Raw genomic sequence first — 46,605 nt, 5'->3', positions numbered from 1 at the left:
TACTGCTGCTTCTACCGCGTTCACACCACCTGTAAACTCTGGTTTCTCAACTATCGGTGCTGGCTGATCTCCTACTGTACTAAGTGAACCTGTGTACTCTGGTACTTCATCTACTGCTGCTTCTACCGCGTTCACACCACCTGTAAACTCTGGTTTCTCAACTATCGGTGCTGGCTGATCTCCTACTGTACTAAGTGAACCTGTGTACTCTGGTACTTCATGTACTGCTGCTTCTACCGCGTTCACACCACCTGTAAACTCTGGTTTCTCAACTGTCGGTGCTGGCTGATCTCCTACTGTTCCAAGCGGACCTGTGTACTCTGGTACTTCATCTACTGCTGCTTCTACCGCGTTCACACCACCTGTAAACTCTGGTTTCTCAACTGTCGGTGCCGCTTGGTCTCCGGCTGTTCCAAGTGGGCCTGTGTATTCTGGTACCTCATGCACTGCCGCTTCAACCGCATTGACACCACCTGTGAATTCAGGAACCTCCAGAACTGGTGGTTGTTCTTCACCCTTACTTGATTGAACCGATTCTTCTGTTAATTCTTGATGGAAGCTTGCCAATTCATAAAACTCAGCCTTGCCACCTTCCCAGACTAATTTGACGTCTAGAAGAGAGCCACCATTTCGGATAGCGAAGGTTTGGAGACTAGATGTAATGGCACCGAGGTCTGCCCAGCTGTCTTGACCATCCTTGAGTGTTCTAGCAAGAATGCGTGCTTTCGCTCCTTCAGGAAGACTAGAGACAAGACGAAGATGGTTGGCATTAGTTGGCTCAGACAAGTGATACACCAATTCTCCCTTGTCTTTTTCAGACTTATAGCTGGTCAAGACTTTGCCGTCTACAAGATTGTTGTAGAGGTTGCCTTGGCTTTCTCCACCGTTTCCTTCTACTGTTGGATCATTGATTGGTTTGACAAATTCACCATCGTTGATAACCAATTCTGTAAAGCCTACAAAACGAGCATCATAGTCTGCAGTATAGAGAACACGGAGATAGTTAGCTTTGACTGGTGTCGTCAATTCACCTTCGATGTAACGATTTCCTGGCATCTTAGAATCATGTGTCCAACCATCTGTCAATGAATCATCGTGTTGGCTATTGGCCACACCATCTCCTACTGTCACAACATCTGTCCAAGTTTTACCGTCTTGGCTGACTTGGATCTTACCATCACGAAGGTAGTTTTGAGTTCCGTCTTGGATGTAGGCTCTAATCTTCTTGATAGTGCGTTCGCTACCAAGTTTCAAGGTCACGTGGCCATCTTTATGGGCATAGTCTGAAAACTCAACGAAGTTGTTGTAAACACCGTCAAACAATTGATCTAGGTTGTTCAGTTTACGAACATCATTGCTGCCGTATGCTGGGTGAATTCCCATTGAAGTTGATTCCAATTTTGTTGGTTGCACTTCTTTGGTCGTCACAAGAAGAGAAGTGGCTGTCACAGCTTGTTCCTGATCTGTTTTGTTGACCAGACGCACATAACGTACTAAGTGGGTTGCCACAGATCTGTCTTTCAACTGGCTAGCTGGCGTCCATTCTTGCGCATTTGCAGAATACTCTAGGCTAAGAGCAGGGTTGGCCTGACCTTGGAACTGGATGCTCTTGACCTGATGGATACGGTCAAGCTTCATACCTAGATAGCTATTTGCAGGAAGTTTGGTTCCAGCTGGAATTTGAAGTTCATAACGTCCCAAGCTATCCACTACTGGCGTTTCCTTCAAGGCATCGACGTTGGTGTCCGTTAACTCACTGCTTCCAGAGCGTGTCTCAACAGAGAAGTCTTGGATACGCCACCAGAGGTCGAGGGCCTTGGTATTGCGTACTCGGATGTAACGAGCATTGATAGCTCTGGTCACTTCCTTGGTTTGTTCTCCTGATAGGCGATCCAACTCTTGCCATGCAATTCCATCTGTAGAGTACTCAAGTACACCTGCTGCAAGTTTATCACCCGTTCCTTGGCGAAGACGAACTTTAGTGACTGACTTGACTTCACCGAGGTCAAGCTGTGCCCAGGCATCTACTGGAGTTGTATTGCTACCGTCAGCATTTGCCATCATGACTTCTGTATTGTCCTTGCCATCAGTGATTTGACGAGCTGAGGTATTTAGTTTGTAAACTAAGTTTGGGCTAAGACTAACTGTCGTTGCTTGTTGGCTACGAGCTTTTTCAACTGGCCGGTTGACTGCAATTTCCTGAACTGCAAACCAAGTATTTTCACGGTCTGCTGTCGCAATCATGCGAACTGCCTTGGCCTTGATATTGAGATTTTCAAACTTAAGAAGGGATTCATTTCCGACATAGCTTGGCTCTTTCAAGGTTACCCAGTTGTCATTTTCATCTTGATACTGTACTTCTGCCTTACTAAAGGTATCACGTGGATTTGCCTGCGTTCCCATAGCAAAAGTCAAAGTTTGAATCGCTACCGGCTTGTTGAACTTCATACCAATATAATCACCTGTCTTGATGCTATTTGGTGATTTAATAATCGCATGAGTTGCCAAATCGCCGTCCGTTACTTCTGCCAAGCCACCCTCTACATCTGTTCGATTGGTGATAAAGGTACTGATGATTTGATCTGGATGCAAGACTTTTTGAACTTCAGACGCTAGAACTTCCTTCAAGGATAGGATAAATGGACGAATATGTTGAACACCCAATTCAGCCTTTTCCATATGGTCTACATAATGGAAGGTGTGAGTTTGAGACTGTTCGTAGAACTTCAAACCTTTATAGTAGCTATCCCAAAGTTTGGCTGCATCGTTTGTAGCCATGGCTTCAGTTCCTGTAAGGAAGGCATCGAGAGCATTCATTTGATCGATTGCATTATCCAACCAATAGTGGATTTGGGCAACCATCTTTTTATCGCCTGATGCTTTATAGAGCTCAGCTGCTTCTTTAATCTTGGTAAATTCTGCACGCAAGGCTGCACGTTCAGCAGTCACATCCTGACCTGCTTTGAGTTTGGTCATGAAGTCTGTTAATTTTGGAGCCAAGTCTACAGATTCTTCTAGTTTGACGACACGATTATCCATGTTTTGGTTGATCATGTGCTTACCAAGTTCGCGGAAGGCTGCTGATACCTTGCTATCTTCAAAATGACCATTTTCTACAAAGTTGAAGGCAATATCATTGATTTTCTTAGCTTCTTCTTCTGATTTCCACTGTTTCCATGAGTATTGAGCTCCTGCAAAAAGGGCAATCTTAGATGGTTCAGACTGTTGCATTGGATTCAACATGATACCAGACAGCAAGCTTGGATCCACATTTGGATGAAGGAATTTCTCACCACCACCTAGAATCAAGTGTTGTTTAGAGTTATCTGTTACTGGCCAGTTAATCCAAAGTGAAACGGGGCGATAGGTCTTGCCACCTGCGGATAGATTATTTTTAAGAGTTGAAAGGAAGCTTTCAGAGACTTCACCCCAAATCTTACCACCCGTCAAGGTCATGGATGTTGAACTTGGGAGATTTTCATTGAGGGATTTCAACTCATCCTCACGTCCATTACCCCAATACTGGCCAGGAACAAAGATCATTTCTTTACGAAGACCGCTGTAAGTTCCCTGCATTTCAGTCAACCACTTGGTCATATCTTGCATCAAGCGATTGTAGCTATTGTAACCTCCGACTGGACTTGGTGCATCATCTGCTAGGATACCAAATTCACGGACACCCACTTTCATCAACTGGGTAAATTTAGCCTTGATGGTTGCCAAATCTTCTTGGTAATGCGCTTCATTGCCAAAGCGGATGCGGTTGTTCATGAATGGATGGATAGTCCAGACATAGCGGGTTTTACTTTGATTTCCGACACGAGCAAGTTCACGGATTTCAGCTAGTTTTTCTTCTGGATAGAGTTCACGCCATTTCTTGTTATGGTATGGATCATCTTTTGGTGCAAAGAAGTATTGGTTCAATTTCAAATCGCCACCATAACGCATGAGCTCTGCACGATCGGCATTCGACCATGGATTTCCATAGTAACCTTCGATGAAACCACGATTCTTGAGCTCTGCGTAATCTTCTACTGTCACATTACGAAGGACTGGTACTTGGCTTTCCTTGAGCATGTGTTTCAAGGTTGTCAAACCATAGAAGACCGCATCTGTGTCTTTTCCGACGATGGAAATCGAGTTATCCTTGATGCTCAAAACATAGGCATCAATCTTGTCAAAGAGACCGGCTGAAACCTTGGACAAGTTTTGTTCTGCTTGTGAACCTTGTCCATGTACTCCAAGATAGATATTGGTTGCACCAGCAACTGCAGATTTACCAGTTGTATAAGATACTTGATTATCCTGCAAGACACTCTTCAAGCGATTGCGAGTATAGATGTCGAGTTGATCGCCCATGACCAGATTGACTTGCTTACGAAGGGCTGTAACACCTTCGCCATAGGTTACTTTTTGTGGCGTTGGGAAGACCTTGTACTCTTTCTTGAGATAGTCTGCGCTCTTGCTAGCAGCTGCAATGCTGTCTTCGCTAGCTGGTTTACTTGCAGTGAATTGATCCGCCAATTCAACTGTTCCATCACCGGTTTGGTCTACTTTTGGTTTTTCAGGAGTAATTGGTGGTTGAGGCTGGCTTGGTTCAGGTGTTTCTTGTCCTTCTTTGGCAGGTTTCAATAGATGAACTTCCGCCGCACTTGCAAAACCACCAACGCCTTCCAAGATTTTCAACTCAATCTTGTTGGTATGTACCGCCGCAAAGTTGACTGTTTTTTCTTGGGCATTGTTGTCCCAGTTTCCTTCTGAAACCTTGACCATTTGGCCATCTTTTTGTGCGTAGATTTCGTAGCGAGTAACGACACCATTTCCACCACCTGGACGTGGGAGATAAGTCAAGCCATTGACTTTTTCTGCTTCTTTCAAGGTCATAGTAAGGGTGTATGGCGCAGTGTCACCAGTCCACTTAGTATGCCAGAAGGTATTTGGATCATTGTCAAAGGCTTTCTCAACAGCTCCTTCAGTCGCTGTTCCTGGCAATTCTTGGCTACTTGCAGTAGCAGTGAATTTGTCATTTGCAATCAAACGAGGATTTACAAAAGGCTTATCAGTCAACTCAGCGCTGTGCAAGATTCCCTTGAAGCCACCGATACTTTCAAGTGGCAATACCAAGCTTGTATGAGCCAAACGTGGATGCGCAGGATCCGCGATACGCTCAATTTTTTCACCATCCACATAGACTTCTGTTGATTGTGGCTTAGTCACGATAGAGATTTGATAGCGTTTGTTCTTTTCAAGTTTTTTCTTGAATTGGATATGGAACTGTTCAAATTGATAAGCGAGGTAGCCATCTTTATCAGCTAGATAGATACGGTTGTCCCCACTTGTTGAGAAGGTTTGTTCACCGTCTCCAGTGATAGTTACATCAAACTTCAAGACATGACTTGGACCAACATCACCTGCTAAGCCTTCGATGCTGCTGTCTTTCTCAAAAGCCAATCCATTTTCTGTTGCAGTTACTTTCTTCGTTGCATATTCTTTCACCTTATCTGGAGTGATGTTGAATAGTTCCTCTGAAGCAATTGCTTTTTCAGGGTTAGACTGTGGCGCATAAGGACTAGTTGGTAGGGTACGTTCTGCAAAGGTCGTAGCCGCACGGTCAGATCCCCAAGTGCGCTCCGCAGTGGTTTGCATGCTCTTGAAGAAGCGTTTAAAGATATCATAAGAGGTCAAGCCTGTCTCATGAAGGTCGATATTGTCATTCCAAACCGCATGACCTCCTCCGATAATACTTGGATGAGACGATTCAAGAAGCGGACCTCCACCTGTTCGGAAGTCGTTTGGTGTCCAGCTATTGTATTGGCGCTCATAGTTAGCATAATCCCCGTAGGCTGCTTGACTATTACTTCCACTTGGGACACTATATGTCGGCACATCCGTGATATTGATAATCTTAGCTCCTTGAGCAATGGCTTCATTAGGACGTTGCCAGTGAATACTCCAAATATCAACTTCTACTCCGTTCCAATCAACAGGAGTGTTTCCACGTTTCGCACTGAGCGAGCCCCAGATACGTGGTGTATAGCCCTTAGATTTTATATATTGAATCAAATCATTGACATAACGACGATAGCTTTCTCGACTTCCGTAGTATTCATCCGTTCCGATATGAACAGTGGATACCCCATGAAGTGGTGCATCTGGACCATCGAGGAGTTTGTCATAGACGGATTTGACAAAAGCCAGCGTTTCATCGTACTTGTTATCCAAGTCTAGCATGGCAACTCGTTCGACATTATGCTTGCCTGCATAATCACTAAGACTTCCTTGATACATGAGGTCTGGACGAACCTTGACAAATGAAAGTGCGTGTCCTGGTGTATCAATTTCTGGTACTAGGTTGATATGAAGAGCCTTGGCCAATTTAATCAGATTTTGCATTTCTTCCTTAGTATAATGCTCATCTGATGTCAATTTTTGACCATTCTTACCGACAATATCTGTCTCCACACGGAAACCAGTCTTGGCATGTTCAAGTACATACTTGAGTTGTTCTTCTGGGGTTAAATTCTTACCTGCCAAGTGTTCCTTAAGGAAGATATAGTTATCATTCAAGTGCAACTGCAAGTCGTTCATCTTGTAGTAAGCCATGTTGAGCATGATATCTACAAGGGTGTCATAAGGGATAAATTTACGACCTGTATCCAGCATAAAGCCACGATGACTGAAACTTGGGAAGTCTCGAATTTCACCGTTTTGCAGATCCTTTTCTCCCATCTGAAGGAGCGTACGAGTGGCGTAGAAGGCACCTGTGTTTGTTGCAGCTTCGATGGTAATCACATCATCTTGGATAGTGATGCCGTAGCCTTCCTTGCCATAACCTTTGTTTTCAACCTTTTTAAATTCAATTCGTTTTTGTGCTTGCTTGTCACCTGTCGCAAGTTCCAATCCACGGCTTGCAAGGTCTGACTGGTAGAAGGTTGCAGCCTGATCAAAACCTGAATCACCTGTCGCAAGAACTGTATCTGAAGTGATAGAAGATTGGCCTTCTTTCCCATACCATTGTTGAACAGCTGGTGCTACTTTTGGTTTCACACCCACACCTTCGTCCTGATGTAGCCCCTTGATGACTACTTCAAACTCTTTGATAAAGGTATGACTGTCTTTGATTTGTTGGACCGTAACCTTGACACGTTGATCTGTCAGAGGTTGGTAGATGCGATTTTGAAGGTCAATCACACCCTGCTTGTTACTGCCAATCAGACTAACCTGACCCGGCAAACTTGGTAGGACAAGAGACTTGCCATCTTCAGCCACATCCAACTGATCAACTTGGCGGATATCCGTTACTTTACTATGGTCTGGAATATTTGAATAAGCTCGAATTTCTTGGATTCCAACGTTTCTCCAGCCCATTGTACCAGCTTGGTAATCATTGACCTCCAATTTGAGGTACTTCGCTTTGATACTTTCAGCTAGGTCTACTTTCTCATCTAAAACAGGATCTCCAGTCTTGGTATGAGCGAGTTTCCATTGTTTTTCTCCATTAGCGCCCACGTCTTCTTGACCTGCGTAGTAGAGACTCCAAGATTTGATATTTGGGTCATTTTGCCCATTGCGAAGACGACGATCCCAGTCAATTTCCACATGCTTGATGAGGGTAGTTTTTGGAAGAGTTAATTCGAAGGTTGGTTTTGGTACATCTCTGTCCGTTGCCCAACGAGTATTTTCATCTCCATCAATAGCCTTATCTGCAGTAAAGTTGGTACCAGTCTCATGGTTGTTTGCTGAAGCAGTAGTTCCCTCTAAGTGATTGAGATCTGGACGTTCTTCTACTTCTTGATTAGTTGGTTTAGTAGCAGGAGTATTTGTTTCTGCTGGTTGCACTTCTTCTTTAGGAATTTCAGATGTTTTTGGAACTGAAGGAGTCGTTGTTGATGTTGTTTTTCCTGTCTCTTTAGGTTTTGTTCCTTCTTCGGTTGCCTGGCTACCCTCTTGATTTCCTTCTGTTGCAGCTTCTGCATCCGCCTTTTCAAGCGCAGCGGCTAAATCATCTGGTAACTTATCCAGAGCTTGAACATGAGTGATACTTCCCTCTGTCTCTGAAGGTGCTGCTGTTTCTGCTGCCTGAACCATATTGGCTCCAAAGATACTAGCACCAATCATAACTGAGGCTGCACCAATTGCAAATTTGCGGATACTATAATGACAGCGTTTCTCAAAAAAGTGTTTGTCCATATTTCTCCTATTTCCTTTCATCCGCTTACGCTAGTAAGCGTTATCATTTCTCCTTTTAAAAAGGAGAGAACCAAGAGGTCCTCTCCAGGTGTTTGATTCATTTTCCGACTCTGACTCCCATAGAAGTCCAAGTCACTTATCCAAACAATATAGTTGTGGAATAAATAAATATCTATTCTTTTTTACTGTTAATAGCAAAGAGGGCGGCTGACAATGCTAGGCTGATTCCTGCTAGGAAGAGGGCTGTATCAGACTGGTCTTCTCCTGTTTCTGGGAGTGTCCTTTTGCTTTCTTCATTTTTCAGAGTATCTTTGATTTCTGATGTCTTTGTATCAACTAGTGGAGCTGGTGTCAACTTATACTCTGGTTTCTCAACAGTTGGTGCTGGTTCATCACCTGCTGTACCTAGTGGGCCTGTGTACTCTGGTTTTTCATGTACGGCTGCCTCAACTCCATTGGCTCCACCTTTGTATTCTGGCAATTCGTGTACCAAGGCTTCAACTGCATTGACTCCTCCCATGAACTCAGGTAGGTCATGAACAGCTGCTTCAACCGCATTAACGCCGCCCTTGAACTCAGGGACTTCATGTACAGCTGCTTCAACCGCATTAACGCCACCCTTGAACTCAGGGACTTCATGTACAGCTGCTTCAACCGCATTAACGCCGCCCTTGAACTCAGGGACTTCATGAACAGCTGCTTCTGCTGCATTGACGCCGCCTTTGAATTCAGGGACTTCAAGAACTGGAGGTTGCTCTTCACCCTTGCTACTTGTAGGAGCGTCTGGTTTCGTAGCAGAATCTTTTAATTGATTGAGATAATCTGCGAAGAACTCGACCATTCTTTCCGTCAAGAGATGGTTATCCGTCGCATATTTCATGCTCGCCTGAACTCCAGCCACTTCCTCTTGATTTTCTTTGTCTGTCAATTTTTGAGCCTTAGCTAAAGCTGCTTCATATCCTGACAAGTCAAGCGGTGTTTCTGCTACCTGTGGACGGGTAAAGATGAGTTCCGCTGCAGATTGGTATTTATCTCCACCGTCTCCGTAAGTCTTTGTTCCCGTAAGGACGATTTTCTTAGCCTTGATTGTCTTACCAAAGTTAATGTCTTTTGGCTTATTGTTATCAGGCCAGTCCATCGCAGTGAAAGTGTGCTCCTTGCCAGACTCATCTGTTACGACGAGTTTCACATCTCTCAAGTTACCGTTTGAACCTGAACCACGTGGTACATAACGAAGTCCTGTAATTTCAGTAGGCTCTTTCAAGACCATAGTTGCAGGCTTGCCTACATCTCCTCCATCCCAAGATGTATGCCATAGGCTAGATGCATTACCATCAAAGGCATTTCCCAAGCCTTCACCAGCTTGAGCAGGCGCATCCAAACTTTCAAAGTCTTCTGCTACCAAGGCGGTCTTCTTCTGAACCAAAGCATTCTTCAAAGCCTCAATCTTGGCAATCTCTGCACGCGCTTCTTCGACACTGATATCATCATCTGCCTGACTGAGGTTAAAGACCGCCTCTTTCAGAGCATCCATAGACTCTTTCGTGTAGTTGGTCATGGCAACCGTTGGCAAGTAGTTCTTCAGAGCATTTTCTGTTAACATCTTACCTGTTAGGGTAATTTCTTCGATTTGAAGATTATCCATCATGAAGTCATTATAACCACGGAAGTTGGCATTTCCACCAGAATCACCACGAGTATTGCTTGCATTTCCAGTTGAGTAGATACCTACCCAAGTATCGCCTGTTTCTGCACCAGTCACGAGGAAGGTTGCCTTCTTGGCTTTCTTAGAATCTGTCCAGGTATTTGGCAATTCATGCATTTCCATGTTGCTTGCTTTCGTACTACGGCTGCCAGATTGGAATTCTCCCTTACCAACTACAAAGGCGTAGGTATTGTCAGAACCTGCTTCGTATTCAAAGGTTACACGGTAGGTCTTACCAGCTTCAAAGCGGAAGTTTTGTGGGATAGTTTGGTAAACCAAGTTACGACGGCTAACCAGTCCATTGGTCTTGAGTGACCAATTTCCATCGATAACATCATCAACTTTCTTACCGTTCCAACCACGTTGTGTATATGGATCATGCTTTTCAGACAAGTGAGTGCGGTTGTCTTCAACACCTTCGACACCGCCCACTACGAATGGGAAGATACCCTGAGCAACATTTTCAAAGTCTTGTTTGAAGGTGCCTTTACCTGTATCATGGTTTTCTCCGTACATGCTTGAATTGTTTTCAAAGGTACGAATTTCATCAAAGTAAGTTGCTTCATCACCAGCTTCGCGACTCAAAGTAAGAGTAACATTTGAGACGTCTGATCCAGTTGTAAAGAAGGCATACATGTTTTGGAAGTAACTTGTATTGTCAACTGTAGCATTGTCACGACGTGTATTATGGGCGTAGGCCTTAACATAGTTGAGCGCGAGAGACTTATTGGTATAGGTAGTCACTTCTTTTTCACCAGTATTCACAGTGATGCTTGCCTTGGCATTACTACGGTTATCGACACCGACATAAACGGCATACTTGGTATTTGGTTTCAAGCCAGTTAATTTCTGAGTGAGACTAACTTTTTCTTTGTTTCCTTGAATACGAAGCATTTCATTTGCGCCTTGTGATTTGACAATTTCCGCCTTAGAAGCATCGCCTGAAATGGTCCAATGTTTCAAGGTTCCACTGTTAAATCCTTGGTCATAGATGTGCATGCCTTCGCTCCATGACATTTCAGGATTGGTTTGTTTTGAACGGTAGAGAACGTATGGTTGATTTGCTAGAAGGTCTAGGGTAATCTTGCCATCTTTTACAGTTAGTTCTTGCTCTTCTGTCTTACCTTGGTCAGTTAGCTTGTAAAGGTAAACCTTGCTATTTGCCCAATCACTCGGAAGTGTCCAAGTTGTTGCGCCAGCTTGCGTATTGAAGTAGTACATCTTTTCCTTATCAGCAGGAAGTTTCTTACCATTTGCATCCCAGTTCCAAGGAGTCAAGTAAGCTGAACCATCTTGGATCACACGTCCGTTGAGAGTTACTGTACGTTCGCGATATTGTGGGCTATTGACATCATTTGACTTACGAGTCACAACCACTTTATTGTTGTCAGCATCTACCAATTCCACTCTCATTTCTGGAGTCCATTTATAGGTGCTACCATTATCGGTCATGGTAACTGGTGTACCATTTTCCCATTTGCTTACAGTGAAGTGTTGGAAATACTTGGTCATCAAGTCATGGGCAAACAAGTTGGTTACATAGCCATTGTAATCACTTCGTCCTTGCCAGCCTTCAAAGTCTTTCATGCTGTAGCCACCTAGAAGTGGATAGTCGGCTGCACCACCGTAACTTCTGTAGTCTCCTACCCAAGCATCTTTTTGGTGGTTACGGATAAAGCGGGTGATGGCACTGTTGATACCTTTATTGGTGTAACCACCGTAGGTCAAGTCAGCAGCCCAGTGATGGAAGGTAGAGTCGTACTCACCACCATGGCCCCACTCGATTGCAAAGCGCCAACCTTGCTTGTTGATTTCTTTTGCAAGAACGTGGGTAGCCCAGGCACCGTTATCACCTGATTGACCATTGCCCCAAACGTCCACATAGATAAAGTCGAGACCGTCACCAAGTTTTTTCTTCAAATCTTCCCAGCGAGCCAAGCGTCCATGCGCCAAGTCATAAGCAGCATCAATGTTGATACCTTGATCTAGCCAGTTCCAACCGTAGCTGTAGCTACCATCTGGATTCTTACGAAGGATTTTTTCATTGAAGTATTTAGACTCTGGATAGGTTTCAGAAGCGTTAACGTGGATACCTAGATGAGCTCCATATTTCTTCGCTTTCGCAATCAAGGTCTTGAAGTCTTCAACACCACCAATACGTTTACCAATATCAGCATAGTTCAAGTGACCAGAGTCATGACCTTCACTACCATAACCTTTAAGGAGAACACCTTGTCCTAGACCATCTGTGTGAAGATTGATTTTCTTGATACCATCCAAAGTCATGAGGAATGGGTTCTGTGCTTGAGAACCAAAGTTCATCGCGATACGATAAGCTGTGATATCCTTGACTTTTTCCCAACCTTGAGGGTTGTTCATGATGCTACGATAAGCAATAGCTCCATCTTGCCAATCCACTTTATTGTCTGCATTAGCATCTTCAGTGATAACAACCTTGGCACTTGGAAGTTCCTTGGTATACTCTGGGAAGACAATGCCCTTATAAGCTTTTTCCCATTGCCATTCAGAACTATGAATTCCGACATAGTTGGCATTTCCGACTGTTTCTTTGTAGGCTGTCAAGCGGGTCCAGTCATAAGAACCTCCACCGTAGCTGTTTTGAGAGTTACTCCAAACACCTGCAGCAAGCTTATCTGTAGAAACAAATCCATACATGTAACCCTTGGCTAGGTCTTTCATTGGATTGGTTACATCAATATGATCATCTCCGCTGACATGGGTATTATTTGACATGGTTGCCCCATCAAACTTAGCACCAGCTTGATCACTAGAAACAGAGACTAAAGCATTGCCAAGGAAACTAATGGAAGAAAGCAGTTTTCTTTCATCATCAATCTTTTGACCTGGGGTAACTTGATTATGGTTGACAATCTTGGTCACATCAAAGTGCAATTGATTATCCACAACTTGCAGACGAACTGTCATTTCCGCATTGATAAGGTTAGCATCATCGCGAAGCTTCATCAAGTATTCTGCAGTTGTCTCATTGATTTTTTTGTAAGTAACTTCAGGGGTGACTTCGTGCTTGTTGATAAATACTTTATTGAATTGTTGAACTTGTCCTGGTAAGGTATGCCCGTTCAAGCTGTATTCTTTAATACGTGGGAAGGCTTGGTCAATCACTGCTTTGAGGACCTTAGACTGGATCGTGTCATAAGTCACCTTGCTATCATCAACTTCAGGACCTGTTTCTTTTTCAGCAGGAGTATCCTCTGTTTTTACCCCCTCTTGGTTATCCGTTTTAACGCTAACAACTGTTCGCTCATCGCCATAGGAGCCTGCCTTGAGAAGAATCTTCTTCTCATTTTTAAGATGGTCATTGACCGCAGCTGGTAGAGTTACTGTATCAAAGAGCTTCACATCATTATTCGTTGCATTGAGTTGCCCATCTGACTTAAGGCTAATTGATAGACGGTTGGTTGATCCTGTTTCAGGTGCAGCGACACGACTACCTCTATACCAGGTGCTATCGGTTGGAGATTTATACTCCCAGAACCAGCCATCTTTGTCATAACCAACAAAAACATTGTTCTTGGTATCTTTAAATTTCAAGAAGACACCAAAGCGTGATTTGCCCTTTTCAGAATCATCTTTGAAGGTTAAATCAACCGTCGCATTTCCATTAGCATCAACTGTCAATCCTTGTTTTTCAAACAAGGCTGGTTTATCGCCATTGTCGTTCTGTGCAGTTGAAGACAATTGATTGTAGCGGACACCTTTTTCTTCACGAACCGTAACTGTTCCCTGTTGTTCTTTTTTCGCTACTGTTTGCCATTCAGCTGTTACTTTTTCAGGTGTTTCAGGTTTAGCAGCTGCAGGTTTGTCCTCTTTTGGTTTGTCTTCGGCTGGTTTTTCTTTCTCTTCCAAGTCTGCAGGTTTGACACTTGAAATTCCCTTCATGTGATCTTGGATCCATTTCAATTGAGCAGGTGAGAAGAGAATACCACCACTCCGTTGGCCAACAACTCCATTTTGATGAACACCGACTAGTTTGCCTTCTGTATCAAAGATACCACCGCCACTAGCACCCGGTTTCCCTCCTTGATAACCGATTCCTTGGACACCTTCTCCATATGGTTCTGCAAAATCAACTGTAGTATTGACAATCGGATTCAATTTCCCTTCTGGATAACCAAAGACATGGAGCTTATCTCCGATTTTCTTAACTACTGGCTTTTTGGTTACTTCAACAGGCGTATTTTCCAGAACAGTTCGCAAGCGAACAAGAGCCAAATCATTCTTGTAGCCTTTTAGGAAACCTTCACGATCCCAATGAATAATGTCTTTTTTACTAAATTTAACATCTGGTAGTCCTGGATAGGAAATGCTATAGATATCTCCATCACCATTATCATTGTCAACTACCTTGCGATTATTGCCATCTGGAACGTCTTTTATAAAGTTATGTGAAACAGTTAAAACAAGATTTTCGCCAATGACAATCCCACTACCTTCACCTGATGGTGTCTTGATTTTGACAGTTGCTCCGTAGTTTAATTCACCATTCTTGGTTTTAGCTACATCTTCTGGAACGAGATTCTCAGTATCTTTAGCTAATTGATCCTTGTCAACTTCTTTCCCTTTATCTTCAGCCTTATCTAATTTGCCCTCTAAGCCTTCTGGTAACTTATCTGAACTAGCTGGTTTTTCTTTTTCAAGTGCTAATAGTTCTTCTTCTGTCTTAGGTCCATCCGTAACTTCTGGAGACCCTTGGTCTTCTCCCGCCTTTGGCGCTTCAAAATCACGCCCATCATTCTCTTTTGCTGTTGCAAGAGCAGCAGCTAGATCCGCTGGTAAATTCGCTGTGGAGCCAGACTGCACGCTATCTGCAAGAACTGTACTTGTCCCAAAGAATGCAGCCCCAATCATAACAGAAGCAACACCTAATGAAAATTTCCGAATACTAAATTTACAGCGTTTTTCAAAAAATCGTTTATCCATGAACTCCTAAATCCTTTCATTTTTGAGTAAGCGTTTACATTCTTTTTTTAAAAAATACTCCTTCCTCTGAAAGTGCAATGCTTAACCCTGATAAATAAAAATAATTACGCTTTTAATATAACAAATAATGGCTGAGAAAGCAATAGGAAACAAGTAAAATTAACGAAAATTTTCTCTATTCTGAGAAAATAGGCTCCAAATTTAGAATCTTTCTTTACAAATGTAAAAAAGGATTCAGCATTCAAGAGAAATACTAAATCCTTTCTTATATTTTACAACAGTTATTTCACATGTTTTACAAGATCTTCTTGAGCCTTTTTATTTGACTCTTCTTTTTCTTTCATCCATTTTTCTTGGGCTTTTTGATATTCTTCTGCTGTCACTGGTTTATCTTGTACATCAAGGTATTTATACAAGAGGGCTTCGCTCGTACCCTTGTTACCAGAGTATGCAAACGGAAGCGTAAATGGTACCATCTTAGACAACATTGGACGACCAGTTTTAGAAGTTGTTGGGATGATCAAGGCACTATCTGTCAACCAAGCTTGGGCAGCAGCATATTTCTCATAACGTTTTGAAACGTCAGTAGTTTCTTCCCCAGCTTCCACAACCATCTTTTCATAATCTTCCAAACCAACCTGCTTAGCCGCAGCGTTGTTTGTTCCAGAGTCAAATCCTAGGTAAGTCTTTGTATTTTCTCCGACAGATGGCTTGATGATATCAAGGTAAGTAGATGGGTCTGCAAAGTCTGGAGACCATCCCACGTTATCTGAGATATCCCAGTCTTCTCCAGCTGCAGTTTCAGCAAAGTAAGTGATATTCAAGACATCATCTTTTTGAAGTTGTTGGATATCGACAACGACGTTCTCTGACCCTAGAGTAGCTTCAAGCGATTGTTTGAAGGATTGAACACGTTGGACTTTCGTCGTGTTTGTTTGGTCTACTGGCATATCCAAGTGGATTGGGAATTTCACACCTTCTGCTTGAAGAGCTGTCTTAGCTTTGGCAAATTCTGCTTTGGCCTTATCTGCGTTATAGAGTCCATCTTGGGCATCAGCTAAATTTACATCCTTCCACTCGTCTCCATAAGTCACCAATTTTTCTTTGACCAACTCACCAAAGTTTTTGCCATCTGCTTGAACAAATGTAGGTGGGACAAACAAGTTACGAAGCAGTTTAGTCGCACCACTTGCACCGTTTACTTGAGAGGCATAGGCGGTTCTATCAAAACCAAAGGCAAGAGCTTGACGGAAATCTTTGTTTAGAAGAGCTTTCTTGGTTGATGTTTTTTCTTCATCCGTTGTCTTAGAAGTATACTTATAAGACTGGCGATCAATATTAGTACCTACTAAATAAGTAGTAGAATCTTGTTGTGTGTAAACAATATTATCTTTAAATGCTTTTTCAGTCTCTGGGTAGCTAGCGCTTGTTGGGAAGAGACGGGCCATTGTAAAGCTGCCATCTTTGAAAGCTTCAGTCGGTTTGTTGGTATCTTGACCATCCCAGAATGATAATTTAACCTTATCAAGATGAACATTGTCCTTATCCCAGTAGCTTGGATTTTTTTCAAACTCAACAGAAGATTTAGCTACGATAGATTTGAGCAAGAATGGTCCATTGTATAGGATGCTACTTGGATCTGTTCCTTTAGCGAAATCATCCCCTTTAGAGTTTAAGAACTCTTCATTAACTGGTGCCATTACACCCATCGTTGTCTTAGAATTCCAGAAGCTTTCTGGTTTGTTCAAAGTGTACTGAACTGTCTGATCATCCAGAGCCTTAATTCCTACTTGTGAGAAATCTTTGATTTCCCCTTTTACATAGGCGTCCAATCCTTTGATCGATTCTTGAACTAAATAAAGACCATCAGATTTTTTATCAGCAGCATATTTAAGTCCTGTTACAAAGTCTTGAGCTTTGACTGCCGCGTATTCTTCACCTTCAGAAGTATACCATTTTGCATCCTTACGGATAGTATAAGTGTAAGTCAATCCATCCTTGGATACAGACCAATCCTCAGCCATAGATGGCACAAAGTTACCATAGCGGTCATTTTCAAGCAATCCATCAATCACATTACTAGTAATGTCAGCAGTTGCAGCCTTACCAGTTGTTAAGTAGTTGAGATTATCTGGGTCTGTTTCATAGATATATGAGAATGTCTTCTCTCCTTTAGCGCTCGAACCTGATCCAGAGCATGCAGCTAAAGTAGTAGCCGCCAATAAGGTTACACCCGCAAGAGCAAATAGTTTTGAACTTTTCATCATTTTCTCCTTTAAAACTTTCTATCTATTATAGAACCTTTTCAGAAAGATGTCAACAGAATTTTCAGAATTTTTGTGTTAGTTTGGTATATTCTGAAAAATAGTTTCAAGGATATTCTAAAGTAATAATTATTCGTTTCTCTTGGGCTTTACTAACAAAGTTTATACCGAAAAAAGTTTCACTAAAAACCAATTTTTCTATATTTTTGCTATAATTAAGTATAAGAACAATCAAGGAGAAAGATATGATCTTAATTACAGGTGCAAATGGTCAACTCGGTACAGAACTACGTTATCTGCTAGATGAAAGAAATGTGGACTATGTTGCGGTGGATGTGGCCGAAATGGATATCACTAATTCTGAAATGGTTGAAAAAGTATTTGCTGAGGTTAAGCCAACTTTAGTCTATCATTGCGCAGCCTATACTGCTGTTGATGCAGCTGAAGACGAGGGGAAAGAACTGGATTTTGCCATAAACGTAACTGGAACTGAAAATGTAGCCAAGGCCTCTGAGAGATACGGAGCTACTCTCGTCTATATCTCGACAGACTATGTCTTTGATGGAAAGAAACCCGTCGGACAAGAATGGGAAGTTGATGACCTACCTGATCCGCAGACAGAGTACGGACGTACCAAGCGAATGGGTGAAGAGCTTGTTGAAAGCCTTACGTCACAGCATTACATTATCCGCACTGCTTGGGTCTTTGGAAATTATGGCAAAAACTTTGTCTTTACCATGCAAAATCTTGCTAAAACCCATAAAACTCTCACTGTTGTCGACGACCAACACGGTCGCCCAACTTGGACACGTACCTTGGCCGAATTCATGACTTACTTGACTGAAAATCAAAAAGAATTTGGCTACTACCACTTATCAAATGACTCCACTGAAGATACCACTTGGTATAACTTTGCTGTTGAAATTCTTAAAGGCAGTGATGTTGAGGTAGTGCCAGTAGACTCTAGCAAGTTTCCTGCCAAGGCCAAACGTCCACTCAACTCAACCATGAGCTTGGCAAAAGCAAAGGCGACAGGATTCGTGATTCCAACCTGGCAAGATGCCCTTAAAGAGTTTTATAAACAAGAAGTAAGAAAATAAAAGATTACGACACACATAAAAAGCAAGAGACCTTGAATTCTCTTGCTTTTTAGTATCTAATTATTTAATCACTTGTTGCGTTTTAGCATAGTTAGCCTCTACTGCTTCTTTTTCTGATCTCCACCAGTCTTGGTTATCCGTGTACCACTTGATAGTCTCTTTGAGACCTGCTTCAAAGTTGGTGAACTCTGGCTTCCATCCTAGCTCATCACGAAGTTTGCTGGCATCAATAGCATAACGCAAGTCGTGGCCAGCACGGTCGGTCACATGATCATAAGCGTCAGCTGGCTGTCCCATTTCCTTGAGAATGAGTTCCAGCACTTCTTTATTGTTCTTCTCACCATCCGCACCAATCAAGTAGGTTTCACCGATTTGGCCTTTGGTCAGAATCGTCCAAACACCTGATGAATGGTCATTGGTGTGAATCCAGTCACGAACATTCTTACCTTCACCATAAAGTTTTGGCTTGATACCGCTCAAGATATTGGTGATTTGTCGTGGAATGAACTTCTCAATATGCTGGTAAGGACCATAGTTGTTGGAACAGTTGGAAATAGTAGCTTTGACGCCAAATGAGCGCACCCAAGCTTTGACAATCAAATCTGAGGCCGCCTTAGTCGATGAGTAAGGCGAGCTTGGATTGTACTTGGTTTCAGCCGTAAATTTCTCACCTGGTCCTTCCCCATGACCTGGTAAATCTTCACGCAGCGGCAGATCCCCATAGACTTCGTCAGTCGACACATGGTGGAAACGAAGATCGTATTTACGAGCTGCTTCCAAAAGTGTATAAGTTCCGATGAAGTTGGTATGGATAAAGGGACTCGGATCATTGAGCGAGTTGTCATTGTGGCTTTCTGCCGCATAGTGTACAATGGCATCCGCTTCAGCTGCTAGCTTATCTACCAAGGCTGCATCAGCAATATCTCCAACGACTAACTTAACACGGTCGCCTAAAATTTCTTCAATATTGGCACGATTACCTGCATAAGTCAGCTTGTCCAGCACTGTCACATGCACATCTGGAAAGTTATTGTAAACATAGTGGACAAAGTTAGAGCCAATAAAACCAGCCCCACCTGTCACGATGATGTTTTTATATTTAGTCATATTATTTCCTTATTCCAAATCTTCTTTTTTCAAAGGCTTCACGTCCTTAAGTAGGGGATGATGTTTGTCCGCTTCAGATACCTCTGCTTCTTCCAGATTTTCCCACTCAATTCCTAATTCTGGGTCAGAGTAGTTAACAAAGGCATACTTCGGTTTGAGTTCAAGCGCCCAATAGTCATTAACCAGATAGCTATAAGAAACTGTATCAGATAGGACTTGAAATCCATTGGCTACGCCACGAGGGACAAAGATTCCCTTACTAGCGTCAATCTCTGTCTGGTAAACATTCCCAAAAGTTTCACCCTCACGCAAATCAACCCATGATCCTAGAACCTTCCCATTATCTGCAACAGAGATGTACTTGTCCCAAGGCTCAGCATGGAGGCCTCGAAGAACATTTTTGCGAGAAAAGCTGACGTTATTTTGCAGTTTCCCTTCAGCAAAGAAGCTTTCAGGAAAGCCAAGTGGAACCATCTTTTCCTTCTGGAAATTTTCCTTAAACCAGCCACGATTGTCTCCATGAACTGGAATGTCAAACTCTAACAAACCTGGAATTGCATCAATCTTACGCACTGCAAGTGTTTTTCCAAAAAAATTATCTGTCATCTAAATTTCTCCAATCAAACGGAGCAAGTATTGTCCGTATTCATTCTTCTTCAACGGCTGCGCCAATTCATGCACTTGCTCTTTACTGATATAGCCCATACGATAAGCAATTTCTTCCAGATTTGCCACTTGCACGTTCTGCATACGTTGAACCGTTTCGATATATTGAGCTGCTTCTAAGAGACTTTCGTGAGTTCCTGTATCCAACCAAGCAAAACCACGTCCCATAAGCTCAACAGACAAATCACCACGATCCAAGTAAGCCTTGTTGACATCTGTGATTTCTAATTCTCCTCGAGGACTTGGTTTGATACTCTTGGCAATTTCGACAACATCGTTATCATAGAAATACAGTCCTGTCACTGCATAGTTAGAGCGCGGCTGTTCTGGTTTTTCTTCGATGGAGATAGCATTCATATTTTCATCAAATTCTACAACACCAAAGCGTTCTGGATCCTTGACATGGTAGCCAAAGACAGTCGCACCTTTTTCCTTAGCAGCAGCATTTTGGAGTATTTTACTCAGACCTGGTCCATGGTAAATATTATCCCCAAGAATCAGCGCTACATTGTCATCTCCAATAAAATCATCCCCAATGATAAAGGCTTGAGCAAGTCCATCAGGACTAGGCTGTTCCGCATAGGAAAGCTTGATTCCAAATTCGGAACCATCCAAGAGCAAGTCCTTAAAACGGGGCAAATCCTGGGGCGTTGAAATAATCAAAATGTCCTTAATTCCAGCCAACATCAAGGTTGACAAAGGATAGTAAATCATGGGTTTATCATAAACTGGCATCAGCTGTTTTGACGCAGCTCGAGTAAGTGGGTACAATCGGGTACCTGAACCACCCGCAAGAATAATACCTTTCATAATGGAATAACCTTTCTTTATCATAACGTTTTGATTTGTTGTGTTTTTATAGCTTATAATCTAAGCATTTGGACAATTTTTAGCTAGCCTCTAACATCAGTTATAAAGCTTTGTTGCGAAAATAAAAGTTACTTTTTACCAAATTTTACTCTGATAAATTAAATTTCGTTTTATTTTCGTCGTTGAGTTTTTTTTGTTCGTGACAAATAGACTACTTCTAAATCTTCTTCTCTAAGATGAACAATTTACCCTCCCAATCATCTCAAATAACAAAGATGTCAATATCATGTTCCTTAACATCACCTCTTTTTTGTCTCCAGCTTGTTTCTGGAATAGCAAGAATAACATATCGAATAGCCTCTGCAAAACTTTTTCTATGCTCATAGTTAAAGTAACTTATCTTATTTTTTAGTTCAAATTAGACTCGTCTTTAGAAAAAAACACCAAATAGTCTTCAAGCTCGTTTAAGCAAGCTGATTGATCATAATAAAGCAAAACACTGTACCATAAGTAATTACTTTCAATATAATCTCATTCCACTCATTGTCAATTCTATACCGTGACTTACTAATTCTATAAAAATCACTGCCACCATGACACACATCTTTTACTTGGCATTTACGAACAATACATTGGTAAGTATTAGTGATATTAATTAATGGTAAAGTGAAAACTACTATTTGTAAAATTTTTGAAAAAATGTCTTTCAAAATTACTATCTAAAGACAATTATCTATATCTTCAAAATATTAAAAAGTTCAATGTTCATTGACGAATGAACTCTGTTGCATATATCTGCTCCGGTCTGTATTAATCACAATCTTTTTAACAGTTTTTCTTCAATTTTTCTAACATAGTCATGATTTTGATAGTCTGTTTTATTTAGTCATCTACTTATTAACATATCTCTTATGATACTCATGACTTTTTCACGATAAAAAATTAAAATTACTACACCATAGAACATACTACTTATGGTGATACATAGCACAATGTTAGCAAAATAATTACTTATAATACTATTTAATAAAAAACATACTAAAACAATAGTTCCAGCTCCCACTATTCCCGTAACAATCGCCTTAATAACACTACGAAATTTCATACTACGACAATAAAACATAGCAATTAATATCATAGAAATTTCTGCAATCAATGTTGTAAAAGCAGCAGCATTTTCAGCGAAGATGGGAATTAAAACAAAATTCAACCCAATATTTACTATGCCGCTAGTAATAGTAGCAATCATAACTTTCTTTTCCATTCCCAATGGAATCATAACTATATTAATAAAAAAATTTGCTGTCATTGCTGGAATTAATGAAACTGCTAAAATTGCTAAAGAAGAGGTAGCTTTTAGATACTCCTCACCTGAGAATAGCAGTATCAAATTATTTCTTATCATAAATAGGCCTGTGGCACATGGAATCATTACTAATATAGTAACCGTGAGAATTTTATTATATCGACTATAAGCTAAGGATTTATCCTTAGCCAGCTCATTTGAAATTCTTGGTATAATAACAATAAAAGCAGCATTTATCAATTGTTTAACCAATTGATAAAATTGAGTTGACACGCCATAGTAGCCTACAGAAGCATCATCTGCATAAATACGTAAAAGTGTTACATCCGAGTTTATATAAATAACAGTGGCAATCGTAGATCCAAATAGATATAAAATTGGTTTAATATGATTAAGTAATTGCTTTGAATATATCAAGCGAGGTACTATTTTTAAAGTTCTTCTAATATGCAAAACATTTAAAATATTTGCCAAAATTCCTCCAAAAATACTTACAATGACGTATTGAGTAATATCATCTTGATTTCTAACCAACAGAAACAAAAGAGAAAGAGCAACCATTTGACTTAGAATATATCTTATCGTTATAAAAAAATAATCTTCAAAAGCACTATTAATCCAATCCGTACCTATTGTTGTAAACAAGACAGATAGACTTATTAACATTATCCAAAGAACGTATTCTCTTAACATTGGAACAAATGCCAGCAATGCAAATAGAATGAGGTAGGCAACTATAGTAGTCGATATATTTATTGTATATATTTCGTTGACTAATCTATGCAATTTTTTTTTATCATCTCTTACTCTTGCACATTCGCGCACAGCATATCGTAAAATACCTGCCGCTGCAATATACGAGATGTAGTTTACGATAGATACACTAAATGTATATTTCCCATAATTCTCAACTCCAAGAATTCTAGTTGCATATGGAAATGTAATCATTGGAAAAATAATCGAAAACAACTGTTTTATTACACTCAAGATTGCATTTTTTTTCACTGATCTTTTTTTCTCTATCTTATTCTTTTTCATAACATCTCCGGCAATCTCTTACTCAAAGAGCTCCTCTATAATAAAAATATCTAATCATAAAAGTGTATATTGAGCACCTTGTGATGATTTCTTTGATTTTTAGGTGGTAATTCCATATAATTGCATCCATAATCAATTTTTAAAACTTCCTCAGGATGATTCGGACAAGGAACAACTAAACCCTCAAAATTTATTGTTTTTAGAGGAAACACATCATTAACATAATAGCAGTATCCAGAATCCCCAGTCTCATATCCAAGTCCTACTATTTTTCTTCCCTTAAATTTACTAACTACTTTAAGGAAAGGTATTATTATCCCTCTAGTAAAATGAAAAATCAAGAATGTTAATACTCTATTTTTCCCCAAAAAAAGCTTTTCATTAAGACCATATGTCTTTCCAACAAGACGTACTCCCCATTCCATTACACCATAATCATAGGGAAACAAATCAATTTGTATTCCTCTATATTCTCGTTGATTATGTTGATACTCTTCTTTTATATACTCCGATTTTAAATCTCTAAGTACATTATAATACCTCACAAATCCTTTGTCACTAGAATAATCTTGAATAACATAAGGATAACTTCCGTTATTAATAATTTTTCTAAGTTTTTTTAAATCGTTATCATTTATGTAAATATCAAGATCATCATCCCAAGGAATAAAGCCTCCATGCCTTACAGCACCAAGTAGGGTTCCAAAAGCAACAAAATAAGTAATATTATTTTTCTTACAGATATCATTCAAAAATGAAAGCATCTCAATCATACGGAGTTGTGCTTTCCTTAGCTCACTTCCGTCATAGTTGTATCTATTTTTTAACTCTAGCTCAGTCTCTCCAGTATTGTAAATTATATCTATTGGCATAGTCAATGACTCCTTTATCACAAATATCTAATCTATTTGATTTATTTACTTCCTTTGAATTCATCAATCCCTTCCTTGTAGTAACCCAGCAACTCCAAAAATGTATGTTCTGCTCCCTTATTCTTGAAAGCTTGGATATAGCTTCCTGCTGTGCTGATAAAAGGAAAATTAGCGGCCAGTAACGCACCCTTATCTTTATAATATTTTCTATCGTATCCTTTAAACCATGTAGATGAATCTTGTTTCATAGTAGAAACAATAATGGGAGATTTATATACTCGTAAACCTGCTTTTAGACAGTCTTGAATAAACGTTACGTCCTCCCCGGCTCCATACCTTGCTCCTCCTCCAAACAATAATGAGAATGTTATGTTATTGTATAGTAATTTTTCTCTCCTCGCTGTAATCCTAGCTCCACCAAATTTAACACCTTCAAGCCTATTTATACGTCCAAAGTTATCAACTTGATAAGGCATACGATCTTCATTAAGACACTTATTCGAAAATAGAATAACATCGGCCTCTGGGTGTTTCTGATACTCCAACAAAACATCTTTATAATAAGTATCTGTGAAAACCATATCATCATCAGCAAATTGAATGATATCAGCATCTGATCTCATTAAACCTGTATTTCGACTTAAACCAATACCCCGTTCATTGAACTCATACCATTTTATAGTGGAATTTCCCAATATAGTCTCATGATAAGAAAATGAGTTAGATTGATTGATGATGATAGCATTAGATTTAATATTCATCTTCTCTATAAGACTATCATCATGTTGATTCATTGTAGATACAATAAGTTGATATGTCATGTTTTAACTCCTCTATTAGCCATTACCAAATAATATCTCTAATTTTTTTGTTACTGTTTTATTAAATGTGTCATGTTGCAAATTTTTATTGAAGACAAGTTTAATTCTAGCTTTGATTGATGTTTTAGAATCAATAACCATCCTACAAATATCTTGATTTTTTAAACTTATATACTTTCGATAAACTTTCAACAAACTTGCTGCTTGATCACACATACTGATCTTACGCTTTTTTGTTATCTCATTTAGACGATTTCTAATAACATTAAATTTATTTTGCTTAGCTGATACCATACCAAATACATTATTGTCATGCATTCTATACTTCATTGATGGAATATCATCATAAATGATTTTACCACCTATCAATGCACATAGGCAGGTAAGTAACGAATCATGCATAATAAAAACATCTGGAATATCATTATCCTGTATAATTGAGGCTAGCTCCTTATTAAATACAGAAGTACAACCTTGTGCACAACTTGCAAGACAGAGAACTGATTCAAGTGTATAGTGCGGTTTCTTCCTATGAGTATTCCGTCCAATATCATTAAGGTTAGAGTTCACTAACTCACAGTTAGTACAATAAAGAGCAGGGCCATTAATTTCAGAAATGGCTCTAATACCTCGTTGTAATTTGTCCTCGTTCCAAATATCATCTTGATCTGAAAAAGCATAATAATCATATTCTGGATTATCACGTAGCAATGAGATAAAACATTGTGCAGCTCCCTTATTTTCACCTTCAATAAAAACAAGTTTACCAGTATCAGCGTATTCACGAATTATATTTCGAGTATTGTCTGTTGACCCATCATCTCTAATGATTAGGGTAAAATCAAGATTTATATCTTGTTTTAGAATACTTTCAATTTGCTCTTTAATATATTTTTCACCATTGTATGTAGCCATGAGCACTGCTAATCTCTTAACCATCATTCATACCCCTTATATAATCATTTTATAACATATCGCCATTAAGATTATCTATATTTTTCAAAAAACAACTGGATTCACAAATCAACATCCCTAACGTAATGTATGGAAATCTCGGTGCATCCGTTAATATCAAATTAATACAAGAAAACAGCAAGAACACGACAAATAACTTCATCAATAAATCATAGTAAGCCGGAATTTTATTTGTGTTATCTCTAATTATTCTCAGGCTTGAGTAAAACCAACTGATTAACCATATCAAGCCAATTATCCCACTTCTAAACATGAGTCCTATTACACCCACATCACTTGGATAGTAGCGCCCAAATGGACCAACGATGATTGAATAAGTTGAATAGTATGGGTTAGAAGAAATGTATCCTGCTCCAAACAACCAATGTTGTTTAAAATAATCTAAATAATATTCAATTGTAGAGAATCTAATTTGAATTCCATAATCATTCTCAATTAAATTATTGAGCAATGGAATAAAATATTGTAATGAAATCAAAACAACTACGATAATTACTAGCAATGTAATCGGCAACTTTATGTACTTCTTTATATCCTTTTTTAGAATAGGTATCATCAAAATTGTCGCTAAAAGATATAGACTTAGTGTTCTTGTCTTAATAATCCAGACTAGATTAATCATTGTAATAAATATGTTAAACATATGACAAAGTCGTCTACTTCTAGTCTCTTCCTTATTAGTAACAATACTACATGATATAAGGAAACTAAGGACAATAATAGTTTCTCCAATTGCAAATCGAGGAGTACCGTTTCGAAGTTTTTCAAACACACCTATATGTAGAAAATCAAATCCTTTTAACGCCAAAAACATTTCAACAAAAGAAAACAAATTACAGATAATCCCAGTTATAGAAACGATACGGAGAAATAATGAGACATCTTTCATTGATTTAATCATAGGTCGAAAAGCTAAATATAATATAAATGGAGTAATGGTATACAAACTCTCCTTTAATATCACAGTAATAGGAAGTCCATATCCTTGCGCAACTATAATACCCGAAATCCACATTAGAACAGCTAATATAATGGTAGTTTTATACTTAGTTTTCTCAATTTTAATACCATTAAATATAAATATTATAATTGATAATATCAATGATGCTAAAAGCATAAAATCATATGTATAGAGCTTTATAAACCAATAATTTGTTCCATAAACTGCTGTAATACATAACATAAGCAAGAGAAAACTTATATTTTTCTTTTTAATTACAAGTCGTCTGTTCATTAAATCTCCATCACTTTGTTACTTTTTCAAATTCAATTTTTAATACTCATTTCATGAATCTTCAGAATTTTAAAATATGTCTTCTGTATAATCTCTGATGAATCCCTCATATAATTACCATAGTATGTACACTATATGCTCATTAGCAAGTCTATTCTACAAAGATTGATACATCTTCCCACTTCCATAGAATTCAGTTGGAACAATCTCTCTCGCCTTATACTCTTACAGATTATTTTCAATGAATTTTGCTCCTCAGCTTTTTGCCATCAAAGTAATCTATTAATCTTTCGCTTTTATTGATAAGGCTTTGTTATTTTCTCAACGGGAACTCCATCCACTATATACAAAGAATAATCGTCTCTATGATGCTTTCTAACAATTGAATCTTTGTAGCAGAAAAACTTTAAAGTTCTTGAAAAGAGTACGAAGAAAACATACTTCCTCAAAATACCACTACTAGGCATCCATCTATCAAGAGAATAATTATAGCGGCATTTATAGACTTTTTATCCTCTGCTACTTCAGTACCTGCACCCAAAATACAAGCGATATAATAACATGAAAGGAAAATATTTTCTGTATAAAAATCATCTAGTGTATTGATTTAAGCTACCATTTCCATTTTCATAGACGTTTAATAATCTCACTACATTTTTTCTAGTCTTGCGAAGAAAGATAATCTATTAAATAAGCTCAGCCGTCTAATTTAGTTTAGACCATTCAAGCCCTCGTAGCAAGTCAAAGCACAATACTCTTCTTTGAAAAAGTTGATAACTTTATATCTAATCAGTTTGGAGATCCTCAGAGAGACATAATAGCTGAAACTTTGCTATCATCTTGCTCATGAATACTATTCCTTACAAGTTCATTTGCGGTAAAATAAAGATAGGTCATTTATGTTAATTTATTTCAAATAAATACTATTTTTTGAGGATAATATGGATGTATTTTCTATCCAGCTTATTTTTACAAATTGGACATTTATTCTTCCCCATAACTTAGTTCTAAAAATAAATGTTGTTCTCGCTTATCTACTGGAGGTAGGACCATGTAATCATCTCCATAGAACATTTTTAAATACTCTTCTGATTGAACTGGAACATTCACCATCAAAGTTTCAAAAGGCACCTTCTTATAAACATTCATATTCTCTCTCAAGTAAGTTTCACGTCTAAAATGTTTTCGCCCTGTTGGTATGGATACATATTTAGTATGTGAATCCTTACAACTTGCGTTACATTTATCTAACCAGTCTAACCAATTTTTAATAGGAACGATTCCAAAAAACCATCCCACCATTAATTTGCCCATAGAATAATTTAATTTCCTTCCTTCAAGACAGTACATTTCTTTCATCAATGTATGGTTCTTAGTTTCACGCACAGAAGCCAAAACAAAAGTTAAAAACATGCTTATATAACATTGAAAGAATTGTTTAACTGGATTATCAAAAACATTTTCTACAATATATAAATCTACAGAGATACCGCATTCTTCAGCAGCATAATCGTATTTTCTACGAGCGACTGTTCCCTTTTTTCTAATTTGAGAGACATGTAGACCCAGTTCTGGATGACTTTTTGGAGATTGAAGATAGTATTTTCTACTTAAGCTGTTATCTGTTTCAAATAATGAAAAAAGCTTATTATAACTTTCTCGAGGAATGTTGATATCAACATCATCGTCCCATGGTATGAAACCTTTATGACGGATAGCCCCTAAAATGCTACCACCACTCAAAGAATACTGGATTTCATTCTCTTCAAAAAAATTAAACACATCAGAAATCATTTTGAGCAATTCAGATTGATATTTTTTCAATCCTTTATCGTCTAAGCGTATAATATCTGATTTATCATATTTTAATTTCGCTACCATTAATACTACTCCTTAAACATTCCTCATAATCCAACACAATCTTTTCCCACGTAAATGCATACGCAATTCGTTGGCTAGATTTTTCGTCCAATTCCGAAATTGCACCTTCATCAAATCGTTCTACCTCTTCAATCACACGCGCCAACTCATCTTTTTTCCAGTAAATAGCCCCATCTTCACCAACTTCACGATTAAAACCAACATCTAGTAACAAATTTAGTTTTGTTGATGCAAGAGCTTCTAAAAGCGATGGGTTTGTCCCACCAACTTCATGTCCATGGAAATAAGCAAAAGCATTCTCGCGAATATACTTGAGTAATTCTTGGTCATAGACAGTACCGACAAATTTGACCCTAGGATCTTTGTCAAAACCAGTATCCTGTAACAACTGATTGTAAAATTTATTTTGCTCCACATTTGTAATAAGGACAAAGTCCTTATTGGACTTAGACTTGATAAATTCACGAATCATTGATTCATAGTTATTTTCGGGAACGAATCGTCCCACCACTAGATAATAGCCATTTTCGCTTACTCCCTTTTCACGATACCAGTTTCGAACTTTGGCATCTTCTGATTTCAGACTTGAAGGGGTAGTATCTGTACCATAAGCGATATAGGTCGTCTTGGGCTGATACTGTTTATAGTCCTCTCGGATATATTTTTCGATATTTTTGCTATCACAGACTAATAAATCTGCATGTTTGACCATCAACTGTTCCGAAAATTTCCAATACTTCCGAACTGGCAGGCTCCATTTAGCCCGAAGCCACTCATGACCATCTGGATTTACCAGTAAACGGCCTCCGATCGAACGAATTTTTTTCTTAAGTCCAGAAATAAAAGGTCCGATACGACAAGCTAGAATGTAAAAAATGGGAGCCTCGTCCTTGTTTCCCTTAGCCAATTCAATAGCCTTATTGACCGCTGCAATATCGTAAGCAATGGCTCTAGCAGGACCAATATTAGGCACATCAATGTTGTAACAAATAGCACCGTTGTACTCAAATGTATCTGCTGTAAATCCTGACTTTGCAGAATTTTCGCGCATGCAGGCAACATAGTATTGGATGTTCCCATCTTTTTGATATTCGGTTAATTTTTCAACAAAGGTTTCAAATCCTCCATACTTGGCAGGAATCCCCTTTGAACCAATGATATAAACTGACTGTTTCATCTCTCTCCCAACAAGACTGAGGGGCAAAAATCACTTCGCTCCATCTCTCATAAATACTACTTTAACTGTCTTCAATAAAATTTCAATATCTTTCCAAATTGTCCAATCATCTATATAGGCCACATCTAATTTGACAACTTCATCAAAATTTTTGATTTCACTTCGTCCGCTGACCTGCCATAAACCTGTTATGCCAGGTTTAAAACTTAGACGACGTTTTTGTTCTGGGGTATAGCGCTCATACTCGTCCACTGTTGGTGGCCGTGTGCCAACCAAACTCATATCTCCCTTTAGAACATTATAAAACTGTGGCAGCTCGTCCAAGCTAGTCTTCCTTATAAAACGACCAATTTTCGTGATACGTGGGTCATCATCCACCTTAAACATTCCACCCTGCATGGTATTTTGTTCCATGAGTTCTCTTTTTTTATCCTCAGCATCCACACACATAGAGCGGAACTTGTAAAAAGTGAAGTGACGACCATTTTTTCCAATACGCGTCTGAGCAAAAATAGCAGAGCCCCCATCCTTTCGAATCAAAGGGACCAGTACAACACTGACTAGACCACATAGTATCAGCCCTACTAGAGAACCGATAATATCAATAATCCGCTTAGCAATCACGTGGCTAGTCTTATAAAATGTTGTAGAAAAAGTCACAACGTTTAATCCTGCCATCTCACGAATTTGCTTGTTACGTGCCAAACTACGATCAAAAGCATTTAGATTGACTGTTACATCAATTCCCATCGTTTCAAACTGAGAGATAAGCTCTCCAATATTGTATTTTTCACTTGGAAGATTGATAAAGACTTCATCGACCACCTCATGAGTCGCAAATTCTACTATATCTTCCTCTGCTACTACCTTTAAAGAATTATGCTGAAAATCTGGTTTGTCTAAAACACTGACAGCTACCAACTCCCCAACAACCTCATTTGATTCTATTAATCTATCCAGTACCTTTTCGACACGAGAAGTTGCTGTAAGCAAGAGGATCTTCTTACTTCCTTTAAAATTGGGATAAGCTCGTTTCCAATACCACTTGATAAATAGGTTTAGCACATAGACTAAGAGAGCATGTAATGTAAGGAAGTAAATCATGCCTCGTCTGGAAATACTAAATCGATCCTCTAAGAAAAAATTAGAAATACTAATCGCTAGCGCAAAGAATAGGATATATTTCAATGTCTGGACAAGTTCAAGCAAATATCCCCTTTTAAAGAAATCCTGTCCATAATCACTAATATAAAAGACAAAATAATGGAGGATATAAAGTGCAACAGCTGTTGTTGAAACAATCTCCGTTTCTCTCACAGCGCTAAGCAGATAAGTCAATAAAATAACAAGAAAACTCTGGATTATGGCCAATGAAGGCTTTACTACTTTTCCATTCATCTCTATCCCCCAACCTATTTTTTATTTTTTCCCGTAATCTCCATAATTTCCATAAGGACTGTGTTTGTATACTGAAGTATCGAATTTGTTCAACACAACTCCTAAAAACGGCTTCCCAGTTTGTTCCAACTGTTCTTTCGCTTTTTGAATCTCTCGTCGATTTGTTTCACCTGCTGCTGTCACTAAAATAGAAGCATCACATTTTCGCGTAATGATAGCTGCATCAATCACGACACCGACAGGAGCAGTGTCTACGATGATGTAGTCAAAATATTTACGCAAGGTTTCAAGCATTGTACTGAAATTCTTACTTTGAAGAAGGGCCGTCGGATTCGGTGACACAGTACCAGCCTGAATCACAAAGAGATTTTCGATATTGGTATCACAAAGCCCTTGTGACAGGTCTGTAGTTCCTGATAGAAATTCCGTCAGACCTGTAATTTTATCCCTTGCTTTAAAGACACCTGACATAACAGAATTGCGGATATCTCCATCAATCAACAGCGTTTTGTAACCTGCACGCGCAAAAGCCCAAGCTATACTAGTGGAAGTCGTTGATTTTCCTTCTCCTGGTTTCACAGAAGTGATAGAAAATACTTTCAAATCATCTCCACTTAACTGTAGGTTCGTGCACAAAGCGTTATAATATTCCTCTACCTTTTTTACAAGATCCAATTTTGCCTGTGAAATTTCTAACGTTGGCATAACTTCCTCCTATTTCATTTTATCCAAATCTGGAACGACCCCTAGAAGTGGAATTTGCAGTACATCTTCGACATCTTCAGGACGTTTCACACGGGTATCGAGTAACTCAATCAAAAGAACAGTAATTACTGTTACGACCGCTCCTCCAAGAAAACCAAACAAGGTGTTGCGTCGAACATTTGGAGAAGAGGGAGTCGTAGCTGGTCGCGCTTCTTCAAGTGTCGTTACATCAGATACTCGCGTTACAGCGATGATCTTTTCTGCAGCAGCTTCTCGTAGAGAATTAGCAATGCGACTGGCTTCCTCTGGTTGTTTATCCTTGACAGAGATTGAGACGATACGAGTGTCAGCTGGTACAGTCACTTGAACTTTACTAGCTAACGTTTTTGCTGGCATATCCAATTTCAAATTTGTCGCTACCTTTTCCAATACATCCTGCGAAAGGATAATCTCACGGTAGTCTTTTACCAGATAAGATCCTGCCTGCAAGTCCTGATTTGTCAGTCCCGGCTTATCTCCTTGATTGCGATTCACTACGTAAATACGCGTGGTACTCGTATATTCTGGCTTAACAATAAAAGTGCTATATGCAAAAGCTCCCGCCCCTGTCACAAGTGCCACTAATAAAATAATTAGCTTGCGTTTCCATAAGGTTTTAAATAATTGAAATACATCGATTTCTATCGTATTTTGTTCTTTCATCATTTCTCCTAAATTAGTTGATCCATTACAATTTTTCGAGGATTGTCTATAAAGAGTTCTTGAGCCTTCGCTTCTCCGTATTTTTGGGTAACAAGGTCATATGCTTCTGCCATATGAGGAGGTCTACCGTCTAGATTGTGCATATCACTTGCAATGACATGAACCAAATCCTGCTCTAAAAAATACTGAGCTCTTTTTTTCATAAATTTATAACGTTCTCCAAAAAGTTTTGGTTTGAGGATGTGTGAACTATTTACTTGCGTGTAACAGCCCATATCGATCAGTTCTCGAACGCGTTTTTCATTATTTTCAAGAGCATCATAGCGCTCGATGTGGGCAATGACTGGAGTAATTCCCAACATCAAGATCTTGCTCAAGGCGCTATGAATATCGCGATAAGGGGTGTTCATACTAAACTCTATCAAGGCATAACGACTATCATTGATGGTCGGAATCCGCTTTTTTTCCAGTTTATCCAAAACATCTGGTGTGTAGTAAATTTCCGCCCCATAAGCAATGACCAAGTCACTCGCAACTTCCTTAGCTATTTCCCGAACCTGAAGAAAATTTTCTGCTATCTTCTCTTCTGGAGTTTCAAACATGCCCTTGCGACGATGAGAGGTAGAGACAATGGTTCGCACCCCCTGCCTGTAGGCTTCTGTCAAGAGGGCCTTGCTTTCCTCTCTTGACTTGGGGCCATCATCTACATCAAAGACAATGTGCGAATGAATATCAATCATTTCATCTGCCCTCCAACACGTCTTGAATAGCAGTTTTGACAGATGCAAGGCTACTGTCGTCAATTTCCATCATATAGAGGTTACTATCTGGCATCGCATAGGAAGGGAGATCCATCCGTCCTGTACCTTTCAAGTCTTGCGAATTCACTTTGTAAGTTCCACCACTTTCCAACTGAGCATTGACCAAGTTCATCATGGTCTCAAGCGGCATGTTTGTTTGGATAGAATCTTGCAAACTATCAATAATCGTACTATAATTTTTCAGTGCTTCGGTCGACGTTAATTTTTGAAGGATAGCCACAATCACCTTTTGTTGATTGCGCCCGCGGTCACGATCGCCATCTGCTAGGGAGTAGCGCTCGCGAACAAAACCGAGAGCCTGTTCTGAATCAAGATGAACATTGCCTGCAGGGAACTGAAACTTCCCGTGTAGAGCTGTGAATTCCTGATCATTATAAACATCTACCCCACCCAACAAATCAATCAATTTCAAGAAAGAAGTGAAGTTCAATCGCACATAGTAATTGATATCTACTCCATAGAGATTTTCTAAGGTGTGGATGGATGAATCAACTCCATAAATGCCCGCATGGGTTAATTTATCTTTTTGATTATTTCCACCATCTGCGATTGGTACATAAGCATCACGTGGCGTTGTGGTCAAGAGGATTTTCTTGGTATCTCGATTGACAGTCATCAGGATATTGACGTCTGAACGCGACACTGAACTAATCGGGCCATAGGTGTCAATTCCACTCACATATATATTGAAGGACTGACTCTTTGAAGTTTTAGGAGCTTCTACTTTTTTGGTGAATCCCTTAGTATAAATCTTTTTTATCTTCGATGCGTAATCTGGATACTCTGACTCGATGATATTTTCAAAGACACTATTTAAGACAATAGCCTTGGTATCACCTGCAATCAAACTCTTGTAAGCTGCCAAGTAAGACGAACTCTGGTTGACCGTCAAATCGGTATTCTGACTTGACTTGATATCAGCTAGTAGTTTTTGAATGTTTTCATTATCAGTCCCAGTCGGTGCTGTTACACTCGTCAGTTGCGTAACATTGCCAATCTCACTATCTGCTAAAACAGCAACACTGATAGAATATTCTGAGTAATTAGAAGTCGCATTTAAACGATTGGTCAGTCCAACAAACTGCTGTACTGCAAAGAGCGACACTGAGCTGGCAAGGATAGAGAGCACCAACAGAAAAATAGTAAATTTTTCAGCCTTTTTATAGATAATCAAGAGCAGCCCTACTAAGGCAACTAGTAGAACTAACGCAGTTGCCACTAGATTAAGATATCTAAAAGCAAGCATATGGTATTTAAAAATCAAAAACAGTAAAAAGCCAGCCAACAATAGATAAATAGCTAACAAGGCTATGTTAAGGCTTCGCTTTACTTTTCCCGAGCGAGATCTCTTTGAACGTTTCGTCATGACACTCCCCTATACTATAATAATTAAAGTAATTATATCACAAAAGTAGGACAAATTCCATTCATTCCCACAATTCTCAGCGTTTTCATTCCTTTTTTCTTAGCTATATTTTGAAGTGACCGCTTTCATTATTTAGGACCTTGAGCAAACAAAAACAAGATCTCTTGCAAGAGACCTTATTTCAACTTTTTATTTGATATGATTTTCAAATTCTTTTTGGCTCTTTTCGATAGACTTTTTACTTTCTTCTTCCCACTTAGCCTTGGCTTCGCCAAATTGTTTCTTGGTAACAGGGTCTTTTTGCAATCTCATGTACTTATAGTTATTTCCGTCACCCTTGATTCCCACTAGAGAGTAGGCACGTGTAAACGGAGTTACTTTGGTTACAGAGGCTGTACCACCATTTGACATAGCAGACATGACTAGAGAATTGTCGATCATCCAAGCTTGAGCTTCAGCGTATTTTTCATAACGCTTAGCGACATCTTTGTTCTCAGCATCTGCTTCTTTCAGGAGTTGTGTATAGGTATCGAGTCCCAAACTCTTGATAAGCCCTCGGTCTTCTTTAGCATCAAGACCAAAAATCTTGAGATAGAAGCCAGTTTCAGCGTTGAATGGGTCTAGATAAGTTGATGGGTCTTGGTAATCACCAACCCAACCATCAAAGTTTAGGTCGTAGTCACGAGCTGCTGGATTTGGTGCTAAGAAAGCAACATTTCCAAAGTCATCTGTAGAAAGCTGTTGAACATCAATGACGATATTGTCAGAACCTAGTACTGTTTCAAGGGTTTGTTTAACCGAGTTCATACCAGAAACCGCATTTTTATTCGTCTGATCAACAGGGACATCCAAATGGATTGGGAAAGCCACGCCTTGGGCTTCCAATTCCTTTTTAGCTTCCACAAATTTTGCTTGGGCCTTTTCCTTGTTGAAGTAACCGTCTTGGGCATCCGCCAGGTTAATTCCTGACCATTCTGTTCCATAGTGAATAAGTTTAGAAGAAACTACTTCTCCAAAGCTCTTGTCGCCTACCTGAACAAAAGTTGGGGGAACTAGAGTATTACGAAGGGTCTTACTTGCTGCTTCTTGTCCGTTAGATTGAGCAGAGTAGGCTGTTCGATCAATACCAAAGTTGATAGCCTGACGGAAGTTTTTATTTAAGATAGCTGTTTGAGTAGATTTCTTTTGTTCATCCGTTGTTTTAGCAGTATGGTTATAGGCTTTACGGTTAACATTAAAGTTGAAGTACCAAGAAGTCTTATCTTGCAAGCTATAAACGATATTGTCTTGGTATTTTTCTTTTGTCTTGGCATAGTTGGAGCTATTTGGATAGACTCCCGCAAGCGTATAGGCACCACTTTCAAAGTTTCGAATGGTCATCTCCTGATCAGAGCCATCAAAGTAGGCCAGTTTAACTTTCTCAATGGTCACTTTATCATGATCATAGTAGTGTGGGTTCTTCACATACTCGATTGAAGATTTTGATGTGAAATCTTTTAACAAGTAAGGGCCATTGTAAAGGATGCTGTTTGGCGTCAAGGTTCCAAATTCTTTATCCTTGGATTTTAAAAACTCTTCGTTAACTGGGAAAAGGATACTGTTGGTTGTCTTTGAGTTCCAGTATGGCTCTGGTCGAGTCAAAGTGTACTCAACCGTATAGTCATCCAAGGCTTTCACACCAACCGTTGTGAAGTCATTGGTCACACCTGTCACATAGTCATTCAATCCCTTGATAGAGTTTTGGATGAGATCCATGGCTTGACCCTTGTTGTCCACAGCATACTTAATCCCAGTGACAAAGTCTTGGGCTTTGACTGGAGCGTACTCTTCTCCATCAGCCGTGTACCACTTGGCATCTTTTCTAAGTTTATAGGTATAGGTCAAACCATCTGATGAAACAGACCAGTCTTCAGCTAGAGCTGGCACGAGGTTCCCATAGCTGTCATTTTCTAGCAAACCATCTACAAGATTGGTAATAACGGCAGTATTATCTGCATAATAGTCTAAAAGATAGTTAAATGTCGTCGGATTTGCACCAAATGTTGATGAGAAGGTGCTTGTATCTGTATTGGACTGTCCACAAGCTGAAAGTAAAATCCCTGTAGCTAAGACAAGACCTGTCCCGATCAGTCTTTTTTTCATTTTGATCATCATTCACTCCTTTATGTCACTTTTTATAACATAACTATATTTTATCAAATTTATCCTAAATTGTAAAGTTCCTAGTTTTACGACGACTAATGTCTCTAAATCAGAAAAAGGAAGTACAGATTTTCTGCAACTTCCTTTTCTTTTATAGACTATTTGACGTGTTTTTCTAGCTCTTTTTGGTATTTGGCATTTGTTTCAATTTTTTCTTTCTGCCATTTCTTGAGAGCTTCTTCGTATTCTTTTGTAGTCACAACATCATTTTGCAATTCCAAACCTTTGAACACAAATGGGTCTCCCTTGATTCCGACTTGAGAGTATGCTTTTGTGAATGGTACAGTACGACTAACAGTTGGAGAACCACCTGAAGAAGCAACTGGGATCAAGAGCGAGCTATCAGACACCCAGGCTTGAGCTTTAGCGTATTTTTCGTAACGCTTATTGAGGTCGCTTGTTTCAGCTGCGGCATCATCCAAGAGTTTCTTGTATTCGTCTAGACCAACTTGAGCCATCACTTCTGGATCTTTTCCACGAGTGATACCCAAGTGTTTAAGAGCAGAACCTTTCTTAGCATCAAGAATGTTTAGGTAGGTAGCTGGGTCTTGATAGTCTGGTCCCCAACCAGTTCCGTTCAAGTCATAATCTTTTTGTGCTGGAACCTTAGCTTGAGAAGTAATGCTCATTTTCTCATTATCGGTCATTTGAAGGACATCAACAATGACATTCTCTGTACCAAGTGTTGACTCGATAGACTGCTTGAGTGAGTTAGTCTGTTGAACAGCGATAACATCGGTCTGTTCAACTGGAACATCCAAACGGATTGGGAAGGTCACACCCTTAGCCTGCAATTCTGCTTTAGCCTTTACAAAGGCTGCCTTGGCTTTTTCAGGACTGTAAAGCGTATCCTTACCATCAGTAAGGGCTACATCTTTCCATTGGTCCCCGTAAGAAACCAGCTCTGCCTGAGCCAACTCTCCAAAGGTCTTTTCACCTACTTGAACGTAGTCATGAGGCACTAGGCTATTACGGATAATTTTGTCCGCACCTTCTTCACCATTCAACTGAGCAGTGTAAGAATGACGGTCAAGGGCAAAGTTCAGCGCCTGACGGAAGTTCTTATTAAGAAGAGCTTCTTTTGTTGATGTTTTTTGAGCTTCGTCTGTTTTAGCTGTTTTATTGTAAGACTGGCGGTTTACGTTAACAGTGAGGTAGTAGCTTGTCGCTTCTTGTGGACTGTAGACAATCTTATCTCCGTACTCTTTCTTAGTTGACTCAAAGTTTGAGCTTGTTGGGAAGAGACGGGCTGTTGTATAAGCACCTTGTGTAAAGCTTCGAATCAAGGATTCTTGGTCGGAACCATCATAGAAAGTTAGTTTAATGTTGTCAATCTTAACATTGTCCTTATCCCAGTAGTTCGGATTCTTTTCATATTCAATGACTGATTTTGAAGTCAATGATTTCAAGAAATAAGGACCGTTATAAAGAATACTTGATGGTGTTGGTGCACCGTAGTCGCTCCCTTTAGAATTCAAAAATTCTTCGTTAACTGGAAGCATGGTAGCAGTTGTAACTTTAGAGTTCCAGAAACTTTCTGGTTTGTTGAGCGTATATTCAACCGTGTAATCGTCAACAGCTTTCACTCCTACAGTAGAAAAGTCATTGCTTTCTCCACTGATGTAGGCAGCCAAACCTTTGATAGAGTCTTGAAGGAGGGATAAGCCGTCTGATTTACCATCAGCTGCGTGTTTCAGACCCGTAACAAAGTCCTGAGCCTTGACTTCAGCATACTCTTCTCCTTCAGAAGTATACCATTTTACACCCTTACGAAGTTTGTAGGTATAGGTCAAGCCATCTTTAGAAACGGACCAGTCTTCTGCAAGCGAAGGAATCAAGTTCCCGTATTTATCGTTTTCCAAGAGGCCATCGACAACATTGGCTATAACGTCAGAAGTTGAGCTCTTGCTCGTCACGCTGTAGTCCAAAGATGATGGATCTATTGCATAGACATAAGAAAATGTCTTGGGAGCATCAGCCTTCTTTTCGCTTTGCCCACAAGCGGTTAACAGAAGTGCTGCACTCAAGACAGCACCTGCTCCTAAGAGCCACTTTTTCGATCTCATAAGTAATCTCCTTAAAGATAGTGTTTTCACCATTATACCCTATTTTTTCATAAAAGCAAGGGCTTTCGCATGATTTTTTAGAAAATTCTAACAAATATTTTTTAAAGATTTTTCTATACAATTTTTAGTAAAAAACCTCAAGCTTCAAAAGCTTGAGGTTCTCTCATTTTAGTCAGTCATTTCCACACAGAAGGCATCCCATGGAGCCAAGGTCTGTTTCTCAACTGCTTCTTTAGCAGTAGTATTTTCAATCAAGACAGATTTCACTTTTCCTTCTACTGAAAAGTTTTGTCTTTCATTGGACAAATTAGCCACGACTAGGAAGCGACGGTCTCCGTCCTTACGGATATAAGCAAATACCTTGTCAGCTGTATCAAGCAATTCAAAGTCAGCTCGAATCAGCCAGCTATTCTCCTTACGGATTTGAACGAGTTTTTGATAAGTATAGAAAATAGAATCTGGATTTGCCAGTGCTTCTTGAACATTGATTGCTTGATAGTTTGGATTAACTGCCAACCAAGGTTGACCTATTGAGAAGCCAGCATTTTTACTCTCATCCCATTGCATCGGAGTACGGGCATTATCACGACCGATGACACGGATGCTGTCCATGATTTCTTCAATCGGAACGCCTTTTTCAAGAGCCTCACGCGCATAGTTGAGGGATTCAATATCTTCTACTTGATCCAGTGTTTCAAATGGATAGTTGGTCATCCCAATCTCCTCACCTTGGTAGATATAGGGAGTCCCTCTCATAAGATGAAGTAGGATTGCAAAGGCTTTGGCAGATTTCTCACGGTATTCTTGGTCATTTCCCCAGATAGAGACGATACGAGGGAGATCATGGTTGTTCCAGAAGAGGGAATTCCAACCGTCTTCAACTCCTAATTCTGTCTGCCATTTGTTGAAAATTTCTTTCAACTTACTGATATTCAATTCTTTTTGGTAGTGCCACTTAGGTTGCCCTTCCTGATACTGAAGACAGATGTGCTCAAACTGGAAGACCATCGACAATTCTTGGCCCTTTGGATCAGAGTAAAGCTTGGCAATTTCTGGCGTCGCACCCCAAGTCTCTCCCACTGTCAAGAGATCTTTGTCGCCAAAGGTGGCTTGGTTCATCTCCTTGAGATAGGGATGAAGCATGGGACCATTATTAACTACCTTCTCATCAGGAATCTTGCCAATCATATCAATGACATCCATACGGAAACCACCAATACCTTTATCAATCCAGAAGTTCATCATCTCGTAAATTTTCTGGCGAAGTTTTTCATTCTCCCAGTTGAGGTCGGGCTGTTTCTTACTGAAAAAGTGGAGATAGTATTGACCCGACTTCTCATCGTATTCCCAAGCAGACCCACTAAAGATAGAATCCAAATCATTGGGCTCATCGCGCCAGATATAGTAGTCCCGCTCAGGACTACCAGGATTTTCACAGGCCTCTACAAACCAAGCATGTTCATCCGAGGTATGATTGACTACTAAGTCCATGATAATTCGGATATCACGCTTCTTAGCTTCCGCGATCAGTTCATCCATATCCTCCATGGTCCCGAAAATAGCTGCAATTGCTTGATAATCAGCAATGTCATAACCATTATCATCCATAGGACTGTCATAAACGGGAGAAAGCCAAATCGCTGTAATCCCTAACTTGGCTAGATAGTCCAACTTACTTGTAATTCCTGGCAAATCGCCAATTCCATCTCCATTGCTGTCCATAAAACTCTTTGGATAGACTTGATAGACTACGGCATTATGCCACCATTTTTCTTGCATCTTTTTACCTCATTATTTTGATATTCCATAGTCTATGATAGCGCTTTTCAAAATTTTATGCAAGCGTTTGCCTAATCTTTTTGATTTCTTTTTTACCTTTATAGTTTCCTAACTTCCAATTTTTTATTATAATGGAGATCAGAGGTAAAAAAATGAAAAAACAAGCTTTTAGTTCTGAACAATATTTGAATCTACAGCGCGACCACATTTTGGAGCGTATTAACCAATTTGACGGCAAGCTCTACCTAGAGTTTGGTGGCAAAATGTTAGAAGATTTCCACGCTGCTCGTGTACTTCCTGGTTATGAGCCTGATAACAAAATCAAGCTCTTGCAAGAATTGAAAGAGCAGGTTGAGGTTGTTATCGCCATTAATGCTAGCAATATCGAGCATTCCAAAGCACGTGGCGACTTGGGTATTTCTTATGACCAAGAAGTCCTTCGTTTGATTGACAAATTCAATGAATTGGGGATTTTTGTCGGATCTGTTGTCATCACACAATACGCTGGCCAACCCGCTGCAGATGCCTTCCGCAACCAACTCGAGAAAAACGGAATTGATTCTTATCTTCATTATCCAATCAAAGGATACCCAACGGATATGGATCACATCATTTCTCCAGAAGGCATGGGGAAAAACGACTACATCAAAACCAGTCGCAAGTTAATCGTCGTAACGGCTCCTGGACCTGGTTCTGGAAAATTGGCAACCTGTGTGTCCAATATGTACCACGACCAAATCAACGGTATCAAGTCTGGTTACGCTAAATTTGAAACCTTCCCAGTCTGGAACCTGCCCCTTCATCATCCAGTCAACTTGGCCTACGAGGCTGCAACCGCAGACCTTGACGATGTCAACATGATTGACCCCTTCCATCTCCAAACCTACGGAGAAACAACGGTCAACTACAACCGTGATATCGAAATTTTCCCAGTGCTCAAGCGCATGCTAGAACGTATCCTAGGAGAATCTCCATACGCTTCACCGACAGACATGGGTGTCAACATGGTTGGTTTTGCTATTACAGATAATGAAGCCGCTATCGAAGCTTCTAAACAAGAAATCATCCGTCGCTACTATCAAACCGTTCTTGATTTCAAAGCTGAAAAAGTCGGAGAAACTGCTGTCAAGAAGATTGAACTTCTCATGAACGACCTCGGTATCACACCTGCAGACCGTAAAGTTGCTGTCGCAGCACGTCAAAAGGCTGATGAAACTGGCGGACCTGCCCTAGCTCTCGAATTGCCATCTGGTGACATTGTCACTGGTAAAAACTCAGAACTCTTTGGCCCAACAGCCGCTGCCTTGATCAATGCCATCAAGAAATCCGCTAACATCGCTAAAGAAGTAAAACTAATCGAGCCTGAAGTTGTCAAACCAATCCAAGGTCTTAAAATCAATCATCTAGGCAGTCGCAATCCGCGCCTGCACTCAAATGAAATCCTGATTGCCCTTGCCATTACAGCCATGGAAAACCCTGATGCTGCTCGTGCCATGAAGGAACTTGGTAACCTCAAAGGAAGCGAAGCCCACTCAACCATCATCTTGACTGACGAAGACAAGAATGTCCTACGCAAATTGGGTATCAACGTTACCTTTGACCCATTCTACCAATATGATCGCTTGTATCGGAAGTAATTAAACGAGGCTGGATAAAACTCAATTTGAAGAAAAATCCAGTAAATCTTTACACGATAAAAGATAAAACGCATAATATCAAGTTTTTTGAACACTTGGTATTATGCGTTTTTATGATCTTCCAGCCTCATTTATTTTAATAAAATTGTCAACTCGACACAGGCTCCTCCTTGGTCTGGATTGAGCAGGGTCAGACGACCACCGTGCAAGAGAGCGACCTGCTTAGAAAAGGCTAAGCCGATACCATGATGGGGATTAGCTGAATTGCGGCTTTGGTCACTCTGGTAAAAGAGTTGGTCTGCTCCCAGCAGCATCTCCTCTGAAAATGCAGGGCCATTGTTCCAGATAGCAAAAATCAACTGGTCCTGCTGCACTGATACCGTCAGCTTCACTTCCTTTTGATTCTGGTCAGCATATTCAAGCGCATTCAGTAAAATATTGAGCAGAGCTCGCTTGAGATAATCCAAATGAATTGACAAAATCAGACTAAGATCACAATCTTCTTTGAGATAAAAATGATAGCTTTCCTGTTTGCTGAACAGTGCCCAGTCGTCCTGGAGATCAGCCAAAAAGTCCTCCAATGAAAGCTGACTGAACTGATTAGCATCAATCTGAAAAGTCTTAGCGTAATCAATCAAAGAGCCACAATACTCTTCCATCTTGTGACTGGCCTGCAAAATCTCAGCAGCATAGTCTGCCTGCGGCTGGCTCAACTGCGCCAATTCCAAGAGCTCAGCATTCCCCTTAATCACAGTTAAGGGCGTTTTCAAATCGTGCGATGTCGCTGATAACTGTAAAATCAACTCCTGATTATGCTGCTGCTCTCTTTCTAGAAGACGAGCATTTTCTTGGTGGCTGCTCCGTAAATCACTATAAACTTCTAGCATTTCCTCAATTCGAAAAAGCTGGCTTTGATTTTCTTCTAAAAACTTCTCGCTCTTTAGCATTTTTATTTCCCTGTCGATTTTTCGGAGCAATTTCAAAATATGATAAAAAGTAATCAGCAGCAAGCTCCCTGCCCAGAAGAACAAGGTGAAAAGAACGTAATTACTTCCTTGCGTAAATTCATAGCCTATAAGCACAAAAATCAAAACATGAAAAAAGACGATTTTTAAACTGGTTGTCCAGACTAGGCTTTTGAAATTTCGGGTTCTAATTGCCATCTATAGCCTACTCCTCTCACTGTTGCGATTGCTTGCAGCCCTTCTTGTTTGCATTTTTGACGAATCTGATATACGTATTCTGAGATGGAGCGAAGCTGTGTTTCTGAGCTTTCTGGGTAAAGCAAGGTATGCAGGCGTTCAGCTGAAAAGGTCTGCTTGGGATTGCTAGCTAGTAAATGCAGCAATTTAAACTCTCGCTCTGAAAATTTCAAGACTTTACCAAAACAGGTAACTTCATAGCGATCCGGATAAAATTGACAAGAAGCAATTTCAGAATAGCGCTCCTCACGTCTTTCCTCCCGCCGAAGATGAGCTCTGACACGCGCCAGCAATTCTTTGGTTCCAAAAGGCTTGACAACATAGTCATCTGCTCCGCGAAAGAGCCCTTCTACTTTGTCCGCCTCCAATTCCTTAGCCGTCAGAAAGATGATCGGACACGAAAGATGAGGACGAATGTAGGAACACAGCTCAAAACCATTAACAGGCTCCATCATCACATCCAACAGAATCAAGTCATATCCGACAAAATACGTCAGCTCTAGCTCTTCTATCCGATCAAGCGTCGTCACATCATAAGCATCGAGCTCTAGGACGTTTTTCACCAGCTTCAAAATGCTCCGGTCGTCATCAACCACCAAAATACGATACTGTCTCATAATTTCCATTATAGCATACCTCTAGCGAACATCTCGTTTCAAGGTTAAGAATATAGCAGAGCTCCAAACTAAAGCTAACCAGAAAAGCTGTATTCCCAGCCCTGATAGATCTATTGACTGCTGAAGCCCTTCATACTCAAAAAGATTTAGCGTAGCCAGATCAGGCAGGTATTTTGCTTCCTTGATAAAAGTTGCCAATAAACGGCTGAGACCAATCAAGAGAGGAAAGAGCACCGACACCGGCACAATCCAAGATTGAAATAGCAAAGCGAGGCCGGCAGCTAAAAAAGCCAGAAAAAGATTGCTGAGAAGACCAAAAGAGCTGTAATAAAGGAATTTCCCCAATAAGAACCAGCTAAAGTTTAGATCAAAACGAGCCAGCATCACAAGGAAACAGCTACCTACCATAACACTATAGAGAACTAAGAGCAGCAAGACCAGAAAAAGGAATTTCCCAGCCAACCAAGCCTTTCTATTTGATACGGTTAAAAAATTCGTTCGCATCCCAGACTTGACAAACTCCTGAGCAAAATAGAGCGAAGTAAAGATGACGATGACAGGCTGCGCCAGATAGAGGGCATGCAAAGCCTCGCTCAGAGCCTTCGTCTGGCCAACTGCTGTCTGACTGTAGTCAAGATTCATTAGAAAAAATGGAACAGCTACCAGAGCCACCAAGGCTGCACCAAGAGCGAGATAGTAAGAACGGAACTTAATCCATTCACTTTTAAGCAGAGCTATTATCATCAGTAGCGTCCTCCTAAATCCGTCTTCAAAAAGTGCAGAGAGGTCATGCCGCCGATGATTAGTATCCATGCGCCAAGTATCAACAGCCCTTGCAAGGGATTGTTGACATATTGGGAAGTTGGCGTTGCAGTAAACAACTCTCCAGCCGGCTGTGGCAGATAAGCTCCCCAACTCGTGTGAGCTGCCAGGTAGTTTCCCAGATTATAGATTTGGGGTACGAGAAAAAGCAGAGGAACTAGCATGGTCCGAGCCAATAAACCTAACAAAAATGAAAGGATTCCCAATAAGGTTAGAGATAAGGTTTTCCACAAAATCAGACTCCAAGCTGCATGATTGAGCAGAATCGGATCAAGCCCTTCCTTTCCTAAAGCCAGATGCATGACCATATAACTAAAGTAAATTGATAAAAAGCTACTGGCAAGAGAAAAGCAAGCAAAGGTCATAAGTTTCCCCACAAGCAGCTTCAGGCGGTTATTACAGGTCAAAAGACTGGTTCTCAAGCTATGAGACTGAAATTCCATTGCTCCCAAAATTCCAGCTAAAATGACCAAAACCATGCCCGCCATAAAGGCCCCGTTGAGACCCAGATATTCCAACGGGTCAATGGCTTCTGCCAGGCCGGGAACCGTCTCAGGTGTAGCATCCAAGCCAATAGACAAATACTGTCGGCCCTCCAACCAGGATACGGCAGGCACCAATAGCAGCATGAAGGCCATACTCACTCTGAAAGCCTTAGTTGAGCAAATTTTCAACCATTCTGAATGCAATAAGGGTATCGTTTCTTTCATCTTAAGCCTCCTCTGTCAAGTCAAAGAAGAGGTCTTCTAGACTGTCTGAATCTTGCAGCACCTCTTCCAATCGTCCCTGCTCAATAATGCGCCCATGATGAATCAAGACTACGTCATCTGTCACCATTTGTACCTCTGACAGGATGTGGGAGGATAGAAGTACCGTTTTCCCTAAATCAGCCTGCTGACGAATGAACTTTCTAAACCACTTAATCCCACTTGGATCCAGTCCATTGGTCGGCTCATCTAATATAAGAAACTGAGGATCACCCAGCAAAGCCGCTGCCAAACCCAACCGCTGACCTTCCCCCAGAGACAGGCTTGACAGGAGAGCCTTCCTCTTATGAGCAATTCCTGTCATCTCCAAAACCTCATCGATCCGAGACTTGGGAATAGCATTACTCGCCGCAATAATTCTCAAGTGGTCATAGACCTTTCGATTTGGCAAACCGCCAATGCCGTCAAAGGCT

General features: G+C 40.1%; 28 protein-coding genes (1 of these 28 cut by a window edge). 2 read left to right on the top strand and 26 right to left on the bottom strand.

All coding sequences use genetic code 11. The features are described 5' to 3' along the window. From HF881_RS08890 to HF881_RS08880, 3 genes are all read right to left on the bottom strand, one after another. The coding region (locus HF881_RS08890) for an SIALI-17 repeat-containing surface protein (protein ID WP_169447190.1) at window positions 1–8,190 on the bottom strand (8,190 nt) is incomplete at its 3' end. Between the two features lie 172 nt (window positions 8,191–8,362). Further along, complete coding sequence (locus tag HF881_RS08885) at window positions 8,363–14,857, bottom strand: SpGH101 family endo-alpha-N-acetylgalactosaminidase (RefSeq protein ID WP_169447189.1); 6,495 nt, start codon at window positions 14,855–14,857, stop codon at window positions 8,363–8,365. Between the two features lie 281 nt (window positions 14,858–15,138). Next, entirely contained in the window at window positions 15,139–17,121 is a 1,983-nt protein-coding gene (locus tag HF881_RS08880; RefSeq protein WP_169447188.1) for a peptide ABC transporter substrate-binding protein, read from the bottom strand. Window positions 17,122–17,366: 245 nt separating this feature from the next. On the opposite strand from HF881_RS08880, the gene rfbD reads away from it, so the two are divergent. After that, a complete protein-coding gene (gene rfbD, locus HF881_RS08875) occupies window positions 17,367–18,221 on the top strand; it encodes a dTDP-4-dehydrorhamnose reductase (RefSeq protein ID WP_169447187.1) in 855 nt (284 codons plus the stop codon). A 60-nt stretch (window positions 18,222–18,281) separates the two neighbouring features. Here rfbD and rfbB read toward each other — a convergent pair whose 3' ends face one another. The 18 genes from rfbB to HF881_RS08785 form a co-directional block, all read right to left on the bottom strand. Then, the gene (rfbB, locus tag HF881_RS08870) at window positions 18,282–19,328 is read right to left on the bottom strand and encodes a dTDP-glucose 4,6-dehydratase (RefSeq protein ID WP_169447186.1); all 1,047 of its coding nucleotides are present in this window, start codon (window positions 19,326–19,328) and stop codon (window positions 18,282–18,284) included. Between the two features lie 9 nt (window positions 19,329–19,337). Then, window positions 19,338–19,934: a dTDP-4-dehydrorhamnose 3,5-epimerase family protein gene (locus tag HF881_RS08865; protein ID WP_169447185.1), complete on the bottom strand. Its 597-nt coding sequence runs from the start codon at window positions 19,932–19,934 to the stop codon at window positions 19,338–19,340. Then, the gene (rfbA, locus tag HF881_RS08860; protein WP_169447184.1) at window positions 19,935–20,804 is read right to left on the bottom strand and encodes a glucose-1-phosphate thymidylyltransferase RfbA; all 870 of its coding nucleotides are present in this window, start codon (window positions 20,802–20,804) and stop codon (window positions 19,935–19,937) included. It abuts the gene before it with no gap. 886 nt (window positions 20,805–21,690) lie between these two features. Next, on the bottom strand, window positions 21,691–23,148 hold the full coding sequence (locus HF881_RS08855) for a flippase (RefSeq protein ID WP_169447183.1): 1,458 nt from the start codon (window positions 23,146–23,148) through the stop codon (window positions 21,691–21,693). A 50-nt stretch (window positions 23,149–23,198) separates the two neighbouring features. Next, complete coding sequence (locus HF881_RS08850) at window positions 23,199–24,020, bottom strand: LicD family protein (RefSeq protein WP_169447182.1); 822 nt, start codon at window positions 24,018–24,020, stop codon at window positions 23,199–23,201. Window positions 24,021–24,061: 41 nt separating this feature from the next. Beyond that, complete coding sequence (locus HF881_RS08845) at window positions 24,062–24,841, bottom strand: glycosyltransferase family A protein (RefSeq protein WP_169447181.1); 780 nt, start codon at window positions 24,839–24,841, stop codon at window positions 24,062–24,064. 15 nt (window positions 24,842–24,856) lie between these two features. After that, the gene (locus HF881_RS08840; RefSeq protein WP_169447180.1) at window positions 24,857–25,783 is read right to left on the bottom strand and encodes a glycosyltransferase family 2 protein; all 927 of its coding nucleotides are present in this window, start codon (window positions 25,781–25,783) and stop codon (window positions 24,857–24,859) included. A gap of 22 nt (window positions 25,784–25,805) precedes the next feature. Beyond that, a complete protein-coding gene (locus HF881_RS08835; RefSeq protein WP_169447179.1) occupies window positions 25,806–27,050 on the bottom strand; it encodes a hypothetical protein in 1,245 nt (414 codons plus the stop codon). 984 nt (window positions 27,051–28,034) lie between these two features. Then, window positions 28,035–28,931 carry a LicD family protein gene (locus HF881_RS08830; RefSeq protein WP_169447178.1) on the bottom strand — a complete coding sequence of 299 codons (897 nt, stop codon included), beginning with the start codon at window positions 28,929–28,931 and terminating at the stop codon, window positions 28,035–28,037. Beyond that, window positions 28,909–30,108 carry a glycosyltransferase family 1 protein gene (locus HF881_RS08825; RefSeq protein ID WP_169447177.1) on the bottom strand — a complete coding sequence of 400 codons (1,200 nt, stop codon included), beginning with the start codon at window positions 30,106–30,108 and terminating at the stop codon, window positions 28,909–28,911. The genes HF881_RS08830 and HF881_RS08825 overlap by 23 nt, the downstream gene beginning before the upstream one ends. 30 nt (window positions 30,109–30,138) lie before the next feature. Continuing rightward, window positions 30,139–31,506, bottom strand: coding sequence for a sugar transferase (locus tag HF881_RS08820; protein ID WP_169447176.1), 1,368 nt, complete (start codon window positions 31,504–31,506; stop codon window positions 30,139–30,141). A gap of 21 nt (window positions 31,507–31,527) precedes the next feature. Beyond that, window positions 31,528–32,211: a tyrosine-protein kinase gene (locus HF881_RS08815; RefSeq protein WP_169447175.1), complete on the bottom strand. Its 684-nt coding sequence runs from the start codon at window positions 32,209–32,211 to the stop codon at window positions 31,528–31,530. Between the two features lie 9 nt (window positions 32,212–32,220). After that, on the bottom strand, window positions 32,221–32,913 hold the full coding sequence (gene cpsC, locus HF881_RS08810) for a capsular polysaccharide biosynthesis protein CpsC (RefSeq protein WP_000664139.1): 693 nt from the start codon (window positions 32,911–32,913) through the stop codon (window positions 32,221–32,223). Between the two features lie 8 nt (window positions 32,914–32,921). Then, window positions 32,922–33,653: a capsular polysaccharide biosynthesis protein Cps4B gene (gene cps4B, locus HF881_RS08805; protein ID WP_125838169.1), complete on the bottom strand. Its 732-nt coding sequence runs from the start codon at window positions 33,651–33,653 to the stop codon at window positions 32,922–32,924. Between the two features lies 1 nt (window position 33,654). After that, window positions 33,655–35,100: an LCP family protein gene (locus HF881_RS08800; protein ID WP_169447174.1), complete on the bottom strand. Its 1,446-nt coding sequence runs from the start codon at window positions 35,098–35,100 to the stop codon at window positions 33,655–33,657. A gap of 189 nt (window positions 35,101–35,289) precedes the next feature. Continuing rightward, window positions 35,290–37,251, bottom strand: coding sequence for a peptide ABC transporter substrate-binding protein (locus tag HF881_RS08795; RefSeq protein WP_169447173.1), 1,962 nt, complete (start codon window positions 37,249–37,251; stop codon window positions 35,290–35,292). Window positions 37,252–37,400: 149 nt separating this feature from the next. Continuing rightward, window positions 37,401–39,368, bottom strand: a complete 1,968-nt coding sequence (locus HF881_RS08790) for a peptide ABC transporter substrate-binding protein (protein WP_169447172.1) — start codon at window positions 39,366–39,368, stop codon at window positions 37,401–37,403. Between the two features lie 168 nt (window positions 39,369–39,536). Beyond that, entirely contained in the window at window positions 39,537–41,147 is a 1,611-nt protein-coding gene (locus HF881_RS08785; protein WP_169447171.1) for an alpha-glucosidase, read from the bottom strand. 152 nt (window positions 41,148–41,299) lie between these two features. Here HF881_RS08785 and HF881_RS08780 point away from each other — a divergent pair, with 152 nt between their 5' ends. After that, window positions 41,300–42,784 carry a DUF1846 domain-containing protein gene (locus tag HF881_RS08780; RefSeq protein WP_169447170.1) on the top strand — a complete coding sequence of 495 codons (1,485 nt, stop codon included), beginning with the start codon at window positions 41,300–41,302 and terminating at the stop codon, window positions 42,782–42,784. Between the two features lie 131 nt (window positions 42,785–42,915). Here the strand turns inward: HF881_RS08780 and HF881_RS08775 are convergent, their stop codons facing one another. The 5 genes in view from HF881_RS08775 to HF881_RS08755 are tightly spaced (at most 12 nt apart) and all read right to left on the bottom strand, a layout consistent with a single transcriptional unit that may run on beyond the window. Further along, the gene (locus tag HF881_RS08775) at window positions 42,916–43,947 is read right to left on the bottom strand and encodes a HAMP domain-containing sensor histidine kinase (protein WP_169447169.1); all 1,032 of its coding nucleotides are present in this window, start codon (window positions 43,945–43,947) and stop codon (window positions 42,916–42,918) included. Then, on the bottom strand, window positions 43,914–44,612 hold the full coding sequence (locus tag HF881_RS08770; protein WP_169447168.1) for a response regulator transcription factor: 699 nt from the start codon (window positions 44,610–44,612) through the stop codon (window positions 43,914–43,916). The genes HF881_RS08775 and HF881_RS08770 overlap by 34 nt, the downstream gene beginning before the upstream one ends. Before the next feature lie 12 nt (window positions 44,613–44,624). Continuing rightward, window positions 44,625–45,347, bottom strand: coding sequence for a lantibiotic ABC transporter permease (locus HF881_RS08765; RefSeq protein WP_169447167.1), 723 nt, complete (start codon window positions 45,345–45,347; stop codon window positions 44,625–44,627). Beyond that, window positions 45,347–46,135, bottom strand: a complete 789-nt coding sequence (locus tag HF881_RS08760) for a lantibiotic ABC transporter permease (RefSeq protein ID WP_169447166.1) — start codon at window positions 46,133–46,135, stop codon at window positions 45,347–45,349. Before HF881_RS08760 ends, HF881_RS08765 begins: the two co-directional genes overlap by 1 nt. A 1-nt stretch (window position 46,136) precedes the next feature. Next, a protein-coding gene (locus HF881_RS08755; protein WP_169447165.1) for an ATP-binding cassette domain-containing protein crosses the window boundary here: on the bottom strand, window positions 46,137–46,605 show its 3' portion. Its footprint extends 239 nt past the window's final position; 469 of the gene's 708 nt are visible here — the last part of the coding sequence; the start codon falls outside the window, past its right edge — the gene reads right to left on this strand; it ends in the stop codon at window positions 46,137–46,139.

The sequence above is a fragment of the Streptococcus sp. WB01_FAA12 genome (assembly GCF_012843315.1).
Taxonomy (GTDB): domain Bacteria; phylum Bacillota; class Bacilli; order Lactobacillales; family Streptococcaceae; genus Streptococcus.
The sequence above is the reverse complement of the archived record's forward strand: the minus strand, read 5'-3'. Positions and strand labels throughout refer to the sequence as shown.

Coding starts and splice junctions, on each gene's coding strand:
- HF881_RS08770 (WP_169447168.1), bottom strand. CDS start 44,612: ATGGAAATTATGAGACAGTATCGTATTTTGGTGGTTGATGACGACCGG.
- rfbB (WP_169447186.1), bottom strand. CDS start 19,328: ATGACTAAATATAAAAACATCATCGTGACAGGTGGGGCTGGTTTTATT.
- cps4B (WP_125838169.1), bottom strand. CDS start 33,653: ATGATTGATATTCATTCGCACATTGTCTTTGATGTAGATGATGGCCCC.
- HF881_RS08825 (WP_169447177.1), bottom strand. CDS start 30,108: ATGAAACAGTCAGTTTATATCATTGGTTCAAAGGGGATTCCTGCCAAG.
- HF881_RS08865 (WP_169447185.1), bottom strand. CDS start 19,934: ATGACAGATAATTTTTTTGGAAAAACACTTGCAGTGCGTAAGATTGAT.
- HF881_RS08855 (WP_169447183.1), bottom strand. CDS start 23,148: ATGAAAAAGAATAAGATAGAGAAAAAAAGATCAGTGAAAAAAAATGCA.
- HF881_RS08795 (WP_169447173.1), bottom strand. CDS start 37,251: ATGATCAAAATGAAAAAAAGACTGATCGGGACAGGTCTTGTCTTAGCT.
- HF881_RS08790 (WP_169447172.1), bottom strand. CDS start 39,368: ATGAGATCGAAAAAGTGGCTCTTAGGAGCAGGTGCTGTCTTGAGTGCA.
- HF881_RS08780 (WP_169447170.1), top strand. CDS start 41,300: ATGAAAAAACAAGCTTTTAGTTCTGAACAATATTTGAATCTACAGCGC.
- HF881_RS08765 (WP_169447167.1), bottom strand. CDS start 45,347: ATGATAATAGCTCTGCTTAAAAGTGAATGGATTAAGTTCCGTTCTTAC.
- HF881_RS08850 (WP_169447182.1), bottom strand. CDS start 24,020: ATGCCAATAGATATAATTTACAATACTGGAGAGACTGAGCTAGAGTTA.
- HF881_RS08840 (WP_169447180.1), bottom strand. CDS start 25,783: ATGATGGTTAAGAGATTAGCAGTGCTCATGGCTACATACAATGGTGAA.
- HF881_RS08800 (WP_169447174.1), bottom strand. CDS start 35,100: ATGACGAAACGTTCAAAGAGATCTCGCTCGGGAAAAGTAAAGCGAAGC.
- rfbD (WP_169447187.1), top strand. CDS start 17,367: ATGATCTTAATTACAGGTGCAAATGGTCAACTCGGTACAGAACTACGT.
- HF881_RS08775 (WP_169447169.1), bottom strand. CDS start 43,947: ATGGCAATTAGAACCCGAAATTTCAAAAGCCTAGTCTGGACAACCAGT.
- HF881_RS08820 (WP_169447176.1), bottom strand. CDS start 31,506: ATGAATGGAAAAGTAGTAAAGCCTTCATTGGCCATAATCCAGAGTTTT.
- HF881_RS08785 (WP_169447171.1), bottom strand. CDS start 41,147: ATGCAAGAAAAATGGTGGCATAATGCCGTAGTCTATCAAGTCTATCCA.
- HF881_RS08835 (WP_169447179.1), bottom strand. CDS start 27,050: ATGAACAGACGACTTGTAATTAAAAAGAAAAATATAAGTTTTCTCTTG.
- HF881_RS08830 (WP_169447178.1), bottom strand. CDS start 28,931: ATGGTAGCGAAATTAAAATATGATAAATCAGATATTATACGCTTAGAC.
- HF881_RS08815 (WP_169447175.1), bottom strand. CDS start 32,211: ATGCCAACGTTAGAAATTTCACAGGCAAAATTGGATCTTGTAAAAAAG.
- HF881_RS08885 (WP_169447189.1), bottom strand. CDS start 14,857: ATGGATAAACGATTTTTTGAAAAACGCTGTAAATTTAGTATTCGGAAA.
- rfbA (WP_169447184.1), bottom strand. CDS start 20,804: ATGAAAGGTATTATTCTTGCGGGTGGTTCAGGTACCCGATTGTACCCA.
- HF881_RS08760 (WP_169447166.1), bottom strand. CDS start 46,135: ATGAAAGAAACGATACCCTTATTGCATTCAGAATGGTTGAAAATTTGC.
- HF881_RS08845 (WP_169447181.1), bottom strand. CDS start 24,841: ATGACATATCAACTTATTGTATCTACAATGAATCAACATGATGATAGT.
- HF881_RS08880 (WP_169447188.1), bottom strand. CDS start 17,121: ATGAAAAGTTCAAAACTATTTGCTCTTGCGGGTGTAACCTTATTGGCG.
- cpsC (WP_000664139.1), bottom strand. CDS start 32,913: ATGAAAGAACAAAATACGATAGAAATCGATGTATTTCAATTATTTAAA.